Here is a 57671-nt window from a genome sequence, read left to right as displayed (position 1 = left end):
CCGAGCGCCGGGATCGGCCGGATCTGGCGCGGGCCAGCGGCACCGATCACGCGCGGTTGCGCCACACGGTACGCGAGTGCCTCGAACGCATCGATCAGCACGCACTACGCACCACGGTCGGTCAATTCACGGCCGGACTGATCAAGACATTCTGCATGGAAGGCTCCGCCGATCTCGTTGATGAATTCGCGAGCCCGCTTGTCGTACAGACATTTTCGTGGATGTTGGGTCTGCCTCCGGATATCTGGGACGAGGCCGACATCGCGGTCCGGACATTGCGCACCATGGGAGATGCAAGCGCACTGACCCCGCTCGTCTGGTCGGCTGTGGAGGCCGCCCGGATGACCCCGAGGACAGATGTGACCTCATGGTTGTGCGGGCATCCTGCAACCCTGGACGACTACGAGGTGGTTCAGCAGGTGCTGCTGCTGTACACCAGCGGATGCCTGCCGACCATCGATCTGATCGTCAACGCTCTCATGCTGGTAATGACCGACGAAGAGTTCGGCGGCGACGTGATGTGCGGGTCGCTGACCTTGCGGGACGCGCTCGAGCACGTGCTGGCCGTCGAGCCGCCGCGGCCGACTCTTCGCCCGCGGTTTCCCCTGAGCCTGCAGATCCGCGATGGCGTACACCTGCATCCTCGTCAGCCGGTGCTGGTCAGCCTGGCCGGCTGTGCCGCTGATCCGGTCATGGCCGCCGACCACACCAGGAAGGTCGGCAGCCGGTCCCATCTGGCTTGGGGCGGCGGCCAGCACAAATGCCCGGACGAAGCGGCGGCGATAGCGATGCTCACCGCCGAAGAAGCCCTGAACCTGCTGTTCGAATCCCTCCCCGACATGCAGCGGGCACCCGGCACGCGGATCGAGTGGCTGCAAACCCTGTATCACCGTGCGCTGGTTGCCCTTCCGGTCACGTTCGCCCCGACATCACCGCTTCCACACCCCATCAGCACGTAGGAGACCACTGCTGTGCCGCCGAACTCCATTCCCGCCCTGTCGGACGCGGATTCGACACCGATCGAGGACGTGTGCGAACGAACCCTGATCCACACTCAGGACTTCGCCGATGACCCTCACACGGTCTACGCCTGGATGCGCGCCCAGGGCCCCATGGTCCCCGTCGAACTCGCCCACGGCGTACCGGCGACGCTGGTCGTCCGCTACCACACCGCGCTGCGAATCCTCCGCGATCCCGAACGCTTCCCCGCCGACCCACGCCGATGGCAGCACACCATGCCCGCCGGGTGCCCGATCGCGCCGATGATCGAATATCGGCCCAACGCGCTGCGCAGCGCCGGAACCGACCACGACCGCTATCGACGCGCCAACATCGACAGCCTCGACGGCATCGATCTGTTCCGCCTGCGTGACGAGGTGATCGACGCTGCCGAAAAGCTGCTGGATGCCCTGTGCCACCGACGAGACATCCAGGACGCCAACCAAATAGACGTCATCGCCGACTACGCGCGCCCGCTGGTGTTCACGGTACTCAACCGGATACTCGGCTGCACCGACGAGGTCGGCAACGATGTCGCCTGGGCGATGGCCCGCATGTTCGAGTCGACTGAGGACACCGAACAGGTCAACAAGGTGCTGGGCCAATCGCTGGGCGGGCACATCGCTGCTAAGAAGGCCGCGCCCGGAGACGATGTCACCTCGCGCCTGATCGCTCACCACACCGGCTTGGACGATGTGGAACTGATCCACCAATTGGTGACCTTGTATGGGGCGGGTATCGAACCGACGACCAACTTGCTGGCCAACACCTTGCGGTTGATATTCAACGACCCCCGATTCGTGGCAGGCGGGGATGGTTTCGGTGTGCCGATCAGAGAGGCGGTCACCGAGAACGAGATCACCGACCCGCCGATGGCGAACTACTGCCTCTCCTATCCACCGGCCGGGGTCACGGTCGACGGGATCTGGCTGCCCGCCCACCAGCCGGTGGTGATCAGCATGGCCTCCTGCAACAACGACCCCGCCGTCAACACCGGCGACGGCGAATACCTCCAGGCCGGCTGGGGCCTGGGCTATTCCGCCGGGCCGCACCAGTGCCCGAAACCGGCGCAGGCCGTGGCACGTCTGATCGCGACCGAAGGCATCACGCGGTTCATCGACATGCTGCCCGACGCCCGACCGCAAGGGCGGCCGACCTGGCGGCCGGGACCGTTCCACCGGGCACTGTCCGCCTTCCCCGTCAGCCTGCACTGATCCCCGTATCCCGCTCCCAACAAGGACACCACCGATGACCATCGATCCTGCCCCCGTCGCGCTGGACTACAACGGCGCAGCGGTCCCGCACACCTTCCTGGACACCTATCACCGCGAGTTCATCGACCACCACCGCGCCACCGGGCACCTGAGCCCTCAGCAACTCGACGATCTCGACCAGAACCCTCACTACTACCTCGAGTTCTTCGACCAGCAGCTTGCCACCGCACGCTCGGCCCTGGACCTCGAGCAGGCCCTCACCCTAGCCGACGTCATCAGCACGCCGACAGACCAGTTCGACCGCCGATGGTGGCCGCACCCGGGCCGCACCATGGCCGTCGTGCTACGAGCCGGCGCCGACGTGCCGCATCATAACGAGCGATGGCGCGCGGACTGGCTGGTCCTGGCCACGGTGTGTGAAACATGGACACCCCCGCAAGCCTTCGCCGTCCTCGGCGCACTCACCCGCGGCCGCCACGTCTGTTCGGACTGGGTCGGCACCCTCCACGCAACCGGCCTGTGGCTCGGCTAACCCCTTCGTCCCAGGCGCCGCCGCGGCGCTCGGCGGCACAGAAAGTGTCCGGCCAGCAGAGAACGACGTGACACAACCGAATCTCGTTGTGTCGCATCGTCGACCCTCTCTGCAAGTCCGGCTTCCCAGTAACCAGAACCCGTGAAAGGGGGGTGTTGCCCGCCTATATCGGCGTCGGTCCGACAACGGCGAATGACCGAACTATTGATCCAGCGCTGCATTTGATTACAGCGAGATAGGCACAGCAGTGCCCCGCAGGGAAAACCGCAGGTCCATTCAGTGACGCCAGGATCTGTCGTGCAGCTCTGCGGGGCCGGTGCACCCACACGCACCGCTGCCATTCACCCACAGCTCCACCTCAGCACGCCATCACGAAAGTGCGTGCAGCTCGAAGCGTTCGGTGACACGACCCCGCCGTTTTTACCGGGCGCATCACCGGCACTCCCGAAGGGACAGTCATGACAACCCACGGCACGCTGGACGGTCCACTCAACACCGATCTCGTCGACGCCTTGCACACGGTGTTGGTCGGCCCAGACTCCCCGCTGCACGCACGGGTCCGTGAAGCAGTGCTCGCTGTGCGGGACGTGCCGACGTCCGGGCTGACGTACGCCGAACAGCACTCGCGTACACCGGGTCTGCTGCGGGCACTCATCCGCGAAATGGGCGGATCCGCGCTCGATATCGCTGGTGATCCCCGGCTGCGGGGGGTCCTGTTCGAGGAGGCGGCTATCGCCGCGCCTTCGGTGCTGACCTTGATGAGCGGGCACCTCAACCTGGCGCTGGGCGCCATCCTCGCCTCCGGGATCGGCACCGAGTATGTACAGCGCTGCGCCACCGACCTCGATACCGGCGCGGCGGTGGGTGTGCTGATGCTGACTGAGTTGGCCGGCACCAACGGACCCCATTGCCGCACGACCGCCACCTGGGATCCGGCGGTCGGAGGGTTCCGGCTGGCGACCCCAACCATCGGAGAGAAGCCAACCATCGCAGAGAAACCGGCCGTCGAAGCGGCGAAGTTCATGCCGAACCTGGCAGGAAGGTCCCCGAAGATCGCAGTGGTCACCGCGCGCCTGCAATTCGACGGCCGCGATGAAGGGGTGCTGCCGTTTCTGCTGCGCGTACGCGACGCCGATGGGCAGCTCGCTCCCGGGGTGCGGGTGAGGGCGCTGGCGGAGAAGATCGGGTCGGCCTCGGCGATGGACCACGGCCTGATCGTGTTCGATCCGGCCGAGTGCGTACTGCCTCGCGAGGCGTTGCTGGGCGGGGACTGGGCGCGCATCACCAGCAGCGGCGAATTCGACTGCACTGTGCAGTGGGAGCAACGGTTCGCCCGCACGGGTGATCCCCTGGGTGGTGGCCGGGTGGACCTGCCGTGCGGAGCGATCGCCACTGCTCGCGCCGCGCTGGCGGGAGTCGTCGGTTACGCCGGTCAGCGCCGCCCGGGCCGGACGGTCATGATCGACCGCGGACCGGTCCAGCGCGACATCGTGACCGCACTGGCGGCGGTCTGGGCCACCAGCATCCTCGGCCGGCGGGCACGCGAACTCCGCGCGGCCGGTGCATCACCGTGGGTGACGCTGGGGCCGATGGTGGCCAAGCCGCTGCTGTCCGGCACCGCTTTTGACGTGCTGGTCATGTGCCGCCGCCGCGCCGGCGCGCAGGGCATTCTGCGCTCGAACTACATCCCGGACTGGATCGCCAATGCCGACGGCATCTCCACCGCCGAGGGCGACGACCAGATCATGCAGGTCGCGGCGGGACGACACTACAAGGATCTGCTCGAGCTGCACCTGCGGGAAACCCCCGGCAGTCTGCCGTCGTACATCGAGCCGCTGATTGCGCGCGAGCACACAATCGCGGCCGGGATGCACCAAGGCAATTACGGTGCGGCAGGACCGGTTTGGGGGTCGGATACCGCGGCCGCGGAGCTGACCGCCGCGACCGGGGAACGCCTGGCCGCGACCGCACTGCACATCGCGGCGGCCACCGCACCCCATCCAGCCGCCGAACGGCTTCTGCACTCGGCGGCTGCTGCCTACGCGCTGGGCTGCATCTACGAGCACGGCGGCTGGTACACGGTCCACGGCCTGATGAGCGCCGAGCAGGCCACCCGGATCCACACCGAACTGATCGAGCACCGCAGCGTGCTGGCGGACTCCATGGCCGAACTCGTGGCCGCGTTCGACATCCCCGCCCTACCCGGGGCGCCGCTGTTCGCCCGCGACTACCTCGACCCCTACCGGACGCTGACCGGCTCGAACGCCGACACGGCCGCTGCGGTTTCGGTCCGCCAGGCCAGCTGAATCGGTTTTTCCTACCACCTGATCCCGCACGAGCAGAGAAAGGACAGCTATGGGTCTGGCCGATGAAGAAGGCTGGGATGATCCGACCCCCATCCAGAGGTTCCGCAGGAGGTTGCTTGAGTGGGAGGCACTTTCTCCCGAGGAGGCCCGGACGTTGCTGCGTGCACCGATTCCGGCTGCGTTTCCCGCCGACGGGTACAGAATCAGAAAAGCCTATATCGAATACCTGCGGCTGATCGGCGACCCGCAATGGCAGCAGCGCATGACCGATCTCGACCGCTCCGGATTCCACCGGTACTGGGCGGATTACGACCCCGTGGTGTGGGGGCCGTGGCGTGAGCCCGCCACCCCGCTCCAGCAGTACTTGAACGCCCTGAAATTCTGCGACGAGGATTCCCGGGTGCTGACAGCCATGGAGCTGCGCAACCATGGAGCCCCGGCACCCGTAGCAGCGGACGGGGAGGAGATCTGCCGAGCCTGGTGCCAGCTACGAATCCTCATCGGCGACCCCCGAGGCCCGCAACTGCTGAGGTGGTCCGAAATAGCGGCGGACTCCAACCCGGCTGGAACTGGCGAGGAGGGGGAAACCGGATGAACAGCTATACGCACAGTCCGGAGCGAGCGCACAGCGGCCGCATTCACAGCGCCCTGCTGGGCGGCAAAGATGCCTATTCCCTCGATTTCGCCGCCAGCGAGCGGCTGGCCGCCGAGGCGAAGCGCTTCCAGATGGCGACTCGCGCGACGCGGCTGTGGCTGTTGCGCGCGGTGGAGTATCTGGCTGCGGAAGAGCAGGTTGCGCAATTCGTGGAGTTGGGTTCGGGTTACCCGCTCGCACCGAACGTCCACGACGTCGCACGTGAACACCTGCCCGCCGCGCGTACCCTCTACGTCGACCATGATCCGGTGGTCGCGTCTCACGGTCGGGCTCTGCTCGCTGATGATGCTCAGACATTCTTCTCCCATGCCGATCTGACCGACACCGACACCATCGTCAACGAGATCACGACCGTGCTGGACCTTGGTGCGCCTGTGGCGGTGTGTCTTTCGTTCGTGGCGGAGTTCATCGCCGAGCCGGTCGACGTCGTCGACGCTGTGACCGCCGCGTTGCCGCGTGGCTCTTTCGTGGCGCTGAGCCACGTCGCCGACGACATAGAACCCGGTGTGGTCAAAAGTGCTGCCGAGGTCTACGCCAGCTATGGCATCGACTTTCGACCCCGCTCGCGCGGAGACGTGGCTTCGTTGCTGGCGCGCTGCGACCTCGTCGAGCCGGGGCTGGTTGCTCCGCATCGATGGCGACCGGCTGACGAACTCGACCGTCGCCGTGCGCGGCGCAAGCGCTGGGAGCCGCCGCAGGAGGAGCAGGTGTGCTGCTACGTCGCCGTGGGGAAGCTTCGCTGACCGGATCGAGCAGCATATGTCCACCCTTTCAGCGGGGTGGGCCTCCAAGTCCGAGTTGCCATGCGCCACAGCAGTTTTCCAGAAATAGTATCGGGGTGGGTGGCGCGGTCGGCGCAGCCCGTCGCGTCACAGCGAGGGGGTGTGCATGCCGGGTAGTCAGCTCGTGGTCGTCTTCGTCGGCCTGGTCGTCATTATGGTGGCGGCCAGGGCGATGGGGTGGCTGGTGGAGAAGGTCGGACAGCCTGTGGTGGTCGGGGAGATCGCGGCGGGGATCCTGGCAAGGACATGGGCGGCGTAGGTTTCGACGAGCAGCGGATCGACAGCGCGGCAGTGACGGGAGTTCGGGTGAGACGGGTCGGGGTGGACAGCGAGTTCGGGGAGCTGCGGTCGGTGGTGATGCGTCATGCTGGGCCGGTCACGCTGGATCTGTCCGGGTCGGTGGATCCGGTGCTGGCACGCCAGCGCGAGACCAGCCGATGGGGGCCGTATTCGCCTGTCCGTGTGCGCGCGCAGCAGGACCGCTTCATTGATCTCCTGCGCGGCCGCGGTGTGGAGGTGGTGCTCGCCGAGCAGGTGCCGGGCTCCTACGGCCAGCACTACACGCGCGATATCGGGTTCGTCGTCGACGATGTGTTCGTGGTGTCCCGGTTGCACTCGCGGCGGCGGCAAGGGGAGTTCGCGGGGGTGCGGCGTCTGGTGGAGCGCATCGAGCGGGTGGCCTATCTCGATGCGGGCACGATCGAGGGCGGTGACGTGATGTTGCACGACGGGCTGGTGCTGGTCGGCCTGAGCGAGGAGACCTCGCCGGCCGGGGTCGACGCGCTGCGCTACCAGCTCGACCGGCTCGGCAGCGACCGCACCGTCCGGCCGATCGAGTTCGCCTGCGGTGGCATCGTGCACTTGGACGACCATTTCAACATCGTCGCGCCGGAGGTGGCACTCGTGCACCCGGGCGTGTTCGACGATGCTCAGATGCGTTGGTTCGCAGCGCATTTCGACTTGATCCCGGTGACCGGCGAGGAGGCTGCGGCGGTGGAGGTGAACGCCTTGGCGCTGGGGCCGGGTGTGGTGGTCGTCGCCGAGCGCAGCGAGCGGATCGCCGCGCAGCTCGATGCGCGGGGAATCGAGGTGTTCCCGGTGGACTATTCCGAGGTCACCCGGATTCCGGGCGGTTTCCGCTGTTCGACGCTGCCGTTGGCCCGCGCGAGCGCCGTCGTGCCTTCACCTGGCGGGCAGCAGTTCGAAAGCGGCCTCGGCGATTCGGCGGCCGTTGATCTGGATCTGCAATCGGCTGGTGCCGGGGGAGAGTTTGCGGCTGGCTGTTGAACGCAGCGGTTGTGTCCGGGTCACGGTGCGGGATTCACCGGGGTTCAGGTCGAGAGTGGTCCCTTTGAATATCGCTTCCCCGTGGCCGGATCGGGCCCGTGGGTAGGTCGGGACGTAGTCGATGACGACGCGCTCGGTGGTGGTGCCGGTCGCCCGCAGGGTGCAGTCGACGCCGAGGCTGTTTCCGATGGCCACCGCGGGTGCGTCCAGGCGTAGTTCTGCGACATCGACCGCCGGGGTGATCGACAGTCCGAGGAATTCGAACGCACCGGGGTGCCCCTTTTTGACCAGTGTGCGCAGCGATTGCCTGACGATGAATTCCATTTCCTTTGGGCGCTGCCTGTGCGATTCACGCCACCGACCCAGAGTGGTCAATACCAGTTCTGGATCGGTAGCGGTGATGTCGTTGAGGTGATTGGCAACCGATTGGGTGACGAACCGAGAATCGTCGGAGAACAGTTCGTCCAATATCGGAATTGGGACGTCAACGGGGGAGGGTGATGCGGGGCGACCAGGGAAGTTTAGGGCGTGTTCCTTCGCTGGCGAGACGACGGACGTGATAGTCGGGATCGCGACTCCATTCCGCAACAGTTGTCATCGTCTCGTCGGGGTATGCGTTGAGGAAATAGCGCAACGCGTCTTCGGCGGTGAAATGCTTGGTTATTTCTTTCAACGCGTTGAGTGAGGAGTCGAGGTTTTCGCGGGTGCATCCGTAGCGGGCGATGAAATCGGAATACGGGGCGTAGGTGTAGAGACCGAAGTCGCTGCCGGTGAAGGTTGCATCGTCGTGCGGGGGCAGCGCGGCAACCACGATCGCTGTCGCGGTGCTGACATCGGCGGGCAGGTGATCCGCCAAAGCGTCTGCGACACAGGCGATTCGGGCTTTGAGTTCCAGCTGTGGAAGTTGCGCCATGACGGTGGTGACGAACCCCTCGGCGTCGAAGCCGGGCTCGACGCGTGATAGATCGCTGGCCAGCGATTCGACCCGTGCGCGGTTCATGGCGGATTCTTTCAGCGGAATCGGCTGAGTCATGGCGAAATGATATCCTATTTTTCCTCTCGGACCGCAGTAGACCCTCATCTCGAGCAGATCTACCGCCACCGGGGAGCATCCGTCCCGGCTCTCCGATTTGAGCCTGAATACAGGGCTGTTCTTGCTAGAATTCATCGGTGAGTCGCTATCATATCGACCCGTTGGCATCCACATTCGGCGCTGAGGTTTTCGGGATTGATCTGTCCGGCCCGCTGGAGGAATCGGTTTCGGCTTCCCTCATCGACGATCTTCTGAAATACAGGGTCCTGGTGGTGCGGGATCAAGCCTTGTCGCACGAGGACCACATCCGGGTGAGCAGAGTGTTCGGTGAGCCGGAAATACATGTGCAGGATCAGTTCACGGTGCCGGGTTTTGCGCAGATCGTGACGATCAGCAACATTCATCGCAACGGCGTGCCGATCGGTCTGTACGACGGCGACAACGAGCAGGAGTGGCACACCGATCTGTCGTTTCGCCCGGCGATGAGTTCGGTGTCGCTGCTGTACTCGGTGATCGCGCCGGAGGTGGGTGGACAAACTCGGTTCGCCGATACGACCGCGGCCTACGATGACCTGCCCGCCGAGCTGCGCGCCCGGGTCGACGGGCTCGAGGCGGTGCACTCGATGGTGCATTTGTTCGAACGCCAAGCGGCTGACAACCCGGCGAAGGTGCCGCTGACGGAGGCTCAGCGGGCGCGGGTGCCGGATGTGGTGCATCCGCTGGTGCGGCAGCATCCGCAGACCGGGCGCCGGTCGCTGCTGCTGGGCGAGATGATCATCCGCAACATCGTCGGCCTCGATGAGTCCGAGTCGGCGAGCCTGCTCGATCGGCTGCATGCCCATGCGACCGCCGAGCGGTACGTGTACTCGCATCGGTGGGCGGTAGGGGATCTGGTCATCTGGGACAACCGGGCCACGATGCACACCGCCTCGCCGTGTGATCACACCCGCCACCAGCGTCTTCTCTACCGCACCACGGTCATGTGAACGTGATGGCCGCGCCGAGCGCCACTGCTCGGCGCGGCCATTCGATCGGCGGAGTCAGGAGCCGGCGTCGACGGTTTCGATGACCGGCAGCCACGGCACGGCGTTGTCCTTGCAGGACTGGTGCACCGGGGTCAGCGCGCTGTGGTCGTTGAGGGCCATCATCGTGATGCCCATGGCGTCGCCGCCTTCGTCGATCGCGGCGACGAGTGACCCGCAGTTGGGGCAGAACCCGCGCTTGGTGGTGGGGTAGGTGTGGTACCAGGTCGGCTCGCCGCCATTGCCGGTCCAGGCGAACGTGGCGAGCGGGAAATCGACCCAGGCTGTGACCGGGCCTCCGGCCAGTTTCTGGCAGTGCTCACACGAGCACAGGTGCGGCCAGTTTGCCTCGGCGTCGGCGCGGAACCGGATCCGGCCGCACAGGCAGCCACCTTCATACATCGGCGTTCCCCTCTCTATTCGAAATTCATTGTCAACAAAGCGGTTTCAGCACCCGGCCGTGACGGCCGGGCACCGGCCGGGCCAGCCTAGAGCAGCACAAGCGGCCGGTCCGGGACGTGGCAGGTGTGCCACGTCCTGGATCAGAAGGTCGCGGACTGCCGGAACAGGCGGATGTCGCGGACGCCGGTGGCGGCCATGCAGAGTCGTTCGATCCCGATGCCGAGCCCGACGCTGCGGGAGGGCACGGCACCGGCGAGGATCGCCTTCTGCACCAGCGACTGTTCGGGGTTGTAGAGGCCGATCGCGCTGGCGCGGCGGATGAACGCTTCGGCATCGGTCTCATCCTCGTAGCCGTGCACGACTTCGACACCGTCGATGAAAACCTCGAACCGATTGAGCACCGCGGCGGTGTCCTCACGCAGTTTGGCGCACGGCTCGTTGCCGCCGAGAGGCATATCGACCAAGAACAGGGCCATCCCGGCGCTACGTGGCTCCAGCTCGGCCGCGATATAGGCGTCGAGCAGGTCGTGCAGCGGTGTATCGGCCGACAGGTCGAGGTAGGCGGCGAGGGCGCCGGTGTGCCGGTCCAGGGTTTCGCGGGCGAGGTCGACGCCGACGGTGGTGCCGAGGTGTTCGGCGACCGAGATCCGCCGCGCGGCGCCGGGGTGTGCGAGACGGACCAGATTCTCCGCGAGCTCGATCAGGTAGTCGTAGCTCGACTCCGCGGCATACAGGTCGAGCATGCTGAATTCAGGGAGGTGGGTGTGGTCGGCCGGGTCGTTGCGGAAGCAGGCGCCGATCTCGAACACCCGCGGGGTGTGGGCGAGTTGGTAGCGCAACGCGGGGCCGATCATGCTGCGCAGCCACCCGTCGCGGCCGCCCACAGTGGCGCGGGCGCGTTTGCCGGTCAGGTCGTCGGCCTGCCGGAAGGTCGGGGTGGTGACCTCGGCGAACCCCTGGCCGCGCAACAAGGTTCGGATCTTATACAGCAGATCGGATTTGACCTCGATAGTCTGCCGCGGAGTCAGCGTAATCCCGGCTGCGGCGCGGCTCATGCGAAGTAGTCCTCGCGTCCGCCGGACCGCACCGTGTCCAAGGTGAAACAGTGAAAACCGCCAGCGAACAGGCGACGATGGCGGTGCTGGACGGGGATGACGGTCAGGCCCTTCTTCTCCAGGGTGCGCATCAAATCCGGGCACAAGCTGTTCACGACGACGGTGTCTTCGTCGACGGAGAGGACGTTGATGTCGATGTAGCGGCTGGTCAGGTTGAAGCCGAAGTCGCTGTAGTCGGGGAAGGCGTCCTCGTCCTGCTCGGGCGGCACGACGATGTCCCAGCCGTGCAGCGGTTCGGGCAGCGCGTCGAGGTAGTCGGCGGAGCGCAGCATCAGCAGGCCGGCCCGCAGTGGCACCACGATGGAATCGATGTGGCTGTCGGCGATGGCGTCGAGCCGGTGGAATCGCAGCTCGGGGAAGGCACGCCGCAGCCAGGACAGGCCGAGTTCGTGGTTGGTGTTGGCGACGTTGACCAGGACATCGCGGCCCAGGCGGATGCATTGGGCGCCGTCGAAGATCAGTTCGTGCCCCAGTCCGGGCAGCACGCGGGTGTCGGTGTCGCCGATGACCGCCGACAGGTCGACCGGCTGGCCGTCGAAGAAGCTCGGGTCCAGCGACTGGCGCGCCAGCGCCGGCCGCGGCATCGACATCCACCCTGATCCGGCGTGCAGGTAGCGGTAGAAGTGGGGCTTGAGGTAGTCGTTCTCGAACACCCGGCCCCGGATGTGGGGGGCAGTTTCCACGATGGTGTCACCGAGGATGATCGTCTGGTCGCGCACGTTCAGCGGTGGCGTCTCCCGGGCCGACCACCAGGGTGAGCAGATCACTGTGCGTTCGGTGACCGGCTCGGGACGCAGCACCCGCACCCCGGCCTCGGCCAGCGCGGCGCACAAGCCTTCCACGTCTTCCTCGAGCTCGTCGACCAGCTGCGGCGGGATCGCCAGCTCCCGGCTCCCGGCGGCCGCAGTCGGAGTGACGTTGTCGAGGTAGAACAGGCGGAAACTCGCATCAGCGTCGTGGGAGGTGTAGCCGTGGGGTTCGCCGACGATCACCTCACGCAACGTGGTGAATTCATCGAAACTGTTGACAGGCAGAGACATTCGGATCCTGTTCGGGGTCGTTATCGCGGCGCGGCGTCCGCAGAGTCAGGTGTTGGGCTGGCGTTCGGTGAGCTGGAGGTGGAGCGTGGCCACGATGTCGTCGAGCACGCAGGGGATGTGCGGGGTGGCGCGGCGGCGGAAGAAGTACCCCGAGCACCAGGGCACCTCGTCCCATCGGTGGTAGTGCTCGCGCAGGATGGTGGCGGCTTCGGGCAGCTCTCGCCAGCCGATGTTGGGGAACCAGTGGTGGATCGGGTGGTGCATGTCGTCGTTGTGGCCGCCGAGCAGGTGCCGGGTCAGCGCGTGCGAGGTCCAGCCGCGGGTCTGGCGGATGACGTCGGTGTTGTGGATCAGGCCGGCATGGTTGCCCAGGTCGGTCAGCCAGGTCACGATGGGGCGCACCACGATCAGCGGCAGCGCCCAGTACAGCGCGAAGTCGATGCCGTGCCCGAGCGCGGCGGCCGCCGCGGCGACGGCGGCCCAGGCCGCCCATCGGGTTCCGGCGGCCTTCCAGGTTTCGTCACCGGCCTTGCCTGCGAGGGTGAGGAATCCGTATTTGGGCAGCTGCCACAGCGCGTTGCCGATGATCACGTGGGTGACGAAGGCCCGTTTGTCCGGCCAGGGCGCGTGGGCGCGGCGGGAGATGTAGGAGCGCAGCATCGGATCGTCGGGGCTGCCGAGTTTGGCGTGGTGGATGCGGTGCGACCGCCGATAGGGGGTGAACGGTTCACCGAGCGCGAGGCAGTTCAGGTGCCCGAGGATGGTGTTCGCGCGGCGGGAGCGGGTGAGCTTGGTGTGGATTGCCTCGTGGGTCAAGTTCGACAGGTGCCGTTGCCGGATCCCGATGTAGATCACGCACACCGCGGTCAGGATCGGGTGGCCGACGGTGATGCCGACCGCGGCGGTGACGGCGGCCGCGAGATAGTCCCGGGCCAGATCGAGGGGGCCTTCGGCGCGGCCGCGGGCGCACAGGGCGTCCATGCGCGCGATCAGCTCGGGGCCGAAGGCGCGGCGGACCGGGCCGGACGCACCTGCCGAGGGGCGTCGGCGGGTGGACTCGCGCGCCGCGATGGTCATGCTGTTCTCCACGCTGAGTTCAGGAACGAGGCCATGGCAGCCGCTGTCGGTGGCGCGTGCGCGAGCTGTGGCCTCGATCGGAGTTGGAAAAGGGTGGCGGGGCCACGAGACGAGCTGGCGTCGTGCTGTCGCGTGGCCCCGCGCAGGGTGTTCGTGCCTGGACGTCAGGAGGCGTCCGGGCGCAGCCCGGCCTTGAGGGCATCCGGCCGGACACCGGCCTTGAGGGCGGCATCGGGGCGGACACCGGCCTTGAGCGCGGCGTCGGGGCGAACACCGGCCTTGAGTGCGTCGGGGCGGACACCGCTCTTGAGCATCGGCGACATGGCGATTTCTCCTTCTTTTCGGTGGGTTACTGCGGGGATCAGCGGAGGGTGGCGGCGCGGTCGGTCAGCTGCGACCACCACGCCGTCATGCCCTCGAGGATCTGGAGCCAGCCGTCGACGATCTGTGGCAGGTCCAGGCCGAACAGCTGGTACTCGCGAATGAACCGTGCGATGCCTTCGATGTGGGCAGCCTCGACGCTGAGGCCGTCCACGGCCGCGGCTTCGTGGCCCTCGTCCAGGTGCAGCGAGTAGTAGTAGTCCAGGTGCGGCAGATTCGCTTCGGCGCCGACGGTGAGTTCGGCGTAGCGGTCGGTGATGGCGCGCAGCAGCTCGGTTTCGTCGATCGCTACGCCCTCGGTGGCGTAGTAGCCGCCGCAGATGCGGCTCACCGACGAGCCGATGACCAGCCAGTCGTGCAGCGACACCAGGGTGAGCGTTTCCGGCGCGGGCAGGTGCCCGTTGACCAGCAGGCCCAGATCGGCCAGCAGCGCCCCGGAGTAGAGCGTGTAGTGCGCGGGCACCTTGCCTCGCTCCCCGCCCTCCTCGAGGTGGTTGCGGCGGAACTCGTGCGCCAGCTCCATGCACCCGCCCTGCACCGTGTCGGCGGCCTGGCGCAGGAAATCGGAGTTGTAGCGCGCGAACACCGACAGTTCCCGGATGTAGTGCGCTGCTTGGTCTTTCGTCAGCGTTGCCGGTGATACCTCGGCGGTGATCTGCTCGTACAGCGCGGCGACCATCGGCGCCATGTGCTTGTCGACCAGGTCGTTCCCGCTGACCTCGGGCTGGTTTAGCAGGACACTGGTGATGGCGGCCTTGGTGTCGGGGTGATCGTCGAGATAGCGCGCGACCTTCGAGGCGGTCATGCCGACTCCTCGGCGTCGGGGTCGGTGAGGACTTGGATGCCGCCGGTTTCGAGCAGCAGCGTCAGCGTGTCCCCTCCGAGGTCGTCGGTGATGCGCACGGTGTGACCGTTGGCCAGCGACGCCAGCGCGGTGCCCCAGGCGGGGGACTCCGGCACGCGCAGCACCAGACCGCGGACCGTGACACCGAGGTGCAGGTGCTCGTCGATGTCCGGATCGGCGTGCAGCGTGTACGGCGGCGCGACGCGCAGGTGGGTGCCGCCGCCAGCGAGTGCGGCCGCGGCCTCCCGCGCCGCGTCTTCGCGGGCGAGGTCGTGTTCAGCGGCCTCCCAGCCGCCGTTGCTGAGCAGGGTGCGCCACCGCGCGCTGATCAGCTCACCGACCTTGGTCTCCAGCTGTTCCGAGACGGTGGCGAGCATGCTGGCGGCCGCCGCGGTCAGGGCCGCGGCGACCGGGCCGGGACCTGCGGTCACCGAATGCATCGGCGAAGGGGTCTCCTCGGCGACGTCGACGACGGCGGACTCGAGCACGGCCGGAAGGATCGACAGGGCCAGCATGCGCGTGTCGGAGTAGGTGTAGAGCGGGACCGCCACCGAGATCGAGAAATCGTCCTGGACCCCGACGTGGAACACCCGCCGCGGCAGGAACAACACATCGCCGGGTTCGAGGTCGTGGCGCTCACCCCGTTCGAGCAGCGCGGTGTAGTCGCCGAAGGTCGGCGTGTCGCCGCCGGTCAACTCCCGGTACAGCTCACCGGACCAGGTGTAGAAATGCTTGATTCCAGGGCCGAGATGCACCAGGAAGGCATCCTCGTAGCCTTCGTGCACGCCGAACGCGGTGCCCGCGTAGTTCCCGGCGAAGGCGACCTGCTCGCTGCCGCCGATCGGCACACCCCATCCGGCGTGGGCGGATCCGATCAGCTCACCGAGCACCTCCGCGAGCTTCGGGGAGGTGGTTTCCAAATTGTTGATCACCAGCGAGAACCGTTCGGCGCCGGTGAGATGCTGCATCCAGGCGACGAAGTCCTCATCGGACCACGGCGCCGACAGCAAGGTGTCGATCACCTCGTCGCGACGCTCCTCGCCGACGTAGACGCGGGTGCGGGCGCTGGTGGGCTCGCCGTGGGCGGCCGCGCGGCGCAGCCTGCGCAGTCCGTCGAGCACGTCGTCAGGACCGAGCCGATCGGCCGGCACGATGCCCTTGAACAGGTACGGCGCGACCGCACCATCGGTCTTGGCCGGGAACAGGGTCGACCAGAACTCCGGTGACGGCGGCCAAGTGATCACAGGATCCGCGGCGGTGGTCATGACGTCAGCCCCGTCGCGGGTGAGGACATGCAGATGGTCAAGGTCTCTCCTCTCCTGCTGCGCTGCCCGCAGGATCATCGGCCGGAGCCTGCTGTGCGGGCTGCGACAGACGAACGTCTCGATGCCCCGCCGCCCGGGACCGCGTTTCCCGTCGCGACGTACGAGAAGTGTTGGCGCTCAAGGGGTCCAGTCGCATCGCCGAACCGGTCCGTAACTGTCTGGTTCCGTCCGATTCCGTCCACTGGACCACCGATCTCGATAGGATCGTGCGCTAGCTCGACAGCTCGACACCTGAAAAAGGGGACATGATTGGGGACCGTGCTCAAGATGTTGCTGGACGAGCGGCATCTGGCAAGCCATAAGGACTTCTGCGCCGAATACCGCAAGCACGCCGCCGAACTCGGCAGCGCAGCCCGGGAGGAACCACCGGCCCGAGCAACCTTCTACAGCTGGATGTCGGGCGAGATGAAGGGCCTGCCGCAGAACCACCACCGCAGAGTGCTGGCCCGGATGTTCCCCGGCTGGTCTATCCATGCACTGTTTTCGATGGCCAACGCGGCCGCCGCCCCGCACCCGGCTGGTGACAACCCCGCCGACGAGGGGTTAGAAGCCTTCCTCGGTGCCGAGATGGTCGACCGGGGCGCCACGCTGGTAGTGCCCACCTTCGAGCTGGCCACGAGCTCGGTCGAAGCGCTTGCGGCTGCAGGAATCCCGCGTCAGCACATCTTCAGTAAACGGGCGAGCGTGTTCAACGCCGCCCACCGCATCGACGTCCCGGTCGCGCTGGCCGAAAACGACGTCCGCGGGATGCTGTACGTGATGTCGATGGTGCAACACCACGACGGTATTACCGTCGATATCCAGAGCGATCGTGATGTCGTGGCGGCCTGCGACCGGCCCTACATCAGCTTCGGGCTCAGTTCCAACGACTGCACCCACATGTACCTCGAAAGCAGCAGCGACCCGCTGTTCACCATCCAGGACAACCCGCGCTCCACCTGGGGATATCTGGAACACCTGGAACTCGCCGACGGTCAACGTTACAGCTCCGACGACAGCCGTAACATCGGCATCATCGCCCGCGTCCGCCCGGCGCCGCAGCTACACCCAGATCGCTACTGGTTCTTCTGCGCCGGGCTCGGCCCCCATGGCACGACCGGCGCCAGCTGGTATCTGACCAAGCACTGGGCCGCCCTCCAGGAACGGGTGATCGACCGGGAATTCGCCGCGGTCGTCAGCGTGCGCACCTACTCCGATCAGACCGCCGCCCTCGAACACCTGCTCATCCGCTGACCCGAAGGAGCTCCTGGTGCCCGAAGCGCTGTTCGTGGGTCTGTCCACCCTCGATATCGCCTACGCCGTCGACCGATATCCCGCCGAGGACACCAAGACCCAAGCGCTGGATCAGTTCCTGGGTGCCGGTGGGCCCGCAGCCAACGCTGCGGTCGCGTGCGCGATCGTGTCGGGCCGGTCTGCGACGCTGATCACCGCGCTCGGCCGCCACCAGCTCGCCGACCTCGTGCGCCACGATCTGACCAACCACCACGTCACGGTCCTCGATGCGACACCCGACAGCACCGACAAGCCGCCGGTGTCATCTATCGTGGTCGCGCTCGGCGCGCAGTCCCGCACCATCGTCGGCCTCGACGCCGCCCGGATCCAAGCCCCATTCACCGCCGACCTCGCCCAATGTGTCGACCAGGCATCCGTGGTACTCGTGGACGGCCACCATCCCGATCTCGCGGTGGGAATCGCAAGTCGCGCCGGAGAGGTGGGGGTGCCGGTCGTCCTCGACGCGGGTCGCTGGAAGCCAGTCCACGACCGGCTCCTGCCGCTGGTCGATGTCGCGATCTGCTCGACGGCCTTCGCGCCACCGGGCGTCAACGGCGACTGCACCGTGCTCCTGGACTACCTTCGGTCAGCCGGGCCGAAACATGCGGCGGTGACACGCGGGCCGGACCCGATCGTGTACGCCGAGGAAGCCCGCCAGGGCACAATCGAAGTCGCGTCGGTACACGAGGGCGACACCCTCGGTGCTGGCGACATCCTGCACGGTGCGTTCTGCGCCTACTACAGCCGCAGCCGCGACTTCATCGACGCACTCACCCGCGCGTCCGCGGTGGCCACGCTGTCATGTCGATCGTTCGGCACCCGCAACTGGGCCCGTGATCTCAGCGAACTTCGCAGATGAGGTAGTTGCCGGAGGTTTCGCGCAACACGGTATCGGCGTGGCCGCGGGTGTGCGCGATCAAGCGGGCGTTGGGCAGATCGCTGTCGGTGATCTTGGTGTGCGCCTGCTCGGCGGTCTTGCCTGCGAGCAGGTGTCGGTCGGTCAGCCGCTGCTCGATGACGGTGTCATCAGCGTCGAGGTACCACACCTCATCGAGCTGGCTGCGGACCTCGACCCACCCGGGTTGGTCGAGCAGCAGGTAGTTGCCCTCGACCACCGCGATCTGTTGATCGGCGAACGTGATCGCGTCGGGTACCGGATCGTGCAGTTCACGGTCATAGATGGGCCAGGGCACATGCTCACCGAGCGGCGCTTCGCGCAGCAGTTTCAGCCGGGCCACGAACCCGGACACATCGAAAGTGTCTGGCTGACCCTTGCGGTGACGCGCGCCAGCAGCGTCCAACTCGGCCGAAGTCCGGTGGAACCCGTCCATCGGGGCGATCTCCGCACCGACCCCATGTGCAGCGGTGATCGCCGCGGCCAAATTCTGGGCGAGCGTCGACTTGCCCGCTGCTGGTGGACCAGCGATGCCAAGTATGTACCGACAATTGCCGGGCACTCGCGTCGACACCCACCCCGCGAGCTCCGCCACGGGGACTTCGCTACCTGCACGCATCCTGGAATCCTTTGCACCTGAATCCAATCGGTGACCTCACCGTAGCAACGACGTCGCCTGGTCGACGCGAAGCCCTTTCGATCAGCGAAGTGCCCAGTTGTGAGCATTCGACCGGTACGCTCACCGCCGTGAGCGGCACGCAGAAGCTGTTCTCCGAATTGTCCGCGTCGCCGTAGCGTCGACGGTTCCTGCGAATCTCATGGTGGGGCGACAGCCTGATGGAGCACTACGAAGTCCACCATCCGCGCCTGTCGAGCCAAGCCGATCTGATCGAACCCTTATCCGAAAGGGGGTGCGGACCGCCGCGATCGAGGCTCACAACGAGGCCGGGTTCGTGCGGAACTGCCTCGCGGCCAGCCTGGTTCTGACCGGACGCAAAGCCAAGGACGGCATCGGGGTGTGCGGCTACGGTGCGTACCGACCCACCGACCACGGTCCAGGCATCGGATTCGCCGGGCTCCAGCCTCGCACCGGACCTCACGCTTCCGAAACTGCGCGAGGCGTGGTCGTGGTACCCGGAATCGGTGACCATCGCGCTAGTAACGTGGGCAACTCTGTTCGACCGTGACCTACTAGGACCTGCCGCAGCCTCGAAAGAGACCGACCCGCCCAGCTCGGTCACAGTAGGTCGAGGTGGTCCATGAGGAGCGCGGTGAGGGTAACGGTGCCGACGAACCCGACTCCGGCGTCGCGGATCGCGCGAGCCGCATGGGCACCTTGGACCTTGGCAAGCAGTGCTGTGACCATTCCGATGATCACTCCCAGAAGTACGGCGATGACGATCAGCAGGATCTTGATGCTCATGTGTGCTCCGCTTCTTTCAGTAACTGTTGGTGGTGGAAGCACACCAATCCGGCTGCGGCCCACGCAACGCGCCTGCGCTCGCCCGATGACATGTTTATGAAGGTCAGGGGGCTGATTGAACGCCCATCCGCTTCCTGCGACTCGTATCGACTCGTGTCGTATCAGGCTTCGTGGTCGCAAGCGATGCTCGGCAGCACCGCACGGGAGCCAGGACCGGCAGCACCGAGTAATACTTCAGGTCGCCTGTCGCGGCGATGCCGGGTTGGAGGGAGGCGCGTTGCGCGCACGCCCGAGCCATTGCTGTGATTCGGCCTCTTCGCCCTTGCCGTTCAACAAGATTGCGAGGTTGTTCATGGCCGGTCGATGTCCGCCCGCGGCTGCTTTCCGGTACCACTTTTCGCCGAGCTTGAGGTTGTCGGCCTGAACGTGTCGGAAACCGAGCCGGAACATCGCATCCAGGTCGCCTGCGGCGGCGCACCGTTCCAGCCAGCGATCGGCTTCGCCGTGCTCTCCACGCAGGTATAGCGCCTGCCATAGGGCTGACATCGACGGCAGATGGTCTGCCGCGGCTCCCCGCCGCAGATATGGCAGGGCCTCCTCGCCGCGTCCACTATCGTGAAGCAGTCCGGCGTAGCTGCGCATTGTCTCCAAGTCGCCTGCTTCGGCGCCGAGGCGCAGCAGTTCCTCTGCAGCGGCGATGTCTCCTCGGAGATAGAGAACGCGCCCGAGATACCCGACGGCGGTCGTGTCCCCTGCGGCTGCGGCCCGACGTATCCAGATCTCCGCTTCCTGGAGGTTTTCGCGCTCGACATAGATCGCGCCGAGACCCTGGGCTGCGCGCAGCCCGGCCTCGCCGTCCGGGTCTGCCTGGTGTGCACGCCCATACCAGTGCTCGGCAGCCTCGAAGTCCTTGCGGTCGAACATGATGCAGGCCAGGTTGACTGCCGCACCGGCATGTCCAGCGGACGCGGCCTGGAGGAACCAGTGTTCGACTTCGGTCATTCGGTCGCCGTGACGTTGCAGTGCGTGCGCGTAGTTGAACATCGCGACCGGGTCACCATTGCCCACCGACAGCGCGAGCACGTGCTCGGCCTCGCCCTCACGCCGGGTCTTCGTCAGCAGAGTGGCCAGGTTGCGCAGCGCTGCGGCATCCCCAGCTTCTGCTCCCCGGCGATACCAGACTTCCGCCTCGCCCAGATTGTTTCGTTCCGCGCACAAGACACCTATGTTCGCGAACGCTGGAACGCACCCTACGGCGGCAGCCCGGCGATATAGCTCGTCGGCCTCGCTCAGTTTCCCAGCGACCTGCATCGAGACGGCCAGGTTGTAGAGCGCCCCGGGGTGTTCGACGCCAGCGCTACGGCGCCAGAGGTTGTCGGCGATCTCGTCATGCCCCCGTAGGTGGGCTTGGAACCCGACGGTGGTCACGACATCGGGGTCGGCATCGCGGGTCGCCACCTCCCAGTAGTCGTGCGGGATTGCCCGTGCGGGTCTGTCCTGACCATCGTCGGCGGCGACGAGGTAGTCGAACGGCCGATAGGCACGCTCACCCGTGACCAAACGTTCGGTGTGCAGCGCCGCGACTTGCCCGGCGCCTTCTCTCGGCATTCGCGCCGCCGCAATCGCATCCTCGAGAGCGGAGCCATCGATATCGACATGTGGCCAATGGTGTTCGAGAACATGTCGGGAGAGGCGCTGCAACTGGCTGTGCGGCATCGGGTCGGTACGTCCGATTCGAGACCAGTCGATCACGGTCTGAGTCACCGCACCGAGGGCCGGATCCGCGTGACGGGCCACCTCATACTGTCGAAGTAGGTCCGGCGCGCCCGCAAGCACTTCCGCCAGCCCGAACCGGCCCAGGTTCAGCGATGGATACAGGGTGGCCGCCATCGCATGCTCGCTCACATCATCACTGGTCGACCGCAACCTGATGGTCTCAGCTTGGGCCAGAACCGTGCGCTGGTCGCGCGTCAGTTCCCCGGTGCTGCGGGTGAGACGGTCGATGGCGTCGTCGCGAATCGTCGCTGCGATGACGGTTCGGGCCGGGCGTGCGCTGATCTGTGCGAGGAGGATCGGACTCAGCGGATTCTCACCGGCGAGGAAGTCCTGGAGGTCGTCCAGCCATACAACGATCTGGTCGCCGCAGTCGCGGAACTCCGGGAGGTCGATCGCAGCCTTCAACGTGCGGCGGCTCGGTACGAGGATCCGCGCCTGCGGCAGCGTGCGGCGCACATTCTCGTATAACGTGCGCGTCTTGCCGGTCTTCGATGGACCGGTGAGGACCACCATTCGGCGACTTTTCAGCGCCGACATGACTCTGCGATCAACCTGGTTCGCCGTGCGGGGAACGTACCGGTCGAATCGGCTGGCGTCGCCTAGTCCGACGTGAGATGGTATGGCGCCCAATGCATGTGGATCTAGGTCCGTGGCGTGCGGCAGGCCGCCGTCTGCGCCCACCTGCTCAACGATCCCAAGCCACACCAAACCTGCGTGCTCGACCTCAGCCCTGGCTGCCACGTGGAAAGCATCGGCTGCGGTAGCGCTCGTCAACGCTGCCCGACGGGCGCGGTCCCACCTGTCGATTTCGCGGCGGTCGGGTCGTCTTCCTTTTGCCCGCTGTATCAGGAATTCGACCAATCGGGCGAACTGGTCACCGTTGCGAGGGACCACCCGCTTCCGCTGGACCGTTGGTTTCTCAGGAGCGCTCGGCAGCCAGCCGCGAATGGTGGTAATGCTGATCTTGGTTTTCTCGGCGATCAGTTGCTCCGGCGGCGATCCAGCCGCCTGGCACAGGTCGTCCACCTGCCGGAAGAACTGCTCACGCAGCTCAGATTCCCCCACTTCAGCCCCTTCAAGCCCAGCGGCCGCGACGAATCGGTACCTCGATACCAGGATGTTCAACCCTACATCCGTAGGATTCTCTGTGGCGGTTGGTGCCCACACCCTGTTCGCCGGGCTCACCCCGGCTGCAGATTGCGCTGCGTCAGGCGTGGGAAGCTGGGGCCTGTGACCGATCTCCATCAGCGTGGTCGCTATGGCTTGTGCGCCGGTTGGCTGGGGTGAACAACCTGCTCACTCTCATCTGGGGGCTGGACCGGGCACACCGGCATCGCGGAAAACACAAGCTACCCAACAACATCACGAAGTGATGCTGGAGTACAAGGCAGCGTTCACCTCGAGAGACGGTCCGACGGCCGCGTAGCAGCGAAGCCTCTCGTGCCCGCGCGGCCCCACGCTCGCAGCTGCCATCTATACGACGCGGTGGCACCGAGAATCTGATCGGCACATCCGCAGTTCAGCGGGTCTTGAAGACTCAGCGCGTGCGTAGAGCGGCCTCGACCCGATCACGCCCAGGTGCCGGACGGTCCCACAACGGTGCGGCCTCGGTGAGTCGTCGGGTCAGGCCGTCGACGAGCGCCTGTTCGCCTGCGGGGGTGCGATCACCCGCCGCGATGACCTTCGCGTAGCGGACCGCGTCGATGACAGCGGCTTTTATCCGCTCGCCGGCGAGGTAGCGGTCCAGGTCTTCGGGCCAGCCTGGGAGTGCGGCCTCTTTTTCGGCGGCGGCCCACGCGGTGAGGAACGCCTGCTGTTCGTGCGGGAGGTAGGTCATTTTCGCCAAGTGGATCGCGACATCGGCCAACGGGTCACCGTAGAGGGCCAGTTCCCAGTCCAGGAACACCGTCCTACCCTCGCGGATCATCATGTTCTTTCGGTGGACATCGCAATGGATCAGCCGAAACGGGCGTGCACGCAGCGATTCGGCGGCACCCGACAGGGGCGCGAACGGATCCTCGGGGATGCCCAGGCGCCGGAACAGCGCGGTGAAGTCCGGGCGGTGGCTGTCGTGCAAGCGGCGGGTGTTGTCCCACAACCGGTTCGCGAACCGGCGCGGATCGTCGTCGAGTTCGTCTGCCGGAGAGGGCAGCTGGTCGGTGGGGATCGCGCGGAGCTGCCCGAACAGGCTGGCGACGTCGGCCGGGACGTGCTCGGGGACGGCGGTGCCGCGCGGTGCGATCGCATCGAGTTGGTGGCCGTGGATGTATTCCTGGATCTGGTAGCGCGGCTGGTCACAGGAACTGTAAAGGCGTGGGGCCGCAGCGACGTGGGCGGCGATCGCGGCTAGGATCCGCGGTTCGGGCCATTGGGTCACATCCATGATGTCCGCGTGTTCGAGCGGTATACGGACATTCACCGCGACGCAAGCGACATCGACTCGGATATTGCGGTTGTAGAACCCGGCCGACGCGTTCGGACTGTCCAGAGCCTGGCGGTGCAACTCGGCGGCGGCCACACCCAGGACAGGGAGCGTGTCCCCACAGGATGAGATGTGGTGCGCGAGAACGGACGAGGGCGGCGGATCGGGATGCGGCACAGCTGCCATGCACACGATCGTAGAGCTCGCACGAGGGCAGTCACCGAACAGTGCACCGCGCGCATCACCTGCTTCCCGTCGCCGCTGGCGGTACATGCATCGTGGGGTCACTGGCGCGTCGAGCCCGCCGCGCACATGATCAGCCTGCTGAGACCCGCAAACCATCGGTGAATTCGGTCATCGGTCTTGAGGCGGGATGTATCGGCGGTGGCGGGTTCGTTTGGTCGGCCGGGCCAGGTGGGTCGAGCTCGGTTGGTTGGTTGTGGTGCAGGTTGGCGTTTGGTGGGGCGCGAAAATGGGCTTCGGGAGACTTCGATCGCGGCGTCGATGTCGCTGGCGGTGAGGAACCAGGTGCGGCCGGCTTTGTGGCCGGGAAGCGTCCACTCTTGAGTTGTTGGACGTACCAGCGTTCGGATTTCCCTAGTTGCGGGCACCGGCGGATACCGGATAGGTCTGCTCGTGAGGTCCGGTGGGAAGAGGTGGGTCCGGACCGGGTGCGGGGGTGCGAGGGTTTTCAACCATGGTCAGATCCTGCGCTCAGTTATGGATCCCGAAGTGCGGATTCGGCGAAATCGACGTCGAGACGTCGATTCGATCCGAATATTCCAGCAATTTTTCGACGGCTGTGGGGCGACGAGTTCTTTGCGTCCGCTTCATGGCAGCGGATTACAGATATGTCACGGTGCCCCCAGGTTGCCGATGGAGGGGCATCGACAGCCTCGGGCGGGCAACATGTCGGCGTGCGGTAACGCTGAGCTTGATCAACATGACCTGGCGGTCGGCTGAACTCCGAGAGAGGTCTTCGGCGTGTCGTAGCGCGTGTCGAAAGTTTTCTATCCGTCGGCTTCTCGGTTCGTGGTCGAGCCGGGGGACGGTTTGGGCGAGAGGATGAGCAGCAGGACGGACTCGGACTGATTGGAGATGGTCAGGCTGTAGGCGACCGGCTGGCCGGTGACGGGATGGATGGTGTGCATCAGCGCACTGGGGTCACGCCCGTAGGCGGCGCGTACGCCATCGCTCCACGATTTCCGGAACTCGATGTTAGGGCCCAGGTGTCGGAAGACCACTCGGACCTGCTCGGTGTGGCGATAGCGGCCGGTCATGGCACGAATGGAGGCTGCCGCGTAGTCGAGTTCGAAAGGCCGGTCGGTCAGGATCGGTTTGGTGTTGTCGCTGAACATCCACACCGGGACCGACCCGGTGCGCTCGAGTCCTGGTGTCGCCTCGCGGAACAAATTGTTGCAGGCCAGCACGTTCCATATCGGGTCGATGTAGGCGGCGAGGTCGCCTCGGGCGTTCAGGTCGCGGAGATGGGCGATGAGCAGGTCGTTGGCGGTGACCGACCTGGCCAGAACCGCAGTGGGTTCGAGGTCGAGCGCTGCCACTCCTAATTCGCGCACGTGGCGGGCGAGGGCGGAATCGAGTCGGTAGCCGGCGATGATCAGCTCCAGCAGTTCTGGGCTGGGGTTTCGGCGGCCTCGTTCGATATCGGTGAGGTAGCTTCGGCTGATTCTGAGCATGGCCGCGGCGTAGTCGCGGGTGTAACCGCGTTCGTCACGGATTCGGCGGACGGTGTTGCCGAGAGTGGGGACACGCGGTGGTAGTGCGTGTCGGGATCCGGGTGATCGGCGTAGTTCGGGATCACGGGTCATGGGAGTGGAATCCCCCTCCTCGAAAGTCTTCCACGGCAGGATGGGCAGAGGTTATGGTGATCGGTTGGCCCCCAGGTGATGTTTCGTTCCTACCAGAGCGGGTACCGCCCGGCAAGCGTTTAGATGATCACATCATCCAAACCAGTAGCTCCGAGGATGCGAGCGCCGAGGATGGTCGTCTCGATGGACGGCGTTGTGGCGGAGCGACTTCGGTGGAAATTCCAGGTATTGCAGCTTGCATACATTCCGCAGCAAATCTGCTGATCAAGTAGTGAATAGCAAATGTATGCAAGTTGCGGTACCGCAAACTGCATACCTGAAAACCCTGGATTTCCAGCAGTTCCGGGCGTTTGGTTGGAAGCGCGAGGTCGACACCGATCCCGCCGAGAATCCGAAAGACGCTGAGAGGAACGCGATCGTGGATCCCTTCGTAATTCTGGGCTACATCAACGCCGGGCTGTCGGTGCTGTCGAGCGGCCTGAACGTCGCAGCACAGGCACTCAGCCTGATCCTGCCCTTCATCTGACCGAGATGACCTGAGAAGCGGTCTCCCACAGCGTATCTCCCGCTGTGGGAGACGCCGCCCAATTCCTAGGCCGCACTCTCGCGCGGCAATTCCACTCCCCGTATCGCTCACCCTCACTGGAAGGCTTATTTCGTCATGCCCTCATCCGGGAATTCACCGCTCCATCGCACGTCGGCCGACCACCACGCGTCGCATACGCCTGGTAATCGCGCCGCACGCCGAGCCCGGCACACGCCGCGCACCACACACGTAGCCCGCGTCACCCTCTGCGCGGTGGTCCCGGTCGCGGTCCTTCTCGCGACAGCGGGGACTGCGCAGGCCGCCGAGCCGCTCACCGCGATCGCCGACCAGCCCGGCGTCACCAGCCCCGGTCAGCCCGGAACCACCGCGCCGCCGCCACCGCCGCCCGCGCCGGAGCCGTCCCCCGAACCGGCGCCGCCGCCGGAGTCCGCGCCGGCACCGCCGGTGTACTACGCCCAGCCGCCGGAGGTGCGCAACGCGCCGACGCGCCCGGCGCCGTCGGCGGACGAGCCGGTGGAGCCGATCCGCATCGAGGACCTGCATCTTCCCGAGCCGGTGGAGCCGGTCGCGCCGGTCGAGGTCCCCGACGATGTGATCCGGTTCGGCCAGTGGGAGACCGCGCGTCCCGGCTGGCTGGATCCGCAGTGCGCGGACGCGATCAATGATTTCTCCGCGGGCGTGGAGGCGCAGCTGGCGACCGCGCTGGACTCGATCGGCATCCCGGCCGGGCGCTCGGATCGGGTGTCGGGTGCGACGCTGGCCGGTGCCGGGATCGGCGGCGCGGTCGGTGCGGTCGCGGTCGGTGCGCCCGCAGCGGTCGCCGGTGCGGTCGCCGGGGGCCTGATCGGGGGCACGGTCGGCGGGATCGCGGGCGCCGCCCTGGGCACGATCGTGCCGGTCCCGGTCATCGGCGAGGTGACTTCCGGTGTCGCCGGTACCGCACTCGGTGCGGCGGCCGGTGCCGTCGCCGGGGCGGTCGTGGCCGGTGTCCCCGTCGCCGCTGTCGGCGCGGTCGCCGCCGGAACCGTCGGCGCGGGCTTCGGTGCCGGAGTCGGAGTCGGCCAGTGACCACGACGACCTCGAACGTCCGCCGACTGGCCGCTGCCGTGGCGATCGCCGCCACCGCGTCCGGTCTGACGCTGGCCTCGGCGCCCGCCTCGGCGGTGCCGATCGGCCCGGGGTGCCCGGCACTGTACGTGCTGGGTGTGCAGGGCACGGGCCAGTCGTCCCCGACGGCGGACCCGCTCGCCGACACCGGGGTGGTGGGCGCGCTCATCGCTCCGGTGCTGTCGGCCGCCCCCGGCCTGGTGCAGCGCTCCTATATCCCCTACGGTGCCGGTTTCGGCGGTGCCGTTCCCGGCGGAGGCCCGGATCCCTACGCGGTGTCGGTGACCGACGCCCGCCGCCAGCTCGACGCCGCCGCGGTCCAGATCGTGGATACCTGCCCGGACACCTTGATCGCCGGAATCGGATACTCCCAAGGCGCACAAGCTGTCTCGGATTTCGCCGCCGACATCGGCGCGGGCCTGGGCCCGATCGGTGCAGACCGGATCGCCGGTGTCGCGCTGTATGCCAACCCCGATCGCGCGCCCGGCGCCCCGGTCTTACCGGGCCGGCCCGGGCAGGTGGTGCCCGATCCCGCGCCGGGCACCAGCGGTGCGGCGGTCTCGCAGGTCGCGATCACCAACCCCGCGGCCGGTGGCGGCGGGATCGCGGGCGCGGTCGGCTACGGCGAGCTGACCGGCCGTGTCGCCGATATCTGCACCGACGGCGACCTGGCCTGCTCGGCCCCCGACCGCGCCGCGCTCCTGCGGGTCGGCGCCGAGATCGCGGCCCAAGCCGACCTGCGAAACCCGATCGCCGCGCTGGGCACCCTCAGCGGCCTCTTGCAGGCCGCGCTCGGCGATGCGTGGAACACGGTGCTGCTCAACGACTTCTACGTCGACGGCGGGGATGTCGACTACCGGCCGCAGCAGGGGCTGGCCGATCGGCTCGTCGAGGCCGCCGACCCGCGCACCCCGACACCGGACGGACAGGCGGCGGCGGCCCGCTGGGGTGAGATCACGGCCACGGTCGCCTCGAATCCCTTTGTGCTGCTACCGAAGCTGGCCGGACAGCTGTCGGCGGCGTGGGGGCAGTTGGTCGCCGACAACGCCGACTTGATGAATCCGGCGGTGCTGCTGCGCTACGTCGACACCATCGCCCGCCATAACGGCTACGCCACCGGCGGCCAACTCGCTTCCGGGGTGGCGTGGATGGTCGCCCTGGCCCACGACCTCGCGGGACGGTGACCATGACCACCTTCGGCATCGACGACACCGAGGACGAGTTCTACGCACCGGACTCCGACGACTTCACCCAGCCCGCAGGTGCGCTGCTACGAGCACGCGAGGTCGAGGTCCCGGTGTTAGCAGGAGCGGGACGCGCGTGGCAGGTGGTGTACTCGACCCGCACCGCGTTCCACGCCCCACTGCCGGCGTCGGGGCTGGTGGTGGCTCCCGAGCAGGCCGTCGGCGGTGACGGGTCGATACTGCTGTACTGCCCGCGGTTCCAGGGACTGGGAGGGCGCATCGCCCCATCCCGGCGCCTGGACCAGACGGCCCTCGCGGATGTGGCCGCAGATGTGGCGATGGCGTTGGCGCGGGGCTGGGTCGTCGGGGTGCCCGACGGCCAGGGCGTGGGCATGAGCGCTCTGGGCGCGCACCCGTTCCTGTCCGGTGCCGCCGCCGCGCACACCGTGCTCGACCTGGGCCGGGCCATCACCAGCTCGACCGATTTCGGCGCATCCGGCCCGTGTGCGATCTGGGGGTACGGCGACGGCGGGCGGGCCGCGGTGCTGGCCGCCGAAACCCACCCCGACTACGCCCCCGAACTCGACCTGCGCGGCGTCGCCGCCGGCGCGGTCGTCGGCAACCTGCGAGCCTTGGTCGCCGACCTGGACGCCGGACCGTGGGCCGGACTGGTCTTCGCGGGGATGGTCGGACTGGCTCGCGCCTACAGCCATCTGCCCGTCACCCACCTGCTCACCGAGGAGGGACGGCGTGGCCTCGCGCACGCCCAGACGCTGACCGTCGATGAGCTGATCGAGACCTACCGGCACATTCCACTCGGCACGTGGTGCGAACGCCGCGAACCCTGGAACGACCCGATGTGGCGTTACGTGCTGGCCGCAGAATCCGCCGCCTATCGCGCCCCCGGGGTGCCGGTGCACCTCTACCACGGCACCGAGGACGCGCTGGTCCCGATCGCGCTGAGTCGCGCCCTGTTCGCCGAATACCGGGCTCTCGGGGCGGATCTGAGCTGGCGCGAATACAACACCGGCCACACCCGCACCGCCGCCGTCGGGGCACGCGAAGCGCTGACGCAGCTGAACAGCTTCCTGCCGCGCCACCGGACACCCTCTGCGGCCACCATCTCGCAACCACCCGCCACCTGAATCGTGTCTGCCCGCCCCGGCCCCCTCGCCACGGGGCGGGCAGGCACCCCCCATCGAGGTGAAATCTCATGCACAGCAACCGCATACGACCCCGCCACCTACTCCGTAGCGCCGTGATCGCGTTGATCATCGGCACTACCACCGTCAACGTCACCGTGACGGCATCAGCCGAGCCCGGCGCGGCTGTGGACGGCCCGTGCCCGGTGCTGTACGTGCTCGGTGTGCAAGGCGGCGAGGAAGGTGATGTCGCCTCCGGCAGCGACACCGGCGCGTTGGGACAGGTATTCGGACCGCTGACAGCTGCGGCGGGACAGGCCGTGCAGCGCGCCTACATCCCCTTCGGGCGCAGCGGCGACGGGAGTTCACTGGCCTACGACGACGCGGTCACCGCAGCGGCCGACCAGCTCGAGCAGGCCGCGGCGGCCGTGGAAACCCGCTGCCCGGACACCCGTCTCGCGGTTGCGGGATACGCGCACGGCGCCGCGGCGGCGGACCGCTTCGCCACTCGGGTCGGCGCGGGCAGCAGCACGGTCGACGCGGACCGGGTGGCAGCGGTCGCGCTGCTGGCCAATCCCGCCCGCCAACTCGGCACACCCGTGTTGCCCGGCCGTCCGCAAGCGCACACCCCCTCGGCCGCGCCGGGCACCGGCGGAGCCCATGTCTCGACGATCACGCTGCTCAACTCGGCGCTGACCGGAGCCGGGATCACCGCCCCGACCACCGCCCCGACCGGTTACGGAACATTGACCGGGCGGGTGGCGGATCTGTGTGTCGGCGGCGACGCCACCTGCGACACCGCACCCGGCAGTCCGCTGGCGACGACGGTGGCCAACATCGCGGCGCGCTCGGACCTGCGGGATCCGATCGCGGCGATCTCCACCATCGCCACCGCCTTGTCCACGACGGTGTTCACCACCGCGGTCGGCGTCGTCAACGACGACCTGTCCGGCACCAGCCTGGACCAACTGTCCTACGACCCCGCCAAAACCCTCGGACAGCGCCTGGCCGAAGCCTCCGACCCGGCCACCACACCACCGAGCCAGGCCGACGCGCTCTCGGCGCTGTTCAAACTCGGCACGATCGGGCTCAACGCCGCGATCTCGGTCGCCCGCACGGTGATCACTCCGGCGACGGTGGGCGAGCTGGCAACCGTCGGCATGGCTGACCCGCTGGCCGCGGTCGGGATTCTCGGCACGAAACTCGCCGCCGCGGTGGTGCAACTTGTGCCGCCCCAGACCGCCAGCCGGTGGGTCAACGACGCCTTCGACGCGATCACCAGCACCGTCACCGCCCCCGATCAGCTCTACACCCTGGCCGGGTCCGCCCAGTACAGCGACACCACCGGCCGCCACGGCTCCTACGACAGCGTGCCCGCGACCGGCACCGGCGAATCCGCGCTGCGCGCGGTGTCGGCCTGGTTCACCGCCGTTGCCCGCGACCTGGCGACCGCCCCGACCACACCGACGACGGCGACCTCGACGACGAGAACGCCCTCGGCCACCGCGCCCTCCCGGCCGAATTCCCTCCCACCGGTGTCCACGAGCTCCGTGGCTCCGTCGAGCCGGTGAACCACCCCAGACCCCTTCGGGCGGAAGCCGGATTCAGCGGACGCTACCCCTTCGGTCTGCTGATCCTCCCCGGAACTTCCGCCCGGAGGGCCCACCCCGACCCCGACACCGGCCACCGAAGGAGGTGACACACCGACAATGGCGGACACCGAGATCGACTCCCCACACGGGGCCGGGTGGCTCGAGAAATCGACACCCGCGGCCCTGCAAGCCGTTGCGCCCGATACGGGAACCGCCGACGGTGACGATCACGCGTGGCGGTGGCTGGATCGGCCTCCGGAGGAGCCACCACAACCCCGCAACCGCCGGACCGCCCGGCCCACGGCGCGACTGGGGCGGATAGGCATCGCGCTGGGGACGGCACTGGTCGCTGTCGTCGTCCTCGTCGCTGTCGTAGTCCGTTGGGGCAGCCACGAACCCGACACCAGTGGGGTGGCGCCCACCGCCCTGGCCGCGCCGCCCACCACGACCGCGGTCCTCGCCGCGGCGTGCACCGGGTTGAGCGGTGACGTGGTCACCGACACCGCCGGTGACCCTCGCACGATAGCCGGGGTGATCGCGGCCTTCGAGCACGCCTACTACCAGCGCCGCGACGCCGAGGCCGCGCTGCGGCTGGTCGCACCCGAGGCCGGTCTGGTCCCCGAGGCCCTGGCCGCGGGTATCGCCTCGATCCCCACCGGGAGCACGCACTGCGTGGCGATCACCGCGGTCGCCGAGACGACCGCCGAAGTGCACCTGGTCCAGCGGCATCCCGATGGCAGCCGCATCGACTACCTGCAATTGATCAACGTCCGCGCCGGCACCCCGAACAGCGGCGATCTGGTGATCTCCAACATCCAGAAGCGAGGGTGAGGATGACCGCCGCGCACCGCCTCGCCGACACCACGCGACCGCCCGGGCCGGCGCGGCTGAACCCGGACACCGTCGCCGTGCCAGACCCGCAGCACCGTGCCCCGGTGCGTGAACAGCCCTTGGCGATCACCGGCGCGCACCCGCCGCTGTTCGCGGTTCTGGGCGCGCACGGAGGCGCTGGTGCCTCGACCCTGGCGCGCTGGTGGGCACCGGCCGCGGACACCGGCGCGGCCTGGCCCGCCTGCCCGCACACCACCCAACGCGTGCTCGTGGCCGCGCGTCTGTGCACACCCGGTCTGACCGCGGCAGCCGATCGACTGCGGGAATGGCACGCCGGCCTGGCACCGACCGGAGTCGAGGTGATCGGGCTGGTGCTGACCCCGATACGGCCCGGCAAGGTCCCGGCGGTGGTTCGCCGCTACCGGGCACTGGTCACCGACCTGGTCACCGACGTCTACGACATCGGCTGGCACGACCAGCTCCTCGAGATCGAACTCGGCGAGCTGGCCGAATTCACCCCCTTCGACCCACCACCGCCCCGTCGCGCCGGGTTGCGCCACGCCGTTCCCGCTGATGTGCATCGCGCCGGAACCCAGATCATCACCCGCTTGTCCGCGACCCACACATCGGTTGCGGCACATCCTGATTCGGAGACGACATGACCATCGTCGCATTGGCTACCGACGTGGCCTCGACCGTGCTGGCCCAGGAAATCAAGATCACGCCCACGACCCCGCCGGGCTCGAAGCAGATCATCAACCTGGTCAATTATCTGGCCTGGCTGGTGAGCCTGGCCGGGATCGCCGCCCTGATCTACGCGGGCGGGAAATTCGGGTGGGAACGCTGGCACGGCGGCAGCGTCGAATCCCCGAAGATCATCGCCGGCGCGATGGCCGGAGGCATCCTGGCCACCAGCGCCGGCCCCATCATGAACGCCGTCGTCACCGGAGGCTCCTGATGGCCTCCAACAACTCGAACTCCGTGCTCGCGCATCAGGATTGGAGTCCGCTGGCGGCCTCACCGCCCGGCAGCACGATCCTGCCGAGGCAGGTACTCGAACCTCTGGCCCAGCTGCTGGGGTATCTGGCCTGGTGCGTGCTGCTGTTGTGCATCGCGCGCGCGATCTGGGTGGGCGGGCTGCTCGCGATCCGCACCTACCGCGAGGAAAGCGTCGAAGGGCTGCTCGGCGCCCTGCTCGGCGCGGCCCTGCTCGGCACCGCCAGCTCCCTGGCCCTGGCCGTCATTCCGCGGTGACCACCATGCCCACGACACCGACACCCCCGCACCCCGACCGACTCCCGCGCTGGGCCGCGACCGCCGTCCTGGCTTTCACCGGCCTCCTGGCCGCCGCCGCTCTACTCGCCTGCGGCACCGACGCCACCGAACCCACCCGCGCCCCGGCCGCCGCGAGCGACACCCTCACCCCGCCGACCGGGCTGCGATGGCAGCCCTTCCAAGGCGTCGACCTGCCCGTCACCGACCAAGGCCCCCACCGTATCGACGGTGCCGTCGCCGCCGGGTTCGACCACTCACCCGCAGGTGCCGCCGTCGCCGCGACGCAGGCGACGGTGCGGGCCTCGATCGCCACCGACACCCAATGGCCCCAGGTCGGCGCGCACATGCTCGCCCCCGGTGCGGGCCGTGACGGCTGGGCAGTGGCGCGCGCGCAGATCTCGATCACCGCCCCCGTCGCCGAGGGCGCCCCGCGCCTGCTCGGCTACATCGTCACCCGCTACAGCCCCGAGGCCGCCGACGTCGAGATCTACAGCCTGCACCCGGACAACTCGGTGACCCGCAACCGCGCCGCCGTGCTGTGGCAATACGAGGACTGGCGCCTGGACCTGCCCGCCCCCGCCGTCGCCGCCCCGCCGGCGGTCACCGTCATCACCGAGCCACCCCCCGACCTCGTCGTCTTCCTGCCGCGCTGAAAGCGAGCTGCCCCGCATGCGAATTCCTCGACTGCTGATCATCGTCTTCGCCGCCATCGTCGTGGTGGTGATCGTCGTGTTCGTCGTGACCATCACCCGCGACGACGGCCCCTCTCAATCCGGCAGTACGACAACACGTCCGGCGCTTTCCTCCTCCGAGACCCGCCCCACGGGACTGACCGCGGACCTGTTCGGCAACCGGCTCGAGATTCCCGCGAGCGAGGCCGGGACCGCACTCGCGCAGGATCGCACCCGCCGGGCCGACCCTGGACAGCCGGACTACCTGGTGCACGCGCCTGCGGGCCTGCGCTGGCAACGGGGATGGGGCGGTGCGGCGCTGCCGGTCTCGACCGGCGACGGCCCGACCACGATCGCCGAGGGCATCGCCTCGGGTTTCGCGCACACCCCTCAAGGCGCCGGGCTCGCCGCTGCCGACGCGCTCGCCCGCGCGCTCGCAGCCCCCGAACCCACTTGGCAACAGGTCCTCGCGTTGCGCTATCACGGCGGCGGACAGGCCCTGGTCGACCGGTTCGCGCGCTCGCGGGCGCGCACCCCCGACGCCGCCCGCTACGTCACCGTGCCAGACGGTGTGCGCATCGCCGATGGATATAACCCCGACTACGCGGTCGTCGAATTTGCGACCCGCGACGGGCTCGGCTACAGGATCGCGCGCTGGCCGATGGCCTGGCTCGACGGCGACTGGCGCGTCGCGGTGCCCACCGAGATCGAAACCCTCTGGGGGCCAGGCACCTTCGTCGACTCGATGACCGGATTCGGTACATGGAAGGCCACCTCATGAACGACAGCCTCGTATTGGCGTCCCCGGCCGGCGGCGCCCGTCAGCAACTGCCGGTGCCCGGCGTCTGCGATATCCCCCTCGGCCCGCAGCAGGTGTGCGGCCAGGTCGGCCAGGTCGCGACCCAGGCGGTGGGCTCGGCCTGGGAGGACATGGTCGATTTCCTGATGTCGGGTTTCGGCCGCGGGGTGCGTTTCGTGATGGCCTGGTGGACCGACCTGCCCTCCCCGGTGCTGACCGGTCCCGGCGGCCAACCGGGCGCGGCACTGACCGCAGTGCGCGACTTCAGCGGCGGGCTCCAGGTCGTGTTCCTCACCGCCGGAATCATGTTCGCCGCCGCGCGGTTGGCCCTGGCCAAACGCGGTGGATTGGCCGGAGAAGCCCAGGAGAGCTTCCTGATGCTGGTGCGCGCCAGTTTCACCTCGATGGCCTTCGCGGTCCTGGTCACCACCGGTACCCGCGCGGGCGATGCCTTCTCGGAGTGGGTGATCTTCACCTCCAGCCACGGGGACTGGATGCGCGCGGTCGACCGGCTCACCGAATTCGACAAGGAAACCAACGCCGGGCTCGGCACCGGGATCCTGTTCGTGGTCGGGCTGCTCGGACTCATCAGCACCCTGATCCAACTGGTCATGTTGGTGATCCGCCAAGCCCTGCTGATCCTGGTCGTGGCGGTGATCCCCCTGGCTGCCGCGGCGTCGGGCACCGGTCCGGGATCGCAGTCCTACAAGAAACTGTTGTCTTGGTCGCTGGCGTTCGTGCTCTACAAACCCGTCGGGGCACTCGTCTACGCCATCGCCTTCACCGTGATCGGTGACGAGAAACAGACCGACCCGCAGCAGGTCCTGCTCGGATTGATCCTGCTGGTGATGAGCGTGATCGTGCTCCCGGCCCTAGTCCGGCTGGTCGCCCCGGCGGTGGCCACCCTCGGCGGGGGCGGCGGCGCAACCGCGGTGCTGGCCGGTGGCGCGGCGGGTATCGCCATGGGCTCGACCGGCGAGCGCGGCAGCGCCCGCAAGGTCAGCGAAGGCGAGAACGCGCCCAGCGGATCCGGCCCCGGCGACGCCTCCGGTGGTGGCGGTGGCGGCGGTGGTGGGGGAGGGGGCCGACCACTGGGCGGCGGTTCGGGCAGCGACTCCGGCACCGCTTCGGAAGCGAGCGCCGGCACCGGGGGATCGAGCGGATCCGGCGCAGGATCCACAGCCCGGTCGACCCCGCCGAACGCGAAGCCGTCCTCCGGAGCGGGAGCGGAGTCCGGGGGTGCTGCTGGTGGTGGTGGTGGGGCTGCTGCCGGTGCCGGTGCGGCCGGTGCGGCGGTGATGGCCGCGCAGCAGATCAAAGCCGCGGGCGAGCAGGGAGTCGCCGCGGTCGAGGCGCAGACCCGCGACGCTGCCGACGGGGGCTGGAATCCCGATTCGCTGACCCCGGCGGAGGTGCGGCGATGACCGCGCGGATGTACGGCCGGTGGGAACGCCCCCGCAGCGCAGGCTTCTTCGGCCTGACGTGGGGTGTGTCGATGGTCGGGCTCGGGCTGGTGATCACGATCATGGCCGGGTTCCTGATCTCGCGCTCGCTCAGCGTCGCCGCCGTCCTGGTGGTCGTGGCCGCGGCGGTGTTCGCACCTTTGGCGGTCACGATCAACGGCCGCACCGGCTGGGAACTTGCGCTGCTGCGCGTCCAGTTCGCCACCGCCCGCGCCCGCGGTGAACACCTCTATCGGGCCGGGCGCTTCGCCCGCATCCCTGGCATCGCGAAACTGCCCGGTCTGCTGGCGGATTCGAGCCTGTCGGAGTACGAGACGGCGGGCGGGCGCCGGTTCGCGATGCTGCACATCCGCCGCAGCGACCACTACGCGGTGGTGCTGAGGGTCGTTCCGCGCGGCAAGGAGCTGGTGGATCAACCCCAGATCGATGCCTGGGTCGAAGGGTACGGGCATTTCCTGGCGACCCAGAGCCGCGGCGGCGAGGTCGTGGCGGTCACCGCAGTTCTTGACAACGTCGTCGAGACCCGGCTGCGCCAGGCCCGCGAGGTCACCCGGCTGGTGCGTGAGCAGGCCCCGGAGTTCGCCCAGGCTGTGATGCGCGAAGCCGCCGCCGACCTCGGCGGAGTCGGTGTGCGGATCGAGGCCCGGATCGCGATCACCTACCGCGCCATCGGCAAGGGCCGCGTGCGCCGCGACGACGCCGAGCAGGCCCGCGAGATCGGGCAACGCCTGCAAGGGGTGCTGTCTCAGCTCGCCCGCGCCGGCCTGCCCGCCACCCCGCTCCAAGCGTGGGAAGTCCTGGCGCTGGTGCGGACCCGTTACGACCTGGCCTCCCAACGCGACGTCGAAGCCGCCGGCGCGTCACTGCTCGAGACCCAGTCCTGGGATTCGGTCGGGCCGATCGCCCACGTCGATCGCTGGGATCACTACGTCCACGACGGAGCCCGCTCGATCACCTGGGAGATGGACGCCGCCCCCCGCGGCGCGGTCATGGAAACCGTTCTCGAGGAACTACTGCGCCCCCGCGCGGACGTGCCACGCAAACGCGTGGCCCTGTTCTACCGGCTGCACTCGGCCGCCGAAGCCACCTCACTCGTGGACTCCGATTTCCGTGACGCCATCGCCGCCGAACAGACCGAACGCGGGATCGCCTCGGCTTCGGCGCGTATCCGGGTCGGCAACACCCAAGCCGCCCGCGAAGAACAAGCCCGCGGCGCGGGCCTGACCCGCTTCGGGGCGCTGGTCACGGTCACCGATCACCTCGACGGTGACTTGCCCGGTATCGAGGCATCGGTCAAGGCCATGAGCGCGGCGTCCCGGTTGAGCGTGCGCCGCTGCTACGGCTCCCAGGCCGCGAGCTTCGCCGCGTCACTGGGGATCGGGTTGATCCTGCCCGAGCACTCCTCGATCTCCAAGCGGGTAAGGATGTGAACGGGTTCACGGAAACTGAAGTGTTCTCAGGGGGAACCCGAGTGCTCTCCACCGGCATCTGGGCGGATTGGTGCTCAGGTTGGTGTGGAAGCTGGCGGACTGGCGGTGTGGGGGTCGTTCTTGCCCACGAAGCGGTTCGAAGCCAACCGGCTCCGGCCAGCCACAATCCAGCTCGGACTTCCCGCCTTCATTTCAGAGGTGGCTCCATGACTTCGATACAACCGCCTCTTCTCCTTCCAAGAGTCGATCGGGCGAATTCATCAGCGGACCTCGATCGGGCACGAGGCCATAGCGATACCCTCGGACTCAACCCGCAGAATGTATTTGCCGGTGTCTGCGACCGAAAACGACGCTATCGGCACGACGCAGGCTCGCCGCACGAGATCACCTTCGGCATACGTCACCCGAACATCCACTGGCTGGGGCGGTCCCTCAACACCCGAAGGCGACTCGACGACAATATTCAATCGAAGCAGCTCATTCCGTTGAGCGGTGCCACATTCGAGCACAATAACCACGGGAATCCTCAATGGCTGCTCCGGCAAAGGTTTTGGATACCAGCTACAGCCCCCGTCAAGCACATTGAACAGACCGTCGCGCAGACTGGTCGAGTTGGCGGCGAAGAAGCTGGAAACACTTACGCCGTCGGTCAAGTCGGCCGCGGTAACGGGTCTGCCCTCGAACCGCAGGACGCCGCCTCCCCCGCCTCCACCACCAGGGCACTGGCCTGGCTTCCCGTCCAACTCGATCTCAAGGTCCGGTGGCAGACTTGCCACGCCAACGATCGTCAGCACGCCGCCCTGGCCGCCGCCACCGAGTGGTTGACCGCCCTCGCCTCCAACCTTGAACACGGCGTGACGGAAATCCATGTGCACGCTCGCCTCGTTGACAACACCCTGGATGATGAGGCCGTTGATCGCTGCATCCGAAAGCTCAGCGACTGGTTGACCCGACGCAGCGCCTTCCTCCTCATGCGCCCGTTTGATCTCGAGAAGCCGGTCGACCGTGTAGGTGTCAAGGTTGCCATCGGCATCGATCTCAATATGGTGAACGGCACACAGCAGTATCAGGTTGTCGAAACCGTGCCGTTCTTCGGCGGTTTGGTTCGCGTCATACCGCGGACCGCCCACGCTCTGCGCCTTGATATGAGCCACCCGCCCCAGAACGACACCGGTCGGACTGATCAACGGTGTGCGACAACCAGGGAAAGCGCACCGGTTCATCGATACAGCAAACAGACGCACAACCGTAGGACGTCGCGGCGCTTTCGGTGGCTTGGCCATGGCCCAACATTGTATGTCGGCACTCCCTCTCGGCTTTATCAGCCAGCCAGTCACCCATCCAGAGAGAAGAACTCAAACCCAGCGTGTCGGGCCGGCGGTGTGGGGGTCGGCCAGTTGCCGGGCGTTGGTGGCCCACCGAACCGCGTTGGTGCCGGTGATCCCAAACATCACCAACAGATGCAGCGGGTCCGCGCCGCAGGCGAGGGCTTCTTCGAGTTTACGGTCGATGCGCAGGCGTTCCAGGGTCGCTGTCATGCCGCGCAGGTTCGGCAGGAACGCCGTGCTGACCGGTCCGGTGCGCAGTGCGGTTTCCTTGCTGATGAGCAGGTGCGGGTTGGCGGTGCGTGGCCAGCGGCTGCGTCGGTGGTCGAGCCATTCGCGCAGTGCAGTGGCGGTGACTTCGTCGATCGGGAGGTCGCGACCGCCGATGGTGATGCGTCGGTTGCCCAAGTCCACGTCGTCAAGCAGCAGCGCCCGGATTTGTCCGGGCCGGGCGGCGTAGATGGCGGCCAAGGCAACGCACAGACGTGCTTGTGGAGTGTCGGCGGCGCGCAGCGCGGCAGCCATCTCGTCGTCGGACAGTGGCTGCCAGATCCGTCGGACTCGTGGTCCATGCCGGATGCCGGCGCAGGGGTTCTGAAAGACCACGCCGTTACGTTTGGCCCACGCGAACAACGACCGCAACCCTCCCAACGCGAGCATCCTCGGCTCACCGTCCAGATCGGCGAGATAGGCGAGGACCTCCTCACGAGTGATCTCGCGCAGGTGATCGTGGCTAGCCGACCATGCCTGCAGCCCGGGCCGCACCCCGTTGAAGTAGGCCATCGCGTTCGCGCGGGTGTGGCGGTGCTGGCGGGGCCCGCCATCATGCAGGGTGCGAACCCAGCATTCAGCCTGCTGGGCGATCGCCGGGGCGAGACCGTCAAGTTTGGCGTCGAGCCAGGTATCGAACACCGCGGGTCGGTCGTCGAGGAGGATTCCCATCGCCGACAAGATGTCGATGACGTGGACCAGCGCGCCGCCACACTGGCGGGAGATCAGCGGGTGGAACTGCGAGACCCGCACGAGGTCGCCGTCAGCGTGGGTGGCCAGCAGCATGACCAGGTTCCGATCGAGTGCCCAGCGCACTTTAGGGGCGAAGCCGTGGGCCTCGGCCGCTGTCCACGACAGGTGCAGGGCCCAGGCCAGCCACGGATTATCCGGCACGGCATCCGATCTCAGATCGACACGGCCACGCCGATAGGTGCGGGGCAGGTCTGTCAACAACAGCAGCTGCGCGGAGTCGAGACTGGGGCGCGACGCGACCGGCGGTGCTTGTCTGGGTCGACGTCCCTTGGCCCCGCGTTGGCGCGGCGTTGCCGGCGGCGGCGCGTGGGGCTGATGGAGGTCGGACAGAAACAGCTGATGGTAGCGGACTTTCGCTACATATGGGGCGAGAACGGTTCTGTCACGGGCGTTCTCGGCGGTGGCGGCCCGGTCGAGCCGGGCCTGGCACCAGCACAGGCGGCAGTAGCTGCCTCTGAGCGGGACCCGGCGGCGGCAAGCCGAACAGTCGCCGACGGGTCGGCGATAGCCGACAGCGAAGTTGTAGCAGGCCATGCACAGGCCCCGAGCATAGGTCGGGCCCCATGCCAGACATTCGAGGCAGCTGGTCACCGAGCGCGCGATCAGTGGCCGGGCACCATTCCGGGCGGCCATCGCTCAGGTCGGCGGCAGCGAACGCCCGTCCCTGCGGCGGGGCACCACCCAGGGGCGAGGTCGTTCCGCCGCAGCCAGCACATCGTTGTCGCTGTCGGAGTCGGGACGGGGCACCGAATCCGGTTCCGGGATCAGCAGTTCACCGATTTCGCAGCCCAGCACGGCGCAGACCACGTCCAGATCGGCGAGCTTGATCGAGGCGGGCTGGCCCGACCACAGATGCGACATCTTGCCCGCGGAAATGACCAGGCCGTGCTCGGCCAGCAGGCGCTGCATCTGCGATGCCTGCCAGATACCGCGGTTCGCAGCAGCCAAGCGCAGATTCCAGCGCATTCACATCAGTCCCTTCAAGCGCGTACCGACGCGTTGCTGACCGGCGATCCAGGCGTCCTCGATCCGGCTTCGGTGCACGTGAACGTATTTCATCGTGGTGGTCACCCAGGCATGGCCATACATCTCCTGGATCGAGATCAAGTCCACGCCGTCCAAGTACAGCTGCGAGGCGCAGTAGTGGCGCAACACGTGCGGCGACATCCGCCCTACCCAGGTCGGCAGATGGGCCCGCGTCGCCTCGGCCAAACTGCGACGCAAGGCGTTGTAACCGACGCGATTTCGCGACCCGTCCGCGCTGATGCGTTCCGTGGGCAGCAGAGGTGCGCCCGGGCGGGTGTGATCGTCGCCGAACTGTCCCCACACGTCCTCGACATACCAGCGCAAGGTGCGGTCGGCGCCGTTGAGCAACGGCACCATTCGCTGCCTCGGTCCCGACCCACGCGCGCCCTTGCCGATCCGGACATGGAGCTTGCCGAAATGCCCAAGCTCCCACCGGATGTCGTCCAAATCGAGATGACGAGCCTCGTTGATCCGCAACCCCACATCGGCCATCAGACGCGACGCGGTGTAGTTCCGGGCGGCCGGTGCGAACTTCCTGCACGTCGCCAGCTCCTGCGCCCATCCCGCGAACAAGGTCTGGACCTCCTCGCGCTGAGGTGGGATCCGCACCCGGGTGTCCTTGTGGCCGCGAGGGCGGTTCATCTCATCGATCGGGCATTCCACCACCCGGCCGGTCATCGCATGCAACTCGACCTTATGCCGAAGCTCGAGGAATTCGAAGTACACCGACAACGCCGCACAACGGGCCAACCTCGTGCCGCTCGGCGACCCGCGCAGCTCCCTCCCGAAGTAGGTGTCCGCGTCCGGCGGCTCCATCTCCCACAACGGGCGACCGAACCACGACCGGATCTGTTCGAGATTGCTCAGGTCACCCCGGATCGTTGCATCGGTCAGCCCCGCTGCCGAGCGCGCGAGCACGAACTCGGCCAGCACATCGGTCTCGAACCGCTCCAACTCCTCGGCCGAGGCCGCCGGCCGAACCGACCGCAGATCCCGGACCGCCGTGACTCCCAACCCACACACCTCGCCTTCACCCGACGTGGAAAGAGGTCGAGAACCATGACACTACTTCAGAAAAGCCGAAACAACCTCAATAAGCCGATCACTACACGAATTACGGTCAACGCCCCTGATCTGCGGTGCATGACCTCCGCCCACCACCGGTCGAACCCGAGTGATGGGGAGCTCGCATGACCGGCAACAGCAACCACCGTGATCGGCGGCGCAGCGAGACCGTCGCGGGGGTGCGGGTGCTCACCGCGACCGCGCGGGCGGCGACCGAAGCCGCTGCCGCCCGGCCCGGGATCCGGGGCTGGTGGGCGCGGCTGGCGATATCGAGCGATGATCATCGCCGGGCCACCGCCGCCCGCCGCACCGAGAACGCGGGTGCCGGAGATGGCTTCGACCGATCGCTGGCGCAGCTCACCGACCGCGGATACCGCGGGCCGGGCGGCGGCCGGGCCGCCGTCGTCCCCACCACCCCGGAATGGCGCGCCACCACCGTCCAAGTCGCCGGACTCTGGCCCTTCTCCGTCGGCGCCAGCGCACCCACCGTCGGCACCCCGGTCGGCTCGCACTACATCACCGGCGCACCGGTCCACTTCGACCCGATGAGCTGGTTCCTCAAAGGATTCATCACCGCACCGATCGCATTCGTGCTGGCACTCAACGGATTCGGCAAATCCTCCCTCATCCGGCGCATGGTGACCGGAGCGGTCGCGGCGGGGGAGACCGTGCTGTGCATGGGCGACACCAAACCCGACTACCGCGACCTCGTGCTGCGCCTGGGCGGACAGGTCGTCGACGTCGGCTACGGGCACGGCACCCTCAACCCCCTCGACGTCGGAGCGCTCGGGGCGATCGTGGACCGGCTCACCGACCTCGACCAGCGCCGCCAGGTCACCGCACGGGTCGAAGCCGGACAGGTCAACATCGTCGCCGGCCTGATCGAACTCGTCCGCGGCTCCCGCGTCGCCGACTACGAAGAAGTCCTCATCGCCGCAGGACTGCGCGAACTCTACAGCGCCGCCAACGATTTCACCCACGAGCGGCCACCGCTGATCGAGGACCTGCTCGCGGTGATCTCCACCGGCGGCGACCGGATGATGCGCTTCGCCGAAGAGGACGACGAAACCAGCTATCGCGCCTCCACCAAGACCCTGCGTCGTTCCTTGCGTGCCCTGGTGGAGGGGCCGTTCGGGGCGATCTTCAACGGCCCCACCACCACGCGGCTGGACCTGGCGAGCCCGGCGGTGTGCGTGGATGTCTCACGGATCCCCGAAGGTGACACCAAACTGCTGGCCGCGGTGCTGATGGTGTGCTGGAGCGAGGGCTTCGGTGCCGTTGCAGCCGCGCACGCCCTCTCCGATGCCGGACTCGCCCCGCCGCGCACCTTCGAAGTGGTGATGGACGAGATCTGGCGCGTCCTCGGGGTCGGGGAATTCATGGTCGACCGCGTCGACGCCCTGACGCGCCTGAACAGGACTTTGGGCACCGGGCTGATCATGTGCAGCCACACCATCAAAGACCTCGCCGCCTTCGATTCCGCTGCGGCACAAGCCAAAGCGCTCGGGTTCTTCGAACGCGCCCGCGCCAAGATCATCGGCCCGGTCGGCCCGGAAGAGATCGACCGCATCCGCGCCGCCGTCGGCATCACCGACACCGAGAAACTCCTCGTCACCTCCTGGGCCGCGCCACGCCCACCTACCGACGACGACCTCGACCCCGGACAGCGCGAAACACCGCCCGGCACAGGATGTTTCCTCCTCAAGACCGGTGAAGCGGCCGAGCCGGGTGTGGCCTTCCGCATGACCTTCACCCCGACCGAACGGGCGAGCCAGGTCCACAACACGAATCAACGTTTCGATCTGGACAGCGAGGCGACAAGGCGATGACCGGCGACGATGATGAACGCGACCTCGAAAACGACCGCCGCCGCAGCGATCCTACTACCGATCACGCTGCTGGTGTTGCTACTCGGGGTGATCGCAGCCGATCCACCCACCTCCTGCGCCACACCGCTGGCCGCCGGAGCGGGCGGGCCGACCGGGCAAACGGTCGCGGGGTTGAGCGAAGCGCAGCTGCGGCTCGCGCGCGACGGGGTCGTGATCGGCAAACAACGCCGGATGCCCGAATCGGTGATCATCGCCGAACTCGCCGCCCAAGCCACGGAGTCCGGGTTCCGGAATCTGGCGAATCCGTCGGTGCCGGAATCGCTGACCTATCCCAACGACGGGCTGGGCCACGACCACGACTCGGTCGGCCCGCATCAACTCCGGGCCAGCGTGTGGGGATCGGTCGGCATCGCGAAGCTGATGCAATCGAGCTACCAGATCAACTGGTTCTACGACCGCGCCGAACAATCAGGTCTCTTGGCGCAACAGCTCTCACCCGCGGAGTTAGCCCAGCACATCGAGCAATCGGCACCCAACGCCTACGCCGGGCAGATCGAACTCGCACGCGAGTTGTATCAGCGTTTCGCCGACATCGACCCCCGCACCGCACCCGCCTCGGCGGGTGCGGCGCCCACAGGCTGTGGGTCGGGGGCAGCGGCGGTGTTGAGTCCCGCCGAGGCCAGCGCGTTCGGGCGCGCGGTGATCGAGCACGCCTCCCGCTGGATCGGCACCCCGTATGTGTGGGGCGGCGGCGATATCAACGGCCCGACCAACGGTGGCCTGGACTGCTCGGGACTGACCCTGTACGCGATCTACCACGCTTCCGGCGGCCGAATCCGGCTCCCGCACTACACCCAAGCCCAGCAGGACCATCCCAGCGCGGTCGTCGTCCCGTTCGCGCAACGACAGCCCGGCGATTTGATCTTCTTCACCTCCCGAGGGGACTCGGATTCCCATCACGTCGGGATCTATCTGGGGCCCGACGATCAGGGACGCGACCAGCTCCTGCACGCTCCCCAATCCGGACAGACGGTGACCACCACTGCCCTCAGCGGATTCGAGGGGGAGCGAATGGACGTACGCCGCTACGAAATCCGCGAATCGACCGGGTTGTCATGACCGATTGCGTCTTCTCACCGGATCTTGCGTCGATCCCGTTGCGCACCGGTGCACGGCCCACAGCATGCCGCGAGAACCCATACCCCGGCCGCGATCACCGCCCCATCTGCCGACGCCCCCGCAGAACCGGAAACAGCACGTAGACAACGACACACGGAGGTCGAACCGTGAGTGAGAACCCCACAGACCGCCCCGCCGCCGGTGCGGGAACGACGATGCGCGATATTGAATTACTGGTCACCACCAACACCGCGCTGCTTCGCCGCACCACCCGTGCCCTGGACCTGGAGCGCTTCGCGCTCGAGCACGGACTCGACGATCCGGCCGGATTTCAGCGATTCGTCCGCGTTCTGCGCTCGATGGCCGGGGTCGACTACGAGGCCGTGCGCGCGCTGAACATCGCGCAGAAGGGCGCCGACCCGATCTTCGCGGTCCGCGCGGTCCACGGTCCGCGACTGGCGCTGTGGTGCGCGGGCACCCGTGCTCATTTCACCGTCATCCGCTCGGGCGGAGAGATCGTCTGGCGCGACCGCCACCCGCCGGACGCGACGGTCAAGAGCGCGGCGCAGGCCGCCGAATCCGCCGCACTCCAGGCGATCCGGGTCGCCGGGCAGACGTGCCGACGGTGGGATGTCGACGCCGCCGCCCTGCGCCTGACCGTCGCACGCAGCCACGGGCTCGATCTGGCCGGGCTCTACCGCGCCGCCCTCGCCGCGAATCTGTTGCTCGAGATCGTCACCGATCCCGTCCGCAATCCGGCAGCCCGCGCCTCGAGCGCCCCCCGCGTCGAATGGCGCGGCAGCGACCTGCTGTCGCTGACCGACCCCGACCACGACCCGGACCAGTCATGAGCAGCCGACGCACAACGGCGGCATGGATCGCCACCGTCGCGATCTGCGCGACAGGATGTGCCGCACAAATTCCCGCCAGCTCTACGACTACCCAGAACAACTGCTACGCAAAAGGTTTCACCGCACCGTTCGATCAGGTCGATCCCTGCGATGCCGACCAGGTACTCACCGCCGCGCTCGGCGCGATCTTCGGCTACCGGCCCAGTGAGCAGGCCGACCCCACCGAGGCGCTGGCCTCGGCACGAGCGTTGCTCGAGGACCGGTTCGCCGCGAGCGCCGCATCCAGCGCGCTGGTCTGGGCGCCGGTCACCACCGCCGTCTGGCAGCAGTGGCGCCACGACCGTGTGCAGGTCGCGACCACCGCGCGAGTACTGGCCGATGACCACCCACCCGACACCACCACCAGGGTGGCCCGAGTCGTGACCGTCGACATCGACGCGCCCGAGTCCGATCCTGGCGCCTTCGCGGTTTACGCCACCGCGACCCGCGGCAGCGTCGAGATGCCATGGCTTCTGTCCGGATTGCAGGTGACCCAGTGAGCGGGGATCCGGTCGAGGAGGGCGGCCAGCAGATGCGTCAGGGCTTCGTCCAAGCCCTGCAAACCGCACATACCACCGCGGCGTTGATGCGCGGACGCGGCACCGATAGCCGATCCCGCACCGAACACCTCCAGCGCGTCGAACAAGCCGATCAACGCGAGCTGCGCTCGATCCGCGAGCACAACGTGAGGGTCGCCGCCGCGATCGACAAATCGACATCCGACTGGCGGGTCAACGAAGCTCGCATCACCGAAATCAAAGGTCGCACCACCCACAACCAGGAAGCCCACACCCTCGCACAAACCGAAACGAAGCGACGCATCGAACGCGCCGACGAACTCCACAGCCTCGACGTCGAATACAAGCAACTGCTGATCGGAATCCGTAAGCGCGCAGCCGGTTTCACCGACACCCTCACCAGCCAAGGCACCGACGGTGAGACTGCGGCATCAACGGCGGCGTTCGCCGCCGCCGACGCCAACCGGGACCTGTCCGAGGAACACGAGCGCGACGCCGACGCATACGACCAGCGCTTCGCCGAGGACACCGGCCACAACGTCACCGAGGTCATCGACGCTCCCTCCCTCCCGGCTGCCGACGCCGACGCCGTGATCGACGTCGAATTCTTCGACATCGAGCCCGACCAACCCGGCGGCGACGACCTCGGCGTCACCGACCCCACCGCATCCACCGAACCCGAGTACCCGGATTCGGTGGCACCGGATGCGTGGCAGCGACTGACCGAAAACCTGACCGCCGAGACCCGCCTCGCACACGCGGTCGACGAACTGATCGATCCCGCGCCCGAGCCTGATCTGCCGATGGCATCGGCGGTCGCCGACGCCGTGGACGCCGCGGTCGGTAGCGGCACCGGTGAGGAACCGCTGCCCGAGGACGCACCAGGCATCGATCCCACGACCGAGCAGTTCGGTCCAGAACCGGAGTGGGAGCTGTGACCGGGTCGAGGAGTCGGTGATGGACAGCCCGACCGCGCTGCAGGCCCACCTGCTCAAGGGCATCCAGAACCTGTCGTTGGACAACGAGCGCCACCGCCCGCGCCCGACCGAGACCGGCGAACCCGCCGCCACCGACGAACAGTGGGGAATCGGGCAGCGCTGCCTGGACCAACTCGAACAGGTCGCCCTCGGAATCGGGGTACCGCACGCGTGGATCGACTACGCCCGCGCATCCGGGCAACGCGGCGAACGGTGGCAGCCGGGCCGGCAGATGCTCGGATCCGGGCGCGTCGAACGCTCAGTGCTGATCACCGCGCTGGGCCGAGACGTTCGCGGCTTGCAGGACATGTCCGGTATCGGCGCGGTCTTCACCCACCGTGGCGTCGACGCCGAGGTCACCGCCCGCTTCCGCCGGATCATGGGCATGACCTGGCAGCGTCTGGGCGCGATCTCCCACGCCCTGGGGTTGACGACCGAAGAACGACACCAGGTCTGGGCCCGCGGCGAGCGCCACTGGTCCACTGCGGTCGCCGAGCGACTCCGCGACACCGACTTGAAGTCGCTGGCACAGGACTGGAACCGGATCGTCACCGCTGACTTCAGCGCGGCGACCATCCCGGTGGTCGTGCTGCAAGCGGCCGGGATCACCGCCGCCGACGCCCACGCGGCGATGCCGACCTCGCCCGACGACATGGTCACCGAGGTCACCGAAGCCCTCGCCCTGCTCGACGAACGCCACATTCCCGACCCCGCCATCGCCCGCACGGCCGCTGCGATCGCCACCGCGGTAGAGCCCTCACCCGAGCCCGGCGCGGCCCTCGCCGACCCGGACTCCACCGCGGCGGGCGAACAGATTTCCCTGCCCTCCTACCCCGATCCGAGCGACGGAGCCGAACCATGACGGCAGCTACAGCGATGCAACCGAAAACCGTTGTGCCACAACCTCGAATAGGAAGGAGAAGGCAGATGAGTCGAACCGATGATCTCGGGGACTTGGCGAGCTGGAAAGCCGGGCTGCTCGCGCGGATCCAAGAGCGTGGCGTCGAGGACGCGCGGTTGCTGTATCGGGGATATCCCGAATACGGCACCGGCTTCGGACGCCGTGACATCGCGATCCAATCCTGGCAAGCGCACCTGCGCGACCTCAAGGCCGAACAGCGGGAATTGATCGTGCGCACCGACACCCCCGGAATCCCGCCCACGGCGATCGCCGCGGCGGTGGAAAACGGCAAGGCGGGCCGACGGTGGGGCGAGGCCGTGACCGACCCACCGACAACCCGCCACGGCGACGACCCGGTCCGCGCGCAGATGATTGCGGCGATCGCCGAGGACATCTGGACGTTGGAACACATGGCTGCCATCGCCATCGCGCGCGAAGAACGCGAGGTCGGCAACCCGACCGACAGCGCCGGTCACCAGCAGTACCTGATCAACATGGACCTGCTGTGGGAACGCGTCGACTCCGTCGCGGCGCTCGCCGAACTGACCCTGGCCGAACGCGATCAACTCTGGGGACGTGACGACCTCGGCTGGTCGCGGCTGGTGGCGGCGAGCACGGATCGGTGGCTCGAACCACCCGATCACCCGCCGGATAACGGGCCGACCGGCGGGGTCGAGCTGTGAGCGGGTGGCGATCATGACGACTCCGCCCCCGGCGCCAGGATCCCGCGAATCGGTCGTGCAGTGGCAAGCCCAGCTGCTCTCCCAGATCCGGCTGCTCACCGGCGAGCACACCCGAATCCTCGGTGCAGGCTGGGAAGGGTTCGAACCGCTGGATTCCGGCGGTGACGCCGAATCGGCTTGGCGGCAACACCTCGACGCCCTGTCCGCCGAGCGAGAGCGCACTGAGCAGACCGCGCTCTCGGCGGGTGTGCGGCAGGAATGGATCGACGACGCGGTCGCGCTCGGCGAGAACAGTGCCCGGCCCCGTGTGGATGCCCTGTCGAGATTGGATTCGATGCCCTGGCGCGACAACGCCGCCCAAGGATTCTTCGTCGGCATGCTCGGGCTGGACCTGTGGCATTTGGAGCGGATGGCCGCGTTGGCGGCCGAACGTGACGACCGCGTCGCGACCGGCCGCTGGAGCTACGGCAAGAACCCGATGTCGGAAAAGCAGTTCGCCCAGAACATGGAGCTACGTCACGAACGGGTGGTCGCGCTGGCACACGCCGCGCAGATCACCGAGGACGAGGCCGACATGTTGTGGGGCGACGCTGCCGAACCCTACCGGCGTGATCACGCCGTACGGCTGGAAATCCGCGACGAACTCAGTGTGGCCCGAGCATGGCACTCCTACACCAAACCCAGCACCGAACTGTCGGTACCGCCCTACGTTCCGACCGACCCCGCCACAGGCACCCCAATCGTCGGCGCGCACACGCTGCCACCGACACCGCAACAGATGATCGCCGCCGCCGCGGCGACACTGCGCGCCGAATTCATCAACGCCGCATTAGCCGACACCGACGTCGCCGCCGACACCACCACCGCGCTCGGCGCCATCTCCGCTGCCGTGGACGATGAGCTGCCCGCCGAGGACACCGGCCTCGCCATCGACCCCGACCTCGGACCGGATCCGGACAGTGACGGCGGATATCGCCACGACTACGGCACCGACCCCTGACCACCTGACAGACCCTGCGTTTCGTCGATGCCGTCGGTCACGGGTACTGGCCGCGACATCGAACCCGCCACCGGGGACACCGATTCTTCCTCCTCTCTGTTTCGGAGGCTGCCGATGTCCATCCCGCAAGCACCACACCACCGAACACCGCGACACCGTGACCACACCGCGGGCAGGCGCTGATGAGCTGGCCCGACTCGCACCCCGGATCGCCCACCGATCCCGGCTACTACCACGACGCCGCCGACGAGCGTGAAGCCCAACTGCGCGCCGATTTCGCCCTCTACCACAACCTCCGCGAAATCGCGCCGTTCGGCGAAACATCCGATCAAGTCGCCGAATTGACCGCCCAAGCCCAGATGCTGGCCGAGCGGTGGACCGGTGCCGGTCACACCGAATTCGCCCGGCTGTGGATGCAATTGGACGCCAGCACCGCTGCCTGGCTGGCCCGGCCGGAAACCACGCGCGCCGCCTACGACCGCCTCGCACAAGCACATGCCACAGGTGATCAGCTCGTCGACGACCTGACCTGGCGCACCCTGCGCCAGACCGCGATCCTGACCGGACGCATCGAACCCGGCATCACCGGATCGGTACAGGACAGCGCACGCTCACGCCCCCAGGACCGGGCGAAAGTGATCGAGCTGCGCCCGACGAGCCGGGTGGACCGCGCACTCGGCGGACGTGGACCCGAGATCTCGCTGAAGGAAGTCGACGCGCTCATCGCTTCCACCGACGAGCTGCTCGACGCCGAAGAACGCGACGGCGACCTCGATACCGGCGCAGACCAACGCAGCGTCGAGCGGCAAGCGGCACTGCGGCGGGTCCAGGACCTGTCGGCCGAGCACACCCGCACCAGCACCCGCTTCGCCGGCGTGCCCAGCCACGACCAGGACCTCATCGAGCGCCTGGACGAGCTGCTGGCCCAGACCCGCGACGCCCGCGCGGAGGCGGCACGGGCCGGGGCCACTCAAGACCAGATCGACCTCGCCTACCTCGCCGGACGCGACGGCACCTACGCCCACACCACCACCGAACCCGATGCGACCGCCGCCGACCGCATCGGCGCGGCAGTCTCGGCCGCCATCCCCGCCGACCCGGTCGACACACCCGGCGCCGGGCCCGAGCCCGACCTCGATACCGAGCCCGACCCGTCCCGAGACATCGAGGTGTCGCTGTGAAAACGACTGTCCACCAACAGATATCGAAAACCGATCGAGGAGTGCGCGCATGATCTCGACACGGGAGACCCGTCGACGGACCAAGAGCGGGATCGGGGAAGAGACCACGATCCTGATGCTGTTCGTTGCGGCGGTCGCGGTGGCGCTCACCGCCTGGGCGGCGCTGTCGCTGGGCCGGTGGTGGGCCGGATTGCCGGTCACCGGGAACCCGGCCGCCGCGCTGCTGGCCGTCGCGCTCGGCAAAGCGAGCTGGCCGTGGCAGGCCACGCTCGTGGCCGTCGCGCTCTACGGCCTCGAAGCGGGCGCGCTCGTCGCCGGATGGCGACTGCTGCGCACACCGCACGAGATCGACAGCGCCGCACGGACCATGCAGCGCCCCAGCCAGATCCGTATCGCACGCGCCGGCGACAACGCGGCGGCCAACCGGCGGTTGCTGGCCGACGCACCCGAGGACGTCCAAGAACTCAAAGGCCCGCCCCTGGGCCGAACGGTCGTCGGCGGGGTCGAGCTGTTCGTGCCCGCCGAGTTGGGGGTGACGATCGCGGCGGGTACCCGCACCGGCAAGACCATGGCCTGGGCCATCCCGGCGGTCCTCGCCGCGTGGGGGCCGTGCCTGGCCACCTCGAACAAACCCGATCTCTACCGCCACACCCTCGCCGGACGGCAAGAGGCGGGCGATATCTGGCTCTCGGACCTGCAAGGGGTCACCGGAACACCGACCTGCGGGTTCTGGGTGAATTTGCTGACACAGGTCACAGGCTTGCCGGCGGCACGCAAACTGGCCGGGTTCTTCGTCTCCGCATCCTCGGGAACCGCCGCCCAAGCCGCGAATGCCAAGGTGGACAGTTACTTCGATGGCGGCGCCCAAGAACTACTCGCCCTCTACATACTCGCCGCCGCCCGCGCGGGCGGGGATCTGCTGCACGTGGCCGAATGGCTGGGCAAGGATCAGGATCCCACCCCGGCACTGATCCTGAATGCCCACGGCCAGCGCCGTCCCGCCGAACGTATCCGCGAGTCCCAGGCCCTCTACTCCCGCCAAAGAGACGGGCTCTACGACATGGCCAGAAGGTTTCTGAACGTCTTGGCCGACGCCGACTACGCGCGGATGGTGACCCCGCCTTCACGCACTCATCTGCGGGTGCGTGAAGGCAAAGCGGGTGTCGTGATCGAGAACACGGCCCAGCCCCGCACGCACGAGTTGCCGGAGTTCAAGCCGGTCGATTTCGTCGAATCCACCGACACCGTGTACGCGCTGAGCATGGCCGGACCCGACGGGGCGACCCCGCTGACCTCGGCGCTGGTCGGGCAGATCATCGAGGCCGCACTGAGCGCCGCGCGCGCCCGGCCCGACGGCAGGCTGGCGGTGCCGCTGCTCGGTGTGCTCGACGAGGCCGCCAACTGCGCCCGCATCAGCGAACTCCCCAGTTACTACACCTATTCGGGGGGCTGCGGAATCATCTTGATGACCATCCTGCAAGTTCTCGAACAGGGCGAAGACCTGTGGGGCGCCAACGGACTCAAGACGATGCGCGCCCAGTCGATCGAGGTCTACGGCGGCGGAATCGCCGCGGTCGACTACCTCCAGCACTGGTCACAGATGGCCGGACAGCACGATGTCGCCGACCGCTCCCGCAGCCGCGGCCAAGGCGGCACCAACCGCACGCTGTCGTGGCGCGCCGAACCCATCCTCGAGGTCTCCCAGCTCGCCGCGCTCCCCAAAGACCGCGCCCTGGTCCGGCTGCCCGGACACGGACCAGTCCTCGTATCCAAAACCTGGTGGCAGGACACCGAATACGCACCGCTGATCCACCGATCGCTGAAGCAATTCGCCACCGACAGCCAGCCCGTCGCCCTCGTCGTACCCGAGAAACCCGACGACGCAGACGACGGTCCGGACGCCGAAGGGCAACGGTCATGAACGCCACGAACCCGACGGCACCAGCCGCCAAACCAGCGCAGGCCCGCAAACCCTCCTATCCCCACTTCGTCGCCTTCGCCGAGAAATGGCTGCTGCCCTTGATCAGCGTCCGGATCTCCGGCGGCCAACGCGAGAACACCTACACCTGGTGTGAGCAATGGTGGGCACACCGCCCCGTCGCGGTCCGCATCGCCTTCTTGCACACCGCGTTCGAAGCCTCCCGTGGCCCCGGCGCCAGCGGATTCGTCACCGGCCACGTCGACCCCCATTTCCGCGTCATACTCGACGCCGCCAAAGGACCCCTGCACCGCTGCACCCCGACCGACCACGTCAAGACACCATCGCTGCCGTTCGAACCCGTTCCCCCCGAACGCATCCCGCCCACCGACCGCGCGGAACAAGTCGCACCCACCGAGACCGGTACCGGCTCGACGAAGAACACCGACTCCGAGAAGAAGAAGCCGCCACCGCGGTTCACCAACTACGGACTCTGGGTGCAGCAGTGGCTGCTACCGGTGACCTCGGTACGCATCGCCGCCCAGCATCGCGAGGGCACCTACACCTGGTGCACCCGCTGGTGGGAACACCACAGCGTCGCAGTTCGGTTCGCGCTGCTGCACGCGGCGTTCGAGGCCGCGGTCATCTCCACCGACAAGACCGCGATGTCGTCGCTGTTCACCCGTCAGATCGATCCGACCATGCGCCTGGTCCTCGACGCCGCCAACGGGCCGCTGCACCGCTGCACACCCAGCGACCACGTCGAGCTGCCCGGACTGGCCGCCAGCCGCGTACCCCGTAACTGGTTCGGCGCGCCCGGCGCGCGGCCGGCGATCGAACGGCTGGGATTCGGGCCCGATTTCCGAGCCCTCGCTCCCGGCGAGGACGAGGAGGAGCTGTCGTGATCACGCCCTCCCGAGTCCAGACACGGGTGCTCAAGGCCGTCCAGAACCGCAGTCGCGCCATCGCCGCCATGCTCGCCGAGGCCGAAGGATTCGACCGCTCACCGACGCAGGAGTGGTTCGGCACCTACCAGCACCACGCCATCGGGCGCGCGGACCTGATCGCCGCCGCCACCGCAGGGGGACTACCGAGCGAATGGCTCGACCAGGCCCAGGCGCGCGGCGAGCGCGGGATCGGATGGCGCGCGGATCTGTATCTGGTGACCCCCGGCCCGACAGACTGGGACCGGATCCTCGGCGATCTCACCGGGGATGTGGCCCGGATCCAGGAATGGGAAGCACTCGATACCGCCCACCGGCAGCTGCACGCCCACGACCCAGGCGGCGCGTCGGCGAGCCTGCGCACCAACCTGACCGCCCTGCACATGCGCACCGCCGGTGTCGCGAATCTGCTGGGACTGACCGCCGATCAAGGAACCCAGTTGTGGGGCGAACTCGACGACTGGGCACGCTCGGCCGCCGCCACGCTCGACGGACTGCCCGCCGAACAGATCCGGCACCGCTGGCACGCCGCCGCCGACACCGACACCCGCGCCTGGGCCGGGCAAGCCACCGCGCTGGCCACCGACGCCAGGATCGCCGTCAACACCAGCCCCGCGCTGCCCGCCCCTGCGGCCCTGCGGACCGCGATCGCCGACGAATTGGGACCGGTCCACGCGCAGCTCGTTCCCGCGCGCGACACCGAGCTTCGCGCGGCGCTGGACGCGGCGATCCCCGAACCCGACCAGCAATCGCCGAGCACCGAGGTGCTGTTCAGCGACGCACCGTCCCCCGATGAACCGTGGGTTTCCGAACACGCCGGTGGGGAACCGGTATTCCTGAGCGCGGAGGGGAGTCCGTGGTGAGCGGGGTCGCGATGCCTGTGCGGGTGCGCGATATCCCCGCCGACCACGCGCAGGGACTGCGGCGCATCCATGAGCTCGCCGCCGAAAGCGCCCGCCTGCACCATCTGCAGAACACCGCAGGGGCGTCGGTCACCGAGCGGCTGGGCCGGCAACAACAGATCGATCAGGCCGACCGCGAGCGGGGCCTGCTCGAAATCACGGTCCGGGGCAACGGCGTCCCCACCGAATGGGTGGACCTCGCCCGGCGACTCGGATTCTCCCGACAGCCCTGGACCCCGGCACAGATCCTGCCCCCGCCTTCGCCCTCGACACCTGCGCGCGGAAACCGCAACCGGGTCGCCTCCGACACCCATCTGCTCGCCGACATGGCCGCGGTCTCCGCGGTGCGCCAGCACCTGCTGACCCACCACCAGATCAGCATCGACCCGAACTCGGTCGCCGAACACCAGTTCCGTCGCAACATGCACACGGTCTGGCAGCGCGCCGTCGTCACCGCCGCAGCGATCGGTATGCCCACATCCCAGCGCGAACGCATCACCGATGCCGCCGCCGCTGGCCTCGACCAGCGCCTGAGCATCTACCGGGATCTCACCCTCGACGACCTCGACACCCTGTGGCACGCCTACACGGGCGCCGCCTTCGGCGACACCGCGCGCCGAAAGCTCACCAAGGCGCCCGAACGCGACACCACCAACGCCGCGTTTCCCGCTCCCACGGACTGGCTCGAACAGGCCCGGACCGGTCTGTCCAGCACGCTGCCCACCGACCCCGCCGACGACATCGCCGCTGCGGTCGCCGCAGCCGTCACCGACACCGACCCCGACCAGGGCACCGAGCGAGAACGCGACCACGACCCCGTCGTGGACCAGTTCGCCGACCACCAGGTCGCGACGGAGTCCGGACCCGACCCGTGATCTGTCCGACATCGGCGCGCCCGCAACCAGCACAGGAGCAGACGTGACCCGCCCTCGCGGCAGACACGACCCGCCCGGCCCCGACAACCGCCACAACCGCCGACGACGCAGTCGGCCGATCCCGCACCGAGACAACAGGTCTCGAACATCAGAAGGAGAACCCACCGTGTCCGTCACCAACGATCGACTCACCCGACCGGCCGGACTTCGCCGCCAAGTCTTCGGCCACCTTCGCGTCACCTACCTGCCCGACGGCGTGGCGCTGCTGGATGCCCGGCGCTGGCTGCCCGACGCCGACGAACACGTGTGGCGTCAGTTCACCGCCTTGCTCGATCCCGACGGCTACCTCGTGGCCAGCGTGGGCGCGCTGCTCATCGAATACGGCAACCGCGCCATGCTCATCGACGCCGGATTCGGGCCGCTGGCCGTGCCCACCCCGGTAGGACAACTGCGCGGCGGGCAACTGATCGACAGCCTCGCCGCCGCCGGGAAATCGGTCAACGACATCGAACTTGTCGCTCTCACCCACCTGCACATGGACCACATCGGCTGGCTGTGGCAAGCCCATACCGACACCACCATCAACGTCTTCGCCGGAATCCCGGTACTGGTCAGCACCACCGAATGGGACATGCGCGACCTCGCCATCGCCGACGGCACACCCCCGGAAGTACTGGCCACCTTCGCCACCCAGATCCGTCCCGTCCCCGACAGTGAGTTCTTCCCCGGCGTGCGTGCCCTACCCACACCGGGACACAGCCTCGGCCACACCAGCTACCTACTCAGCAGCCTCGGCGAGCGGCTGATCGTGTTCGGCGACGCCCTCACCACCCCCGTCCAGATCACCCACCCGCACCTGACCACCGCCGTTGACGACGACCACGCACAGTCGCGGGACTCCGCCGCCCGGCTTCTGCGTGAACTCGCCGAGCCGCACACCCGCGGGTTCGGCATGCATTTCGCCGACATCCAGTTCGGCCGCCTCGTCACCCACGAGCACACCAACCACTGGCAGCCCGAATAGCGCCCGCCACCACACCGATGAAGGACGACACCATGACCCAATACCGACCCACCACCGTCAACACCGACCGACCGGATCCCCGCATCGCCGTGCGCGATATCGACAGCGAAGCCGAACTGCACCAGTTCGTACGCTGGGCCGCGATGAGCGGCGTCGGGGATCCGGACTTCTTGGTCGAGTACCTGCTCGGGTTCCACCAGGACGGACTGCTCGGCAGCGACCTCGTCACCACCCGAGCCACACTGCGCCGGACCCTCGACAGCCACGGCGTGCCCGCCGCCGCTGCCACCCGCACCAGTGCCTCGGTCGCCGTGGTCGACGGCCAACTGGCCGGAGGCATCCTCAGCGGGCCCACCCTATGGCTGCTCACCCGCGTCATCGCCACCAGCCCCGACCACCTACTCCTCGCGCTGCTGCGCACCAGCGAGATCCAGGTCTTGGCCGTCGATGAACAGCATCGACGAACCGGCGCGGGAGCAGCCCTGGTGAACAGCGCCATCCGATCCTCGCGAGCCCTGAAAGCCCACGTGCTCTACGGACAGTTCCCCAACACACCGCGGTTGTTGAGCTTCTATCACGGCTGTGGACTCACCGTCCACACCCCCGGCGCCGCCATCGATTTCGGCAAACTCGCCGGAATCGACCTGACCATCAACACCTCCAGCGAAGACCGGTTCTTCACCCACAACCTCCGCTGAACTCGCACGCGGCGCGACGGCGCGATTGCCGGGCACACGAGAGATCCGCCCCGCGCAACCGCGTCGTCGGCCAGTCGGCACCGACCGGCCGCCTTCTCCAC

General features: G+C 67.8%; 57 protein-coding genes (1 of these 57 running past the window's edge). 39 read left to right on the top strand and 18 right to left on the bottom strand.

Features of this window, described 5'->3' with window-relative positions:
• The 8 genes from ON27_RS37465 to ON27_RS37435 all read left to right on the top strand — a co-directional run.
• Positions 1-959, top strand: the 3' portion of a protein-coding gene (locus ON27_RS37465) for a cytochrome P450 family protein (protein ID WP_157227900.1). The gene continues 268 nt to the left of window position 1, outside the view; 959 of the gene's 1227 nt are visible here — the last part of the coding sequence; its start codon lies beyond the left edge, outside the window; it ends in the stop codon at positions 957-959.
• Between the two features lie 12 nt (positions 960-971).
• The gene (locus tag ON27_RS37460) at positions 972-2213 is read left to right on the top strand and encodes a cytochrome P450 family protein (RefSeq protein ID WP_245560547.1); all 1242 of its coding nucleotides are present in this window, start codon (positions 972-974) and stop codon (positions 2211-2213) included.
• 34 nt (positions 2214-2247) lie between these two features.
• Positions 2248-2745: a hypothetical protein gene (locus ON27_RS37455; protein WP_043738564.1), complete on the top strand. Its 498-nt coding sequence runs from the start codon at positions 2248-2250 to the stop codon at positions 2743-2745.
• 458 nt (positions 2746-3203) lie between these two features.
• Positions 3204-5051 (top strand): acyl-CoA dehydrogenase family protein, encoded by a 1848-nt coding sequence (locus ON27_RS37450; RefSeq protein ID WP_043738563.1) that lies wholly within the window; start codon positions 3204-3206, stop codon positions 5049-5051.
• A 49-nt stretch (positions 5052-5100) separates the two neighbouring features.
• Positions 5101-5646 carry a hypothetical protein gene (locus ON27_RS37445; protein WP_043738562.1) on the top strand — a complete coding sequence of 182 codons (546 nt, stop codon included), beginning with the start codon at positions 5101-5103 and terminating at the stop codon, positions 5644-5646.
• On the top strand, positions 5643-6449 hold the full coding sequence (locus ON27_RS37440) for an SAM-dependent methyltransferase (protein WP_051047483.1): 807 nt from the start codon (positions 5643-5645) through the stop codon (positions 6447-6449). The genes ON27_RS37445 and ON27_RS37440 overlap by 4 nt, the downstream gene beginning before the upstream one ends.
• A 145-nt stretch (positions 6450-6594) precedes the next feature.
• Positions 6595-6747: a hypothetical protein gene (locus ON27_RS43725; RefSeq protein ID WP_157227898.1), complete on the top strand. Its 153-nt coding sequence runs from the start codon at positions 6595-6597 to the stop codon at positions 6745-6747.
• Positions 6735-7775, top strand: a complete 1041-nt coding sequence (locus tag ON27_RS37435) for a dimethylarginine dimethylaminohydrolase family protein (RefSeq protein WP_217440197.1) — start codon at positions 6735-6737, stop codon at positions 7773-7775. Before ON27_RS43725 ends, ON27_RS37435 begins: the two co-directional genes overlap by 13 nt.
• On the opposite strand, the gene ON27_RS40635 is transcribed toward ON27_RS37435, so the two are convergent.
• Together ON27_RS40635 and ON27_RS40630 are read right to left on the bottom strand one after the other, a co-directional pair.
• Positions 7671-8099, bottom strand: coding sequence for a YhaZ family DNA alkylation repair protein (locus ON27_RS40635; protein ID WP_157227896.1), 429 nt, complete (start codon positions 8097-8099; stop codon positions 7671-7673). The genes ON27_RS37435 and ON27_RS40635 overlap by 105 nt on opposite strands.
• 160 nt (positions 8100-8259) lie before the next feature.
• Positions 8260-8808: a hypothetical protein gene (locus ON27_RS40630; RefSeq protein ID WP_051047481.1), complete on the bottom strand. Its 549-nt coding sequence runs from the start codon at positions 8806-8808 to the stop codon at positions 8260-8262.
• A gap of 137 nt (positions 8809-8945) precedes the next feature.
• Between ON27_RS40630 and ON27_RS37425 the strand changes: the two genes are divergently transcribed.
• Positions 8946-9794 carry a TauD/TfdA dioxygenase family protein gene (locus ON27_RS37425; RefSeq protein WP_063711451.1) on the top strand — a complete coding sequence of 283 codons (849 nt, stop codon included), beginning with the start codon at positions 8946-8948 and terminating at the stop codon, positions 9792-9794.
• Between the two features lie 54 nt (positions 9795-9848).
• Here ON27_RS37425 and ON27_RS37420 read toward each other — a convergent pair whose 3' ends face one another.
• The 7 genes from ON27_RS37420 to ON27_RS37395 all read right to left on the bottom strand — a co-directional run bounded on the left by ON27_RS37420 (position 9849) and on the right by ON27_RS37395 (position 16032).
• Entirely contained in the window at positions 9849-10232 is a 384-nt protein-coding gene (locus ON27_RS37420; RefSeq protein ID WP_051047480.1) for a GFA family protein, read from the bottom strand.
• A gap of 140 nt (positions 10233-10372) precedes the next feature.
• Entirely contained in the window at positions 10373-11287 is a 915-nt protein-coding gene (locus tag ON27_RS37415; RefSeq protein WP_051047479.1) for an amino acid--tRNA ligase-related protein, read from the bottom strand.
• Entirely contained in the window at positions 11284-12387 is a 1104-nt protein-coding gene (locus ON27_RS37410; RefSeq protein ID WP_051047478.1) for an inosamine-phosphate amidinotransferase 1, read from the bottom strand. The genes ON27_RS37415 and ON27_RS37410 overlap by 4 nt, the downstream gene beginning before the upstream one ends.
• A 45-nt stretch (positions 12388-12432) precedes the next feature.
• Positions 12433-13464 (bottom strand): fatty acid desaturase family protein, encoded by a 1032-nt coding sequence (locus ON27_RS37405; protein ID WP_245560546.1) that lies wholly within the window; start codon positions 13462-13464, stop codon positions 12433-12435.
• A 164-nt stretch (positions 13465-13628) separates the two neighbouring features.
• Positions 13629-13787, bottom strand: a complete 159-nt coding sequence (locus ON27_RS44110; protein ID WP_169334582.1) for a hypothetical protein — start codon at positions 13785-13787, stop codon at positions 13629-13631.
• A 38-nt stretch (positions 13788-13825) separates the two neighbouring features.
• A complete protein-coding gene (locus ON27_RS37400; protein WP_043738559.1) occupies positions 13826-14650 on the bottom strand; it encodes a DUF3865 domain-containing protein in 825 nt (274 codons plus the stop codon).
• A complete protein-coding gene (locus ON27_RS37395; RefSeq protein WP_051047477.1) occupies positions 14647-16032 on the bottom strand; it encodes a JmjC domain-containing protein in 1386 nt (461 codons plus the stop codon). Before ON27_RS37395 ends, ON27_RS37400 begins: the two co-directional genes overlap by 4 nt.
• Before the next feature lie 240 nt (positions 16033-16272).
• Between ON27_RS37395 and ON27_RS37390 the strand changes: the two genes are divergently transcribed.
• Together ON27_RS37390 and ON27_RS37385 are read left to right on the top strand one after the other, a co-directional pair.
• Positions 16273-17247: a hypothetical protein gene (locus ON27_RS37390; protein WP_043738557.1), complete on the top strand. Its 975-nt coding sequence runs from the start codon at positions 16273-16275 to the stop codon at positions 17245-17247.
• A 16-nt stretch (positions 17248-17263) separates the two neighbouring features.
• Positions 17264-18145 carry a PfkB family carbohydrate kinase gene (locus ON27_RS37385; RefSeq protein ID WP_051047476.1) on the top strand — a complete coding sequence of 294 codons (882 nt, stop codon included), beginning with the start codon at positions 17264-17266 and terminating at the stop codon, positions 18143-18145.
• On the opposite strand, the gene ON27_RS37380 is transcribed toward ON27_RS37385, so the two are convergent.
• From ON27_RS37380 to ON27_RS37350, 5 genes are all read right to left on the bottom strand, one after another.
• Positions 18126-18800, bottom strand: coding sequence for a nucleoside/nucleotide kinase family protein (locus ON27_RS37380; protein ID WP_043738554.1), 675 nt, complete (start codon positions 18798-18800; stop codon positions 18126-18128). The genes ON27_RS37385 and ON27_RS37380 overlap by 20 nt on opposite strands.
• 618 nt (positions 18801-19418) lie before the next feature.
• Positions 19419-19604, bottom strand: coding sequence for a hypothetical protein (locus tag ON27_RS37370; RefSeq protein ID WP_043738550.1), 186 nt, complete (start codon positions 19602-19604; stop codon positions 19419-19421).
• Positions 19605-19838: 234 nt separating this feature from the next.
• Positions 19839-22505 (bottom strand): SEL1-like repeat protein, encoded by a 2667-nt coding sequence (locus tag ON27_RS37365; RefSeq protein ID WP_157227894.1) that lies wholly within the window; start codon positions 22503-22505, stop codon positions 19839-19841.
• A gap of 412 nt (positions 22506-22917) precedes the next feature.
• Complete coding sequence (locus ON27_RS37360) at positions 22918-23988, bottom strand: phosphotransferase family protein (RefSeq protein ID WP_043738546.1); 1071 nt, start codon at positions 23986-23988, stop codon at positions 22918-22920.
• An 824-nt stretch (positions 23989-24812) separates the two neighbouring features.
• Positions 24813-25631, bottom strand: coding sequence for a helix-turn-helix transcriptional regulator (locus ON27_RS37350; RefSeq protein WP_043738542.1), 819 nt, complete (start codon positions 25629-25631; stop codon positions 24813-24815).
• A gap of 286 nt (positions 25632-25917) precedes the next feature.
• On the opposite strand from ON27_RS37350, the gene ON27_RS37345 reads away from it, so the two are divergent.
• The 13 genes from ON27_RS37345 to ON27_RS37285 all read left to right on the top strand — a co-directional run bounded on the left by ON27_RS37345 (position 25918) and on the right by ON27_RS37285 (position 37672).
• On the top strand, positions 25918-26157 hold the full coding sequence (locus tag ON27_RS37345) for a hypothetical protein (RefSeq protein ID WP_043738540.1): 240 nt from the start codon (positions 25918-25920) through the stop codon (positions 26155-26157).
• A 273-nt stretch (positions 26158-26430) separates the two neighbouring features.
• Positions 26431-27246, top strand: a complete 816-nt coding sequence (locus ON27_RS40625) for a hypothetical protein (protein WP_051047475.1) — start codon at positions 26431-26433, stop codon at positions 27244-27246.
• A complete protein-coding gene (locus ON27_RS37335) occupies positions 27243-28469 on the top strand; it encodes a cutinase family protein (protein ID WP_245560545.1) in 1227 nt (408 codons plus the stop codon). Before ON27_RS40625 ends, ON27_RS37335 begins: the two co-directional genes overlap by 4 nt.
• Before the next feature lie 2 nt (positions 28470-28471).
• Positions 28472-29614, top strand: coding sequence for a lipase family protein (locus tag ON27_RS37330; protein ID WP_051047474.1), 1143 nt, complete (start codon positions 28472-28474; stop codon positions 29612-29614).
• Between the two features lie 68 nt (positions 29615-29682).
• Positions 29683-31182: a cutinase family protein gene (locus ON27_RS37325; RefSeq protein ID WP_043738582.1), complete on the top strand. Its 1500-nt coding sequence runs from the start codon at positions 29683-29685 to the stop codon at positions 31180-31182.
• 138 nt (positions 31183-31320) lie between these two features.
• A complete protein-coding gene (locus ON27_RS42600; RefSeq protein ID WP_051047473.1) occupies positions 31321-32034 on the top strand; it encodes a DUF8176 domain-containing protein in 714 nt (237 codons plus the stop codon).
• A gap of 2 nt (positions 32035-32036) precedes the next feature.
• Positions 32037-32696 (top strand): hypothetical protein, encoded by a 660-nt coding sequence (locus ON27_RS37315; RefSeq protein WP_051047472.1) that lies wholly within the window; start codon positions 32037-32039, stop codon positions 32694-32696.
• Positions 32693-32992 (top strand): hypothetical protein, encoded by a 300-nt coding sequence (locus ON27_RS37310; protein WP_043738539.1) that lies wholly within the window; start codon positions 32693-32695, stop codon positions 32990-32992. Before ON27_RS37315 ends, ON27_RS37310 begins: the two co-directional genes overlap by 4 nt.
• On the top strand, positions 32992-33288 hold the full coding sequence (locus tag ON27_RS37305; RefSeq protein WP_051047471.1) for a hypothetical protein: 297 nt from the start codon (positions 32992-32994) through the stop codon (positions 33286-33288). Before ON27_RS37310 ends, ON27_RS37305 begins: the two co-directional genes overlap by 1 nt.
• Before the next feature lie 5 nt (positions 33289-33293).
• On the top strand, positions 33294-33962 hold the full coding sequence (locus ON27_RS37300) for a DUF8175 domain-containg protein (RefSeq protein ID WP_174377924.1): 669 nt from the start codon (positions 33294-33296) through the stop codon (positions 33960-33962).
• A 16-nt stretch (positions 33963-33978) separates the two neighbouring features.
• Positions 33979-34761 (top strand): DUF8175 domain-containg protein, encoded by a 783-nt coding sequence (locus ON27_RS40615; RefSeq protein ID WP_051047470.1) that lies wholly within the window; start codon positions 33979-33981, stop codon positions 34759-34761.
• Positions 34758-36203: a TrbL/VirB6 family protein gene (locus tag ON27_RS37290; protein WP_043738537.1), complete on the top strand. Its 1446-nt coding sequence runs from the start codon at positions 34758-34760 to the stop codon at positions 36201-36203. The genes ON27_RS40615 and ON27_RS37290 overlap by 4 nt, the downstream gene beginning before the upstream one ends.
• Entirely contained in the window at positions 36200-37672 is a 1473-nt protein-coding gene (locus ON27_RS37285; protein WP_043738536.1) for an SCO6880 family protein, read from the top strand. The genes ON27_RS37290 and ON27_RS37285 overlap by 4 nt, the downstream gene beginning before the upstream one ends.
• A 260-nt stretch (positions 37673-37932) precedes the next feature.
• Here ON27_RS37285 and ON27_RS40610 read toward each other — a convergent pair whose 3' ends face one another.
• The 4 genes from ON27_RS40610 to ON27_RS37265 form a co-directional block, all read right to left on the bottom strand.
• Entirely contained in the window at positions 37933-38955 is a 1023-nt protein-coding gene (locus tag ON27_RS40610) for a hypothetical protein (RefSeq protein WP_157227891.1), read from the bottom strand.
• A gap of 72 nt (positions 38956-39027) precedes the next feature.
• Positions 39028-40554 (bottom strand): tyrosine-type recombinase/integrase, encoded by a 1527-nt coding sequence (locus tag ON27_RS37275; RefSeq protein ID WP_051047488.1) that lies wholly within the window; start codon positions 40552-40554, stop codon positions 39028-39030.
• A gap of 102 nt (positions 40555-40656) precedes the next feature.
• On the bottom strand, positions 40657-40986 hold the full coding sequence (locus tag ON27_RS37270) for a helix-turn-helix domain-containing protein (RefSeq protein WP_043738534.1): 330 nt from the start codon (positions 40984-40986) through the stop codon (positions 40657-40659).
• Positions 40987-42060: a tyrosine-type recombinase/integrase gene (locus ON27_RS37265; RefSeq protein ID WP_043738532.1), complete on the bottom strand. Its 1074-nt coding sequence runs from the start codon at positions 42058-42060 to the stop codon at positions 40987-40989.
• Positions 42061-42236: 176 nt separating this feature from the next.
• On the opposite strand from ON27_RS37265, the gene ON27_RS37260 reads away from it, so the two are divergent.
• The 15 genes from ON27_RS37260 to ON27_RS42595 all read left to right on the top strand — a co-directional run bounded on the left by ON27_RS37260 (position 42237) and on the right by ON27_RS42595 (position 57570).
• Positions 42237-43940, top strand: coding sequence for a putative type IV secretion/conjugal transfer ATPase (locus ON27_RS37260; protein WP_086007615.1), 1704 nt, complete (start codon positions 42237-42239; stop codon positions 43938-43940).
• A gap of 9 nt (positions 43941-43949) precedes the next feature.
• Positions 43950-45059, top strand: a complete 1110-nt coding sequence (locus ON27_RS37255; protein ID WP_245560544.1) for a C40 family peptidase — start codon at positions 43950-43952, stop codon at positions 45057-45059.
• Between the two features lie 167 nt (positions 45060-45226).
• The gene (locus ON27_RS37250) at positions 45227-45910 is read left to right on the top strand and encodes a hypothetical protein (protein ID WP_157227889.1); all 684 of its coding nucleotides are present in this window, start codon (positions 45227-45229) and stop codon (positions 45908-45910) included.
• On the top strand, positions 45907-46449 hold the full coding sequence (locus ON27_RS37245) for a hypothetical protein (protein WP_043738529.1): 543 nt from the start codon (positions 45907-45909) through the stop codon (positions 46447-46449). The genes ON27_RS37250 and ON27_RS37245 overlap by 4 nt, the downstream gene beginning before the upstream one ends.
• Positions 46446-47405, top strand: a complete 960-nt coding sequence (locus ON27_RS37240) for a hypothetical protein (protein WP_043738528.1) — start codon at positions 46446-46448, stop codon at positions 47403-47405. The genes ON27_RS37245 and ON27_RS37240 overlap by 4 nt, the downstream gene beginning before the upstream one ends.
• Before the next feature lie 19 nt (positions 47406-47424).
• The gene (locus ON27_RS37235; RefSeq protein WP_043738527.1) at positions 47425-48306 is read left to right on the top strand and encodes a hypothetical protein; all 882 of its coding nucleotides are present in this window, start codon (positions 47425-47427) and stop codon (positions 48304-48306) included.
• 65 nt (positions 48307-48371) lie between these two features.
• Positions 48372-49028 carry a hypothetical protein gene (locus tag ON27_RS37230; RefSeq protein ID WP_043738526.1) on the top strand — a complete coding sequence of 219 codons (657 nt, stop codon included), beginning with the start codon at positions 48372-48374 and terminating at the stop codon, positions 49026-49028.
• Positions 49029-49041: 13 nt separating this feature from the next.
• Positions 49042-50028 (top strand): hypothetical protein, encoded by a 987-nt coding sequence (locus tag ON27_RS37225; protein WP_157227887.1) that lies wholly within the window; start codon positions 49042-49044, stop codon positions 50026-50028.
• A 182-nt stretch (positions 50029-50210) separates the two neighbouring features.
• On the top strand, positions 50211-51209 hold the full coding sequence (locus tag ON27_RS43720) for a hypothetical protein (protein WP_043738521.1): 999 nt from the start codon (positions 50211-50213) through the stop codon (positions 51207-51209).
• A 49-nt stretch (positions 51210-51258) separates the two neighbouring features.
• Complete coding sequence (locus ON27_RS37215; protein ID WP_051047468.1) at positions 51259-53130, top strand: type IV secretory system conjugative DNA transfer family protein; 1872 nt, start codon at positions 51259-51261, stop codon at positions 53128-53130.
• Positions 53127-54032 carry a DUF4913 domain-containing protein gene (locus ON27_RS40605; protein ID WP_051047467.1) on the top strand — a complete coding sequence of 302 codons (906 nt, stop codon included), beginning with the start codon at positions 53127-53129 and terminating at the stop codon, positions 54030-54032. The genes ON27_RS37215 and ON27_RS40605 overlap by 4 nt, the downstream gene beginning before the upstream one ends.
• Entirely contained in the window at positions 54029-54934 is a 906-nt protein-coding gene (locus tag ON27_RS37205) for a hypothetical protein (protein ID WP_043738518.1), read from the top strand. The genes ON27_RS40605 and ON27_RS37205 overlap by 4 nt, the downstream gene beginning before the upstream one ends.
• Entirely contained in the window at positions 54931-55848 is a 918-nt protein-coding gene (locus tag ON27_RS37200; protein WP_157227885.1) for a hypothetical protein, read from the top strand. Before ON27_RS37205 ends, ON27_RS37200 begins: the two co-directional genes overlap by 4 nt.
• Positions 55849-56014: 166 nt before the next feature.
• Complete coding sequence (locus ON27_RS37195; RefSeq protein WP_051047466.1) at positions 56015-56872, top strand: MBL fold metallo-hydrolase; 858 nt, start codon at positions 56015-56017, stop codon at positions 56870-56872.
• Positions 56873-56904: 32 nt separating this feature from the next.
• Positions 56905-57570, top strand: coding sequence for a GNAT family N-acetyltransferase (locus ON27_RS42595; protein WP_157227883.1), 666 nt, complete (start codon positions 56905-56907; stop codon positions 57568-57570).
• Positions 57571-57671: the final 101 nt, after the last annotated feature.

Origin of the sequence: Nocardia asiatica NBRC 100129, assembly GCF_000308415.1 — a bacterium.
Taxonomy (GTDB): Bacteria; Actinomycetota; Actinomycetes; order Mycobacteriales; family Mycobacteriaceae; genus Nocardia; species Nocardia asiatica.
This window is presented reverse-complemented; position numbering and strand designations above follow the sequence as displayed.

Coding starts and splice junctions, on each gene's coding strand:
- ON27_RS42595 (WP_157227883.1), top strand. CDS start 56,905: ATGACCCAATACCGACCCACCACCGTCAACACCGACCGACCGGATCCC.
- ON27_RS37410 (WP_051047478.1), bottom strand. CDS start 12,387: ATGTCTCTGCCTGTCAACAGTTTCGATGAATTCACCACGTTGCGTGAG.
- ON27_RS37415 (WP_051047479.1), bottom strand. CDS start 11,287: ATGAGCCGCGCCGCAGCCGGGATTACGCTGACTCCGCGGCAGACTATC.
- ON27_RS37225 (WP_157227887.1), top strand. CDS start 49,042: ATGACGACTCCGCCCCCGGCGCCAGGATCCCGCGAATCGGTCGTGCAG.
- ON27_RS37300 (WP_174377924.1), top strand. CDS start 33,294: ATGCCCACGACACCGACACCCCCGCACCCCGACCGACTCCCGCGCTGG.
- ON27_RS37440 (WP_051047483.1), top strand. CDS start 5,643: ATGAACAGCTATACGCACAGTCCGGAGCGAGCGCACAGCGGCCGCATT.
- ON27_RS40630 (WP_051047481.1), bottom strand. CDS start 8,808: ATGACTCAGCCGATTCCGCTGAAAGAATCCGCCATGAACCGCGCACGG.
- ON27_RS37330 (WP_051047474.1), top strand. CDS start 28,472: ATGACCACCTTCGGCATCGACGACACCGAGGACGAGTTCTACGCACCG.
- ON27_RS37270 (WP_043738534.1), bottom strand. CDS start 40,986: ATGCGCTGGAATCTGCGCTTGGCTGCTGCGAACCGCGGTATCTGGCAG.
- ON27_RS37380 (WP_043738554.1), bottom strand. CDS start 18,800: ATGCGTGCAGGTAGCGAAGTCCCCGTGGCGGAGCTCGCGGGGTGGGTG.
- ON27_RS37445 (WP_043738562.1), top strand. CDS start 5,101: ATGGGTCTGGCCGATGAAGAAGGCTGGGATGATCCGACCCCCATCCAG.
- ON27_RS37305 (WP_051047471.1), top strand. CDS start 32,992: ATGGCCTCCAACAACTCGAACTCCGTGCTCGCGCATCAGGATTGGAGT.
- ON27_RS37420 (WP_051047480.1), bottom strand. CDS start 10,232: ATGTATGAAGGTGGCTGCCTGTGCGGCCGGATCCGGTTCCGCGCCGAC.
- ON27_RS40615 (WP_051047470.1), top strand. CDS start 33,979: ATGCGAATTCCTCGACTGCTGATCATCGTCTTCGCCGCCATCGTCGTG.
- ON27_RS37315 (WP_051047472.1), top strand. CDS start 32,037: ATGACCGCCGCGCACCGCCTCGCCGACACCACGCGACCGCCCGGGCCG.
- ON27_RS37215 (WP_051047468.1), top strand. CDS start 51,259: ATGATCTCGACACGGGAGACCCGTCGACGGACCAAGAGCGGGATCGGG.
- ON27_RS37235 (WP_043738527.1), top strand. CDS start 47,425: ATGGACAGCCCGACCGCGCTGCAGGCCCACCTGCTCAAGGGCATCCAG.
- ON27_RS37290 (WP_043738537.1), top strand. CDS start 34,758: ATGAACGACAGCCTCGTATTGGCGTCCCCGGCCGGCGGCGCCCGTCAG.
- ON27_RS37260 (WP_086007615.1), top strand. CDS start 42,237: ATGACCGGCAACAGCAACCACCGTGATCGGCGGCGCAGCGAGACCGTC.
- ON27_RS42600 (WP_051047473.1), top strand. CDS start 31,321: ATGGCGGACACCGAGATCGACTCCCCACACGGGGCCGGGTGGCTCGAG.
- ON27_RS37435 (WP_217440197.1), top strand. CDS start 6,735: ATGGGCGGCGTAGGTTTCGACGAGCAGCGGATCGACAGCGCGGCAGTG.
- ON27_RS37230 (WP_043738526.1), top strand. CDS start 48,372: ATGAGTCGAACCGATGATCTCGGGGACTTGGCGAGCTGGAAAGCCGGG.
- ON27_RS37455 (WP_043738564.1), top strand. CDS start 2,248: ATGACCATCGATCCTGCCCCCGTCGCGCTGGACTACAACGGCGCAGCG.
- ON27_RS37350 (WP_043738542.1), bottom strand. CDS start 25,631: ATGACCCGTGATCCCGAACTACGCCGATCACCCGGATCCCGACACGCA.
- ON27_RS37285 (WP_043738536.1), top strand. CDS start 36,200: ATGACCGCGCGGATGTACGGCCGGTGGGAACGCCCCCGCAGCGCAGGC.
- ON27_RS40605 (WP_051047467.1), top strand. CDS start 53,127: ATGAACGCCACGAACCCGACGGCACCAGCCGCCAAACCAGCGCAGGCC.
- ON27_RS37395 (WP_051047477.1), bottom strand. CDS start 16,032: ATGATCCTGCGGGCAGCGCAGCAGGAGAGGAGAGACCTTGACCATCTG.
- ON27_RS37370 (WP_043738550.1), bottom strand. CDS start 19,604: ATGAGCATCAAGATCCTGCTGATCGTCATCGCCGTACTTCTGGGAGTG.
- ON27_RS37325 (WP_043738582.1), top strand. CDS start 29,683: ATGCACAGCAACCGCATACGACCCCGCCACCTACTCCGTAGCGCCGTG.
- ON27_RS37310 (WP_043738539.1), top strand. CDS start 32,693: ATGACCATCGTCGCATTGGCTACCGACGTGGCCTCGACCGTGCTGGCC.
- ON27_RS37275 (WP_051047488.1), bottom strand. CDS start 40,554: ATGGCCTGCTACAACTTCGCTGTCGGCTATCGCCGACCCGTCGGCGAC.
- ON27_RS44110 (WP_169334582.1), bottom strand. CDS start 13,787: ATGTCGCCGATGCTCAAGAGCGGTGTCCGCCCCGACGCACTCAAGGCC.
- ON27_RS37360 (WP_043738546.1), bottom strand. CDS start 23,988: ATGGCAGCTGTGCCGCATCCCGATCCGCCGCCCTCGTCCGTTCTCGCG.
- ON27_RS37245 (WP_043738529.1), top strand. CDS start 45,907: ATGAGCAGCCGACGCACAACGGCGGCATGGATCGCCACCGTCGCGATC.
- ON27_RS43725 (WP_157227898.1), top strand. CDS start 6,595: ATGCCGGGTAGTCAGCTCGTGGTCGTCTTCGTCGGCCTGGTCGTCATT.
- ON27_RS37450 (WP_043738563.1), top strand. CDS start 3,204: ATGACAACCCACGGCACGCTGGACGGTCCACTCAACACCGATCTCGTC.
- ON27_RS40635 (WP_157227896.1), bottom strand. CDS start 8,099: ATGGAATTCATCGTCAGGCAATCGCTGCGCACACTGGTCAAAAAGGGG.
- ON27_RS37405 (WP_245560546.1), bottom strand. CDS start 13,464: ATGACCATCGCGGCGCGCGAGTCCACCCGCCGACGCCCCTCGGCAGGT.
- ON27_RS37345 (WP_043738540.1), top strand. CDS start 25,918: ATGCAAGTTGCGGTACCGCAAACTGCATACCTGAAAACCCTGGATTTC.
- ON27_RS43720 (WP_043738521.1), top strand. CDS start 50,211: ATGAGCTGGCCCGACTCGCACCCCGGATCGCCCACCGATCCCGGCTAC.
- ON27_RS37400 (WP_043738559.1), bottom strand. CDS start 14,650: ATGACCGCCTCGAAGGTCGCGCGCTATCTCGACGATCACCCCGACACC.
- ON27_RS40610 (WP_157227891.1), bottom strand. CDS start 38,955: ATGGCCAAGCCACCGAAAGCGCCGCGACGTCCTACGGTTGTGCGTCTG.
- ON27_RS37255 (WP_245560544.1), top strand. CDS start 43,950: ATGATGAACGCGACCTCGAAAACGACCGCCGCCGCAGCGATCCTACTA.